52 protein-coding genes and 1 pseudogene (1 of these 53 running past the window's edge) are annotated in these 55,755 nt (G+C 72.2%); 31 read left to right on the plus strand and 22 right to left on the minus strand.

The window, feature by feature from the left end; genetic code table 11:
* Positions 1-2,517, minus strand: a 2,517-nt coding sequence (locus KBB57_RS00700; protein WP_290745244.1) for a hypothetical protein, incomplete at its 3' end; no start/stop codon positions are given.
* 330 nt (positions 2,518-2,847) lie between these two features.
* On the opposite strand from KBB57_RS00700, the gene KBB57_RS00705 reads away from it, so the two are divergent.
* Genes KBB57_RS00705 through KBB57_RS00715 form a run of 3 tightly spaced genes read left to right on the plus strand, consistent with a single transcriptional unit; the run spans position 2,848 to position 6,034 of the window.
* Positions 2,848-3,330, plus strand: coding sequence for a MarR family winged helix-turn-helix transcriptional regulator (locus tag KBB57_RS00705; protein WP_290745247.1), 483 nt, complete (start codon positions 2,848-2,850; stop codon positions 3,328-3,330).
* On the plus strand, positions 3,327-4,499 hold the full coding sequence (locus KBB57_RS00710; protein ID WP_290745249.1) for an HlyD family secretion protein: 1,173 nt from the start codon (positions 3,327-3,329) through the stop codon (positions 4,497-4,499). The genes KBB57_RS00705 and KBB57_RS00710 overlap by 4 nt, the downstream gene beginning before the upstream one ends.
* On the plus strand, positions 4,496-6,034 hold the full coding sequence (locus tag KBB57_RS00715) for a DHA2 family efflux MFS transporter permease subunit (protein ID WP_290745252.1): 1,539 nt from the start codon (positions 4,496-4,498) through the stop codon (positions 6,032-6,034). The genes KBB57_RS00710 and KBB57_RS00715 overlap by 4 nt, the downstream gene beginning before the upstream one ends.
* Positions 6,035-6,864: 830 nt before the next feature.
* Here KBB57_RS00715 and KBB57_RS00720 read toward each other — a convergent pair.
* Positions 6,865-7,275 (minus strand): DUF1178 family protein, encoded by a 411-nt coding sequence (locus KBB57_RS00720; RefSeq protein ID WP_290745255.1) that lies wholly within the window; start codon positions 7,273-7,275, stop codon positions 6,865-6,867.
* 101 nt (positions 7,276-7,376) lie between these two features.
* On the opposite strand from KBB57_RS00720, the gene KBB57_RS00725 reads away from it, so the two are divergent.
* The 3 genes from KBB57_RS00725 to phoB all read left to right on the plus strand — a co-directional run bounded on the left by KBB57_RS00725 (position 7,377) and on the right by phoB (position 10,510).
* Positions 7,377-8,657, plus strand: coding sequence for an ATP-binding protein (locus KBB57_RS00725; RefSeq protein WP_290745258.1), 1,281 nt, complete (start codon positions 7,377-7,379; stop codon positions 8,655-8,657).
* Positions 8,658-9,100: 443 nt separating this feature from the next.
* Positions 9,101-9,802 (plus strand): phosphate signaling complex protein PhoU, encoded by a 702-nt coding sequence (phoU, locus tag KBB57_RS00730; RefSeq protein ID WP_290745260.1) that lies wholly within the window; start codon positions 9,101-9,103, stop codon positions 9,800-9,802.
* 12 nt (positions 9,803-9,814) lie between these two features.
* Positions 9,815-10,510 (plus strand): phosphate regulon transcriptional regulator PhoB, encoded by a 696-nt coding sequence (phoB, locus tag KBB57_RS00735; RefSeq protein ID WP_290745263.1) that lies wholly within the window; start codon positions 9,815-9,817, stop codon positions 10,508-10,510.
* Between the two features lie 243 nt (positions 10,511-10,753).
* Here the strand turns inward: phoB and KBB57_RS00740 are convergent, their stop codons facing one another.
* On the minus strand, positions 10,754-11,341 hold the full coding sequence (locus tag KBB57_RS00740; RefSeq protein ID WP_290745266.1) for a GcrA family cell cycle regulator: 588 nt from the start codon (positions 11,339-11,341) through the stop codon (positions 10,754-10,756).
* 269 nt (positions 11,342-11,610) lie between these two features.
* Between KBB57_RS00740 and KBB57_RS00745 the strand changes: the two genes are divergently transcribed.
* Positions 11,611-14,742, plus strand: a complete 3,132-nt coding sequence (locus tag KBB57_RS00745; RefSeq protein ID WP_290745269.1) for a choice-of-anchor Q domain-containing protein — start codon at positions 11,611-11,613, stop codon at positions 14,740-14,742.
* A 29-nt stretch (positions 14,743-14,771) separates the two neighbouring features.
* Here KBB57_RS00745 and KBB57_RS00750 read toward each other — a convergent pair whose 3' ends face one another.
* Positions 14,772-15,479 carry a uroporphyrinogen-III synthase gene (locus KBB57_RS00750; RefSeq protein ID WP_290745272.1) on the minus strand — a complete coding sequence of 236 codons (708 nt, stop codon included), beginning with the start codon at positions 15,477-15,479 and terminating at the stop codon, positions 14,772-14,774.
* A 147-nt stretch (positions 15,480-15,626) separates the two neighbouring features.
* Here KBB57_RS00750 and tsaD point away from each other — a divergent pair, with 147 nt between their 5' ends.
* The 6 genes from tsaD (at position 15,627) to KBB57_RS00780 (ending at position 20,779) form a co-directional block, all read left to right on the plus strand.
* Positions 15,627-16,718, plus strand: coding sequence for a tRNA (adenosine(37)-N6)-threonylcarbamoyltransferase complex transferase subunit TsaD (gene tsaD / locus KBB57_RS00755; RefSeq protein ID WP_290745406.1), 1,092 nt, complete (start codon positions 15,627-15,629; stop codon positions 16,716-16,718).
* A gap of 379 nt (positions 16,719-17,097) precedes the next feature.
* Positions 17,098-18,003 (plus strand): NAD(P)H-dependent glycerol-3-phosphate dehydrogenase, encoded by a 906-nt coding sequence (locus tag KBB57_RS00760; protein ID WP_290745275.1) that lies wholly within the window; start codon positions 17,098-17,100, stop codon positions 18,001-18,003.
* A complete protein-coding gene (locus tag KBB57_RS00765) occupies positions 18,004-18,279 on the plus strand; it encodes a YciI family protein (RefSeq protein ID WP_290745278.1) in 276 nt (91 codons plus the stop codon).
* 122 nt (positions 18,280-18,401) lie between these two features.
* Positions 18,402-18,821 (plus strand): EVE domain-containing protein, encoded by a 420-nt coding sequence (locus KBB57_RS00770; RefSeq protein WP_290745281.1) that lies wholly within the window; start codon positions 18,402-18,404, stop codon positions 18,819-18,821.
* A 567-nt stretch (positions 18,822-19,388) separates the two neighbouring features.
* Positions 19,389-20,453 carry an AI-2E family transporter gene (locus tag KBB57_RS00775; protein ID WP_290745284.1) on the plus strand — a complete coding sequence of 355 codons (1,065 nt, stop codon included), beginning with the start codon at positions 19,389-19,391 and terminating at the stop codon, positions 20,451-20,453.
* A 128-nt stretch (positions 20,454-20,581) separates the two neighbouring features.
* On the plus strand, positions 20,582-20,779 hold the full coding sequence (locus KBB57_RS00780) for a hypothetical protein (RefSeq protein ID WP_290745287.1): 198 nt from the start codon (positions 20,582-20,584) through the stop codon (positions 20,777-20,779).
* Positions 20,780-20,792: 13 nt separating this feature from the next.
* Here KBB57_RS00780 and hemH read toward each other — a convergent pair whose 3' ends face one another.
* Positions 20,793-21,869 carry a ferrochelatase gene (gene hemH / locus KBB57_RS00785; RefSeq protein ID WP_290745409.1) on the minus strand — a complete coding sequence of 359 codons (1,077 nt, stop codon included), beginning with the start codon at positions 21,867-21,869 and terminating at the stop codon, positions 20,793-20,795.
* A 59-nt stretch (positions 21,870-21,928) separates the two neighbouring features.
* Complete coding sequence (locus KBB57_RS00790; RefSeq protein WP_290745412.1) at positions 21,929-22,795, minus strand: methyltransferase domain-containing protein; 867 nt, start codon at positions 22,793-22,795, stop codon at positions 21,929-21,931.
* 43 nt (positions 22,796-22,838) lie between these two features.
* On the opposite strand from KBB57_RS00790, the gene KBB57_RS00795 reads away from it, so the two are divergent.
* Genes KBB57_RS00795 through KBB57_RS00810 form a run of 4 tightly spaced genes read left to right on the plus strand, consistent with a single transcriptional unit; the run spans position 22,839 to position 25,189 of the window.
* Complete coding sequence (locus KBB57_RS00795; RefSeq protein WP_290745289.1) at positions 22,839-23,585, plus strand: ComF family protein; 747 nt, start codon at positions 22,839-22,841, stop codon at positions 23,583-23,585.
* 22 nt (positions 23,586-23,607) lie between these two features.
* Positions 23,608-23,865, plus strand: a complete 258-nt coding sequence (gene grxC / locus KBB57_RS00800) for a glutaredoxin 3 (protein ID WP_290745292.1) — start codon at positions 23,608-23,610, stop codon at positions 23,863-23,865.
* 5 nt (positions 23,866-23,870) lie between these two features.
* Positions 23,871-24,710, plus strand: coding sequence for a carbon-nitrogen hydrolase family protein (locus tag KBB57_RS00805; RefSeq protein WP_290745295.1), 840 nt, complete (start codon positions 23,871-23,873; stop codon positions 24,708-24,710).
* A complete protein-coding gene (locus KBB57_RS00810; protein WP_290745299.1) occupies positions 24,707-25,189 on the plus strand; it encodes a MarR family transcriptional regulator in 483 nt (160 codons plus the stop codon). The genes KBB57_RS00805 and KBB57_RS00810 overlap by 4 nt, the downstream gene beginning before the upstream one ends.
* 1,024 nt (positions 25,190-26,213) lie before the next feature.
* Here KBB57_RS00810 and ccoP read toward each other — a convergent pair.
* From ccoP to ccoN, 4 genes are read right to left on the minus strand one after another with little or no spacing between them, the layout of a single operon-like run.
* Positions 26,214-27,089: a cytochrome-c oxidase, cbb3-type subunit III gene (gene ccoP / locus KBB57_RS00815; protein WP_290745302.1), complete on the minus strand. Its 876-nt coding sequence runs from the start codon at positions 27,087-27,089 to the stop codon at positions 26,214-26,216.
* The gene (locus KBB57_RS00820) at positions 27,079-27,261 is read right to left on the minus strand and encodes a cbb3-type cytochrome c oxidase subunit 3 (protein WP_290745305.1); all 183 of its coding nucleotides are present in this window, start codon (positions 27,259-27,261) and stop codon (positions 27,079-27,081) included. Before KBB57_RS00820 ends, ccoP begins: the two co-directional genes overlap by 11 nt.
* 11 nt (positions 27,262-27,272) lie before the next feature.
* Positions 27,273-28,106 carry a cytochrome-c oxidase, cbb3-type subunit II gene (gene ccoO / locus KBB57_RS00825; protein WP_290745308.1) on the minus strand — a complete coding sequence of 278 codons (834 nt, stop codon included), beginning with the start codon at positions 28,104-28,106 and terminating at the stop codon, positions 27,273-27,275.
* Between the two features lie 13 nt (positions 28,107-28,119).
* Positions 28,120-29,715 carry a cytochrome-c oxidase, cbb3-type subunit I gene (gene ccoN, locus KBB57_RS00830; RefSeq protein ID WP_290745310.1) on the minus strand — a complete coding sequence of 532 codons (1,596 nt, stop codon included), beginning with the start codon at positions 29,713-29,715 and terminating at the stop codon, positions 28,120-28,122.
* 152 nt (positions 29,716-29,867) lie between these two features.
* Here ccoN and KBB57_RS00835 point away from each other — a divergent pair, with 152 nt between their 5' ends.
* A complete protein-coding gene (locus KBB57_RS00835; RefSeq protein WP_290745313.1) occupies positions 29,868-30,581 on the plus strand; it encodes a DUF1003 domain-containing protein in 714 nt (237 codons plus the stop codon).
* Between the two features lie 656 nt (positions 30,582-31,237).
* Here the strand turns inward: KBB57_RS00835 and KBB57_RS00840 are convergent.
* Positions 31,238-32,257: a ribose-phosphate pyrophosphokinase gene (locus KBB57_RS00840; RefSeq protein ID WP_290745317.1), complete on the minus strand. Its 1,020-nt coding sequence runs from the start codon at positions 32,255-32,257 to the stop codon at positions 31,238-31,240.
* Positions 32,258-32,370: 113 nt separating this feature from the next.
* Here KBB57_RS00840 and KBB57_RS00845 point away from each other — a divergent pair, with 113 nt between their 5' ends.
* Together KBB57_RS00845 and KBB57_RS00850 are read left to right on the plus strand one after the other, a co-directional pair.
* A complete protein-coding gene (locus tag KBB57_RS00845) occupies positions 32,371-32,967 on the plus strand; it encodes a 2-hydroxychromene-2-carboxylate isomerase (RefSeq protein ID WP_290745321.1) in 597 nt (198 codons plus the stop codon).
* 1 nt (position 32,968) lies between these two features.
* Positions 32,969-33,793 carry an alpha/beta hydrolase gene (locus tag KBB57_RS00850; protein WP_290745324.1) on the plus strand — a complete coding sequence of 275 codons (825 nt, stop codon included), beginning with the start codon at positions 32,969-32,971 and terminating at the stop codon, positions 33,791-33,793.
* A 39-nt stretch (positions 33,794-33,832) separates the two neighbouring features.
* Here the strand turns inward: KBB57_RS00850 and KBB57_RS00855 are convergent, their stop codons facing one another.
* The 4 genes from KBB57_RS00855 to KBB57_RS00870 are packed head-to-tail and all read right to left on the minus strand — an operon-like array spanning position 33,833 to position 36,907.
* On the minus strand, positions 33,833-34,915 hold the full coding sequence (locus tag KBB57_RS00855) for a low specificity L-threonine aldolase (protein WP_290745327.1): 1,083 nt from the start codon (positions 34,913-34,915) through the stop codon (positions 33,833-33,835).
* The gene (locus tag KBB57_RS00860; RefSeq protein WP_290745330.1) at positions 34,915-35,427 is read right to left on the minus strand and encodes a YcgN family cysteine cluster protein; all 513 of its coding nucleotides are present in this window, start codon (positions 35,425-35,427) and stop codon (positions 34,915-34,917) included. The genes KBB57_RS00855 and KBB57_RS00860 overlap by 1 nt, the downstream gene beginning before the upstream one ends.
* A 46-nt stretch (positions 35,428-35,473) precedes the next feature.
* Entirely contained in the window at positions 35,474-36,421 is a 948-nt protein-coding gene (locus KBB57_RS00865; RefSeq protein WP_290745333.1) for a bifunctional riboflavin kinase/FAD synthetase, read from the minus strand.
* A 30-nt stretch (positions 36,422-36,451) separates the two neighbouring features.
* A complete protein-coding gene (locus tag KBB57_RS00870; RefSeq protein ID WP_290745336.1) occupies positions 36,452-36,907 on the minus strand; it encodes a MaoC family dehydratase in 456 nt (151 codons plus the stop codon).
* Positions 36,908-37,126: 219 nt separating this feature from the next.
* Between KBB57_RS00870 and KBB57_RS00875 the strand changes: the two genes are divergently transcribed.
* Entirely contained in the window at positions 37,127-37,945 is an 819-nt protein-coding gene (locus tag KBB57_RS00875) for a nitrilase-related carbon-nitrogen hydrolase (RefSeq protein ID WP_290745339.1), read from the plus strand.
* A gap of 458 nt (positions 37,946-38,403) precedes the next feature.
* On the opposite strand, the gene KBB57_RS00880 is transcribed toward KBB57_RS00875, so the two are convergent.
* The 3 genes from KBB57_RS00880 to KBB57_RS00890 all read right to left on the minus strand — a co-directional run bounded on the left by KBB57_RS00880 (position 38,404) and on the right by KBB57_RS00890 (position 43,150).
* Positions 38,404-39,828, minus strand: a complete 1,425-nt coding sequence (locus tag KBB57_RS00880; protein WP_290745342.1) for an Nramp family divalent metal transporter — start codon at positions 39,826-39,828, stop codon at positions 38,404-38,406.
* Positions 39,829-40,021: 193 nt separating this feature from the next.
* Positions 40,022-42,430, minus strand: coding sequence for an endopeptidase La (lon, locus tag KBB57_RS00885; protein ID WP_290745345.1), 2,409 nt, complete (start codon positions 42,428-42,430; stop codon positions 40,022-40,024).
* 147 nt (positions 42,431-42,577) lie between these two features.
* Positions 42,578-43,150, minus strand: a complete 573-nt coding sequence (locus KBB57_RS00890; RefSeq protein ID WP_290745349.1) for a hypothetical protein — start codon at positions 43,148-43,150, stop codon at positions 42,578-42,580.
* Between the two features lie 154 nt (positions 43,151-43,304).
* Between KBB57_RS00890 and lepB the strand changes: the two genes are divergently transcribed.
* The 6 genes from lepB to KBB57_RS00920 all read left to right on the plus strand — a co-directional run bounded on the left by lepB (position 43,305) and on the right by KBB57_RS00920 (position 47,806).
* Positions 43,305-44,108 (plus strand): signal peptidase I, encoded by an 804-nt coding sequence (gene lepB / locus KBB57_RS00895; protein WP_290745351.1) that lies wholly within the window; start codon positions 43,305-43,307, stop codon positions 44,106-44,108.
* 43 nt (positions 44,109-44,151) lie between these two features.
* Positions 44,152-44,814, plus strand: a complete 663-nt coding sequence (gene rnc / locus KBB57_RS00900; protein WP_290745414.1) for a ribonuclease III — start codon at positions 44,152-44,154, stop codon at positions 44,812-44,814.
* The gene (gene era, locus KBB57_RS00905; RefSeq protein ID WP_290745355.1) at positions 44,811-45,731 is read left to right on the plus strand and encodes a GTPase Era; all 921 of its coding nucleotides are present in this window, start codon (positions 44,811-44,813) and stop codon (positions 45,729-45,731) included. The genes rnc and era overlap by 4 nt, the downstream gene beginning before the upstream one ends.
* Positions 45,732-45,736: 5 nt before the next feature.
* The gene (locus KBB57_RS00910) at positions 45,737-46,069 is read left to right on the plus strand and encodes a DUF1491 family protein (protein WP_290745358.1); all 333 of its coding nucleotides are present in this window, start codon (positions 45,737-45,739) and stop codon (positions 46,067-46,069) included.
* Between the two features lie 274 nt (positions 46,070-46,343).
* Positions 46,344-47,072: a DNA repair protein RecO gene (gene recO, locus KBB57_RS00915; RefSeq protein ID WP_290745417.1), complete on the plus strand. Its 729-nt coding sequence runs from the start codon at positions 46,344-46,346 to the stop codon at positions 47,070-47,072.
* On the plus strand, positions 47,069-47,806 hold the full coding sequence (locus tag KBB57_RS00920; protein WP_290745361.1) for a sulfite exporter TauE/SafE family protein: 738 nt from the start codon (positions 47,069-47,071) through the stop codon (positions 47,804-47,806). The genes recO and KBB57_RS00920 overlap by 4 nt, the downstream gene beginning before the upstream one ends.
* Before the next feature lie 84 nt (positions 47,807-47,890).
* Here KBB57_RS00920 and KBB57_RS00925 read toward each other — a convergent pair whose 3' ends face one another.
* Entirely contained in the window at positions 47,891-48,154 is a 264-nt protein-coding gene (locus KBB57_RS00925; RefSeq protein WP_290745364.1) for a hypothetical protein, read from the minus strand.
* A 113-nt stretch (positions 48,155-48,267) separates the two neighbouring features.
* Here KBB57_RS00925 and rnr point away from each other — a divergent pair, with 113 nt between their 5' ends.
* The gene (rnr, locus tag KBB57_RS00930; RefSeq protein WP_290745367.1) at positions 48,268-50,517 is read left to right on the plus strand and encodes a ribonuclease R; all 2,250 of its coding nucleotides are present in this window, start codon (positions 48,268-48,270) and stop codon (positions 50,515-50,517) included.
* Between the two features lie 86 nt (positions 50,518-50,603).
* Positions 50,604-51,188: pseudogene (locus tag KBB57_RS00935) on the plus strand (MT-A70 family methyltransferase); the annotation flags it as partial.
* A 251-nt stretch (positions 51,189-51,439) separates the two neighbouring features.
* Here the strand turns inward: KBB57_RS00935 and KBB57_RS00940 are convergent.
* From KBB57_RS00940 to KBB57_RS00950, 3 genes are all read right to left on the minus strand, one after another.
* Positions 51,440-52,141, minus strand: coding sequence for a BglII/BstYI family type II restriction endonuclease (locus KBB57_RS00940; protein WP_290745370.1), 702 nt, complete (start codon positions 52,139-52,141; stop codon positions 51,440-51,442).
* A 102-nt stretch (positions 52,142-52,243) separates the two neighbouring features.
* Positions 52,244-52,639: a VOC family protein gene (locus tag KBB57_RS00945; protein ID WP_290745373.1), complete on the minus strand. Its 396-nt coding sequence runs from the start codon at positions 52,637-52,639 to the stop codon at positions 52,244-52,246.
* 144 nt (positions 52,640-52,783) lie between these two features.
* Entirely contained in the window at positions 52,784-54,142 is a 1,359-nt protein-coding gene (locus tag KBB57_RS00950; protein WP_290745375.1) for a formimidoylglutamate deiminase, read from the minus strand.
* Positions 54,143-54,244: 102 nt separating this feature from the next.
* Here KBB57_RS00950 and hutI point away from each other — a divergent pair, with 102 nt between their 5' ends.
* Together hutI and hutU are read left to right on the plus strand one after the other, a co-directional pair.
* Positions 54,245-55,411: an imidazolonepropionase gene (gene hutI, locus KBB57_RS00955; RefSeq protein WP_290745420.1), complete on the plus strand. Its 1,167-nt coding sequence runs from the start codon at positions 54,245-54,247 to the stop codon at positions 55,409-55,411.
* Positions 55,401-55,755 carry the 5' portion of a urocanate hydratase gene (hutU, locus tag KBB57_RS00960; protein ID WP_290745378.1) on the plus strand. It continues 1,322 nt past the right edge of the window, so the window shows 355 of its 1,677 coding nt (coding positions 1-355); its start codon is at positions 55,401-55,403; the stop codon falls past the right edge of the window. Before hutI ends, hutU begins: the two co-directional genes overlap by 11 nt.

Here is a 55,755-nt window from a genome sequence, read left to right on the forward strand (position 1 = left end):
CGCGTCGTCCACCGCCGTGACCCCGGTCAGCGTCGTGTTGCCGGTGTTCGTCACCACGTAGGTGTAGACGATCTGCTGACCGGCCTGCGTCACCTCCGTCACGTTCGCCGTCTTCACCACGTCGAGCGCCGGCCTGCCGCCGAAGTAGTAGCTCGTGTCATCGTCGATCGGCTTGTCCACGCCGGCCACCGTGGCGCCGCCCGCGTAGGACGGGGTGCCGGTCACGGTGACGGTGTTGGAGTACTGGCCCTCAATGGCGGTTCCGATCGCCTGGTAGACCCAGACCTCGCCGTATTCGAGGATGCCGTTGCCGTTGTCGCCGCTCACGTAACCCGGGGCGAAGTCGTCCGCCGTATTCCCCGGCGTCCCGTTGTCGTCGGTGACGACGATGTCCTTGAGGAAGGTCGTGCTCGCGCCCGGGTTCGGGATCGAGACGTGGTAGGTCCAGGTCACCTGGCCGCCGGGGGCGATGACCGGACCCGTCGGGCCGTCAACGTCGACGCCGTTGGTGAACTTCTCGATGTCGATCTTCGCTTCGTAGTTGATCGGCACGCTCGCGTCGAACTTGATCAACGTCTCGCTGCCGACTTTCAGCTCGCCGATGTTGAGGACGCTGGTCGCGCCGTCGGGCAGATCCTCGAAGTCCTTCACCTTGGTCTGGAAGGTGATGAACTGGGTCTCGCCGGCCACGTTGCCGATCTTGGGGAAGAGCGAATCGGTGTTGGTGAAGCCGGCGCCGTCGAGCGGGAAGGGAGTACCCGAGACGCTGTCGGCGATCTGCACCGTCTGGGTAACACCAAGGTTGTCCACGTAGGTGTAATAGGTCGAGCCCAGGACGTAGTCGGACACCTCGAAGATGTTCGCGCCGGTGATCGGGTCGACGATGGTGAAGGCGCCTTCCTTGACGATCACCCGACCGAAGTTCAGGATATTGATGGTCCATTCCAACACGTCGCCGGGATCGACCTTGGCGTCGCCGTCGAGGTCGCCGTCGGGGATGTCGTCGCCATCGGTGTCGGCGAACCCCACGGACTTGCCGGCGGTGAGCTCGGGCAGCGGCAGGACGGCCGAGCCCATGTCGAGCGAGTTCGGCTGACTGGTCACCGCCGACGGATCCTGACCCCAGGCGACGGCGATGTCGACCGGGTTGCCGTTCGCGTCGGTCGCCCAGATCATGGCGCCCGACATGTCGTTGTCGTTCTCGGAGCCGGCCCCGTTGTCGGCGATCTTCACGCCCTGCAGCGCCGTGACCGCGATGGTGCGGTCAGGCAGGCCGTTGCCGTCGAAGTCGATGAAGAGCGTCGCATTCTGCGTGGCCGTCACCCAGACCACGCTGAAGCTCGACCCGAGCGGGTTGTTCGACGTATTGCCGTAGCCGAGGCCGACCAGGGCCTGCGACGTGAGCTGGTCGGCCGGGATCAGCGGATGGCCCCAGTCGTAGGTCAGCCCGCCGCTGCCGCCGCCGGAGGTGTCGGTCTGGGTGATGGCGTAGAAATCATCCCCGTTCGCCGTGTGGAAGCGGGCGCCGGAGTTGTTCGGAACGCCGTTCGACAGCGCCGAACTGTTCGCGGGAATATTGATGGTCTGGAAACTGGCGTTGCCCGCGACGCCCATCGTCACGGTGATCGCAAAATTGTTGGGGTTATAGAGCCAGACGCGCGTCGGATTGTCACTGCCGTCCCGGGCGAAGACGGGCGTGTAGTAGTCGTCGCTCCACTGGTCGCGCGGCGAGAGCGCATAGGAGCGCGACTCGTAGCTCGAGTTGACGTCGCCGGTGAAGATGTTGGCCTGCACCGGCTTCGTGGCGGTGATCTGCTGGCCCTGCAGGATATTGGTGATGCGGATCGACTCGCCGGCGTCGATGGTGCCCTGCGAGACGCCGTTCAGGAAGACCTCGGTGCCGTCGACCGAGGCCATGACGTGAATCGAGGTCAGCTCGAACGGATCCGTGTCGCCGAAGACGCCGGTGTTCTCGCCGACCGGGGCGACGAAGAGCGTGCCGTAGCGGTCGGTGGCGAAGACCTCGGTGTCGCCGGCGAGGAGCGAGCCGGGATCGCCATTGGTCTGGCCGTTGTGGGTCGGGTAGGCCGCGCGGACGACGGTCACCGGGAAGGAAACGACGATGCGGTCGCCGCCGTCGAAGGTGAAATAGCCGGTGTCGCCGACAAGCTGGAGGTTGACCGAGTTCTCGAGGATGAGCGACTCGCCGCCGTCGAAGACGTCGTCGCCGGGCAGGCCGCTCACGAAGCCCGAGAGGCCGGAGACAGGGAAATTGTTCGTCAGGTCGCCATCGCCCCAGACCGAGGTCGTCGAGCCGAGAGGCAGGGCGTTGTAGTCGGTCTCGTAGCCGTCCTCCCAGTGGTCGTACCAGATCACCGTGCCGGGCGCCGCCACCGCGATCGCGAGCAGCGTCCGGATGTAGCCGTTCTGATTGACGCCGGAGTTGATCTCATCGAAATCGAGGATGAGATCGAGCTCGCGCATCGGCACGTAGTAGGTCTGGATCGGCGTAGCCATGAACGGTTCCCCTCGGACCAATATTTCCCTGTCGGCGCACCTCGCAGCGTGCGCACGGCGTTACTCTTGTGGCCGCCGCCTGCGCCCGACCAAAGCATGTCGGACGCCAGGAGCGGCGTTGCGGACGTGAGGAGGCTTTCTGTTAACTTATTTGTGTTCCACCCCTGCGCCGGAGGATGGGGCCAGCGCAATAAGCTGTCAATGGCGTTTTTTTAATCACTTTTTAGTTGAGTTTATTGCGGCGCCGGCAATCGCTAAGGCCGCAATCCAGCGGCAGGCGGGGCGAACATAGCGCTTGCATATCATAATCCAAGTTATTATATCGCTCGCATGAACCAGATGCCCGCCCCCCTCGGCTTTCTCCTGACGGACGCGACCCGGCTGCTGCGCCGGCGCTTCGAGCAGGCGAGCCGCGACCTTCCCATGACCATGGCGCAGCTGCAGATCCTCGGCCGCCTCTCCAAGGCGGAGGGGATCGGCCAGGCGGCGCTCGCCTCGCTGCTCGAGCTCGAGCCGATGACGGTGAGCCGCCATGTCGACCGCATGGAGGCGGCCGGCCTCGTCGAGCGGCGCTCCGACCCGCGCGACCGGAGGGCCCGGCGGCTCTACACCACGGAGAAGAGCCGGGCGATGATGGCGCCGATGCGCGAGCGGGCGGCGGCGATCTACGACCAGGCGCTCGCGGGGCTCACGGAGGCCGAGCGCGCGGCGCTGCGGGTCGCTCTCGAGACCATGGTCAGCAACCTCACCGGGGCCGAGGACTGCCCCGGCGCCGAGACCGCCGGCGGCCGTGCGGCGGAGAGGATCGCATGAACGCCCGTCCGGACAGCCGCTCCCTCGCAGAGGCCGTCCCCGCCGGGGACGCGCAGCCGGTCGAGCCGCCCGCGCCCCCCCGCCCGAGCCTCCTGCGCCGCAACCTGCTGATCGCGGCGCTGCCGCTCGCGCTCGCGCTCGGGGGCGGCTACGTGTGGGTGACCGGCGGGCGCTTCGTCTCGACCGAGGACGCCTACGTCAAGCAGGACCGCATCTCGGTGCTGCCGCAGGTCAGCGGGCAGATCGCCGAGGCGCTGGTCGCCGAGAACGAGGCCGTCGCGGCCGGGCAGACGCTCTTCGTCATCGACGACGCGACCTATCGCAACGCCGTCGAGGAGGACCGAGCCAGGCTGGAGACGGCGCGGCTCGAGGTGGAGAAGCTGAAGGCCGCCTTCGCGCAGGCGAGCTCCGAGGCGGACACCGCCCGCGACGCGCTCGCCACCGCGCAGACGCGCGACGACCGGCAGCAGGCGCTGCTGAGGTCGGGCGTGATCAGCCAGGCCGCGTCGGACGAGAGCGCGCTGACGCTGCAGGAGGCGCGGGGGGCGCTGGCCGAGGCGGAGAGCCGGGTGCTGAGCGCGCGCGCGGCGCTGGCGGGCGATCCCGACATCCCGACCGACGAGCACCCGGCGGTGCTGCAGGCGATCGCGGCGCTGCACGGGGCGGAGCTCGACCTCGCCCATACCGTCGTCACCGCGCCGGGCGCGGGCGTGGTCGCGCAGACGACCCGGCTGCAGCCGGGCCAGTACGTCACGCCGACGACCGCCGTGATGGCGCTGGTCGCGACCGACCACACCTGGATCGAGGCGAACTTCAAGGAGACCGACCTCGCCCATATCGTGCCGGGCCAGCCGGTCGAGGTGCGCGTCGACGCGTGGCCGGGCAAGGCGATCCGCGGCAAGGTCGACTCGATCGGCGCCGGCACCGGGTCCGAGTTCGCGCTGATCCCGGCGCAGAACGCCAGCGGCAACTGGGTCAAGGTCGTGCAGCGGGTGCCGCTGCGCATCCGGCTCGAGCCGGGGCAGGACGTGCCGCAGCTCCGCGCCGGGATGAGCGCGCTGGTCGAGGTCGACACCGGCCATGCCCGCGGGCTGCCCTCTCCCGTCCGCTCCGTCCTCGCGGCCGTCGGGCTCGCGGAGGCGCCGGCGCAGGCGGCGGAGGCGAGATGAGCGCCGCGGCGGCGAGCCCCGCCGCCGGGGGCAAGGTCGCGCACAAGGGGCTGATCACCGTCTCGATCATGCTCGCGACGATCATGCAGGTGCTCGACACCACGATCGCCAACGTGGCGCTGCCCTCGATGCAGGGCTCGCTCGGCGCGGCGCAGGACCAGATCACCTGGGTCCTCACCTCGTATATCGTCGCGGCGGCGATCATGACCCCGGTGACCGGCTGGCTCTCCGACCGCATCGGGCTGCGGGAGCTCTTCATCGTCTCGACGGCGGGGTTCGTCGTCACCTCGATGGCCTGCGGGCTCGCCACGAGCCTCGGGGAGATGATCCTGTTCCGGGTGCTGCAGGGCGTGTTCGGCGCGGCGCTGGTGCCGCTGTCGCAGACGGTGCTCCTCAACATCAACACGCGCGAGGAGCATGGCCGCGCCATGGCGATCTGGGGCGCGGGGATCATGGTCGGCCCGATCATCGGCCCGACGCTGGGCGGGTGGCTGACCGACAGCTTCAACTGGCGGTTCGTCTTCTACGTCAACCTGCCGGTGGGCATCGTCGCGCTGACGGGGCTCGTCATGTTCCTGCCGCGCTCGGAGCGGCGGCTGCGGAGCTTCGACTTCTTCGGCTTCGCCATGCTGACGGTCGCGATCGGGGCGCTCCAGCTGATGCTCGACCGGGGCGAGCAGGTGGCGTGGTTCGAGAGCCCGGAGACGTGGATCTACCTCGGGTTGACGATCTCCGGCCTCTGGGCCTTCGTCATCCACGTCACGGGGCGGGAGCACGCCTTCATAGACCCGCATATCTTCCGCGACCCGAACTTCGTGATGGCGCTCGTCATGATCTTCATGGTGGGGGTGATCCTGCTCGCCGGGCTGGCGCTGCTGCCGCCGCTGCTGCAGGGGGTGATGGGGTATCCGGTGGTGACGACCGGGATGGTGCTCGCGCCGCGGGGCGTCGGCACGATGATCTCGATGATGGTGGTCGGGCGCATCGTCGGCAAGGTCGACGCGCGGCTCCTGATCCTCGCCGGGCTGTCGCTGACCGCGTTCTCGCTCTGGCAGATGACGCAGTTCTCGCCGCTGATGGACGCGACGCCGATCGTCGTCTCCGGCGTGGTGCAGGGGCTGGGGCTCGGGCTCGTCTTCGTGCCGCTCTCGACGATCGCCTTCGCGACGCTGGAGCCGCGGTTCCGGGCGGATGCGGCGGCGCTGTTCAGCCTCGTGCGCAACATCGGCTCGTCGGTCGGGATCTCGATCGTCGCGGCGGAGCTGTCGCACAACATCATCGTGAACCGCGCCGAGATGACCGCGAAGCTGACCGAGTTCGGGCCGGCGATGGACCAGGTGCTGGCGCTCGGCCTCGACCCGGCGACGATGATCGCGCTCGTCAACAGCCGCATCCAGGCGCAGGCGACCTTCGTGGCCAACATCGACGACTTCAAGCTGATGATGTGGGTGACGCTGGCGGTGATCCCGCTCCTCGCCTTCATGCGCAAGCCCGGCCGGCCGCCCGCCCCGGGGTCCGCGCCGGCGATGGAGTAGCGCCGCCCGCGCGCCGGCCGCGCGCCGGCGCGCGCCGGGGAACGCCCAGACTGCGCTGTTCACGCGTGAATATTCGCTAAGTCATTGATTCCACGTGATCCGACCCTGGCGAGATCCCGACGCGCCACGACACGACAGGAGCCGGTCGCCGCCCGAGGCTGCGGCGCTCGCCCCGACCGAAGCGGGCTCTGCCCGCGAGGCTACGGCGCGACGAGCGAAAGCACGGCTTTCGCCGCGCCGACGGCCGGAGCGCATTGGCGCGGAGGCCGTGGGGGGTCCAGATTTCCACGCACCGCGCCATCCGGCCGTGATCGCCCCGGCGAGCGCGGAATCGCGCTCGCCCCCCGCAGGGGCGATCGCGGACGGATTTGCCACGGGTCAAATCCGTCTGGCTTCACCGTCCCGCACCCTCCCGACCGATATTTCTCTCCACTGTCGTGTAGTGTGCCCGACGCGCCACGACACGACACCAACGCCGTGCCCCCTCATGGCCAGTCGCCCGTGATGCTGCCGGACGAGCCTGAGAAGATGCGAACGGGCGACATCTCGATCATGCTTGTTTGCACGCAAATATAATTCGAAATATATTTGCAAATATTTTGAATATAACGGTGAAAATCATTGCACATTCATCAGCGCCGCATGCATTTCGCGGCGCCGTTCGATTCACTTGAAGCTTGCACGCTTCCTGCCCCGACCGCTCCGCGGCGAGCAGGTTGACATGCGCATGTCAACCTGCGGGAGGCGTCGCGAGGCGAGACGTCGCCGCGGGTCGACCCTTGCCGCCTCCGTCGTGTAGCGTGCCTGACGCGACAGGCCGCGCTCGCCGCTCAATCCGTGCGGCGGCGGGACGTCCAGGGCAGGGGCGCGACGGGGACGCCCTCCTCGACGAGGGCGCGGGCCTCGGAGGGGCGGGCCTCGCCGATGATCGGGCGGGCCTCGGCCTCGCCGGCGTGGATGCGGCGCGCCTCCGCCGCGAAGTCGCGGCCGACGTCCTCGCTGACCGCCTCCACGCGGCGGCGGAACTCGGCCAGCGCCTGCTCGGCCGGCGAGGCGGGGGCGGAAAGCGTGTCGCCGCCCGGCCGCACCTGCGGCGCCATCAGCTCCTTCTCGACGCGCGAGCCGCCGCAGACCGCGCAGGTGAGCAGCGCGGCCGCGTGCAGCCGGTCGTACTCGTCTCCCGAGGCGAACCAGCTGTCGAAGCTGTGGCCGTCGGCGCAGCGGAGGGCGTAGCGGATCATCCCTCCATAGGTAGGCGCCGCCCCGGGCGACGCAATGCCGCTTCCGGCCCGGACGGGCGGCTGGTATGGCTGCGCCGCCCTGCCCGCCTGCCGGAGGTGACATGCCGACCTGGCGCGATCTCGGGATCGCCGCGGCCGTCGTCGGCGGAACCGCCGCCCTCGCCGTCGGCCTCGCCCTGCCGGCGCTCGCCGCGCTCGTGCTCGGCGGCGCGGCGGGCATCGCGCTGGCCGTGGCGACGGGCGGCGCGCGGGCCGGCGGCGAGGCCGTCGCGCCGGCGGGCGCGCACGCCGCGCCGCCCGGCGCGACGGGATCGCCGGCGGGCGCGACGGGATCGCCGCCGGGAGGGCTGATCGCGCGGATCCCCTCGCCGCTGCTGGTGATCGGGCCGACGGGGCGCATCGCCTACGCCAATCCCGCGGCGCTCCGCACCCTGCCGCGGCTGCAGGAGGGCGCGCATTTCGCCAGCCTGATCCGCGCGCCGGCCTTCGTCGAGGCGGTGAGCGCCACCCTCGTCGACAGCGGCGAGCGCAGCCTCGAGTTCGCCACGCGGGAGGGCGCCGCGGAGCGGGTCTTCGACGCGCGGGTCGGGCTCCTGCCGCCGGACGCGGGCTTCGGCCGCGAGGGCCATGCGCTCGTCCTGATCGAGGACCGCACCGAGGCCCGGCGCGTCGAGCAGCTGCGCACCGACTTCATCGCCAACGCCAGCCACGAGCTGCGCACCCCGCTCGCCTCGGTGCTCGGCTACATCGAGACGCTGCAGAACCACGCGAAGGACGATCCCGCGGCGCGCGAGCGCTTCCTCGCCATCATGGCCCGCGAGGCCGGGCGGATGCGCCGGCTCGTCGACGACCTGATGTCGCTGTCGCGCATCGAGATGAGCGAGCACCTGCGCCCGGCGGCGGCGGTCTCGCTCAACGCCATCGCGGCGGAGACCGCCGCCGCGGCGGCGCCGCTCGCGGAGAGGGAGGGCGTGACGCTGCGGGTCGAGCTCGCGCCCGAGGGCGCGACCGTGCTCGGCGACCGCGACCAGCTGGCGCAGGTCTTCGCCAACCTCGTCGACAACGCGGTGAAGTACGCCGGCCCGGGCAGCACGGTGCGCGTGCTCGCCGCCGAGGCGAGCCCCGCCCAGCCGGGCCGCCACGGGGTCTGCGTCGCCGACGACGGTCCCGGCATCCCGCGCGAGCACCTGCAGCGGCTGACGGAGCGGTTCTACCGGGTGAACGCCGCGGCAAGCCGCGCCAAAGGCGGCACCGGGCTCGGCCTCGCCATCGTCAAGCACATCCTGAACCGCCACCAGGGCCGCATCGAGATCGCCTCGACCCCGGGCAAGGGGGCGGCGTTCACCGTCTGGCTGCCGCGCGCCGAGACTGCCGCGGACTGAGGGGGGCGCACAGGGCCTTGCGACGGGGAAGCGAGCGCCGCGCCCGTGGCAGGCCGCGACGGCGCCGCCAGACGGATTTGACCCGTGGCAAATCCGTCCGCGCTCGCCCCTCGGGGGGCGAGCGCGTTGCCGCGCTCGCCGGGGCGATCACGGACGGATTGCGCGCTCCCGGAGAAATCTGCGCTCCTCACGGCCTCCGCGCGCAACCGCGCTCCAGCCGTCGGCGCGGCGAAAGCAGGGCTTTCGCTTGTCGCGCCGTGGCCTCGCGGGCAAGCCCGCTTCGGTCGATCGGAGGCCCCTCCGGGCGCGCGGGCGTCGTCCGGGGCACGCGGCCCCGCGAGGTTCACAAAACCGTCGCATCCCTGCAATAATCGTGTCGCCGGCCGGGATATACTCGCGGCCCAGGCAACAGGGAGGACCGCGGCGCGCCGCGGTCGGACGCGATGGCGCATATCGTCTCCAGCTTCGACGAGGATCTCGTCCAGGTGCAGGCGCGGATCTCCGAGATGGGCGGGCTCTGCGAGGAGCTGCTCTCCAAGGCGCTCGAATCCGTGCAGAACCGCGACGCCCGCCTCGCGCGGGAGGTGATCGAGCGCGACCGGGCGCTCGACGCGCTCGAATCCGCGCTCGAGGAGCAGGTGGTCAAGGTGATCGCGCTGCGCCAGCCGATGGCGGCGGACCTGCGCGTGCTGATCTCGGCGATGAAGATCGCCAACACGCTGGAGCGGATCGGCGACCTCGCCAAGAACATCGCCAAGCGGGCGATCCCGCTCTCCTCCTCGCGCACGGTGAAGCTCACCAACTCGATCGTGCGTATGGGGCGGGCGACGCTGGCGCAGCTCTCCGACGTGCTGAACGCCCATGCCTCGCGCGACGTCGACCTCGCGGTGCAGATCTGGAACCAGGACTACGAGATCGACGAGATGTACAACGCGATCTTCCGCGAGCTCGTCACCTACATGGTCGAGGACAGCCGGCTGATCGGCGTCGGCGCGCACCTGCTGTTCCTCGCCAAGAACCTCGAGCGGATCGGCGACCACACCACGCACATCTCGGAGATGGTCTACTATATAGTGACGGGCCAGCGCCTCGGCGACGACCGCCCCAAGGGCGAGCCGAGCGGCATCGAGTTCGTCGGCGAGTAAGGGGGCGGGGCGATGTGCGCCAAGGTGCTGGTGGTCGAGGACGAGGAGGCGATCAGCCACCTCCTCGCCTACAACCTCGAGAAGGAGGGCTTCTCGGTCGCGACCTGCGCCGACGGCGACGACGCGCTGACCGCGGTCGACGAGGAGAAGCCCGACCTCGTGCTGATGGACTGGATGCTGCCGAACGTCTCGGGGGTCGAGCTGTGCCGGCGGATGCGGATGGGCGCGGAGACCCGCGAGATCCCGGTGATCCTGCTGACCGCGCGGGGCGAGGAGGAGGACCGGGTGCGCGGGCTCGACGTCGGCGCCGACGACTACGTGACGAAGCCGTTCTCGATGTCGGAGCTGGTGGCGCGGGTGCGCGCGGTGCTGCGGCGGACCGCGCCGGCGCTCGCGGGCGACGTGGCGAGCTTCGCCGACCTCGTGCTCGACCGGCAGAACTGCCGGGTGCGGCGGGGCAAGCGCGACGTGCATCTCGGGCCGACCGAGTTCCGCCTGCTCGACGTGCTGTTGCAGCGGCCGGGCCGGGTCTACTCGCGGGAGCAGCTGCTCGACCGGGTCTGGGGGCAGGACGTCTACGTGGAGATCCGCACGGTGGACGTGCATATCGGCCGGCTGCGCAAGGCGCTCAACCGGGGCGGCGATCGCGACCCGATCCGCACGGTGCGCGCGACGGGCTATGCGCTGGACGAGACCTACGCCGGCTGATCGCCCGGGGGACGAATAACCCCCGGCCGATTGTCGCCTCGGCCGGGGGCACCTCGCCGGTATGGTTCGCAGTTCAATAAAATCTTATCAACAATGTATCTGGACCGGAGCACGAGCCGGGGCGAGTCGCATCCACCATTTGATGTATGCCGCGCATCATTCTTGCGCGGCGGCGGGTCTCAACCGCGAGGCGATCGCCCGGGGGGAGCGTCCCGGGGGGCAAGGCGATCGCGCGGGGGCCGGTCAGCGGCCTCCGGCGCGGCGGTCGCGGCGGGCGGACATCGGCTGGAAGGCGACCGCGACATGGGTCTCGCAATAGGGCTTGCCGGCGACGCAGGGCAGGCCGCAGAACCAGAAATCGTCGGTGGCCGGGTCGCCGATCGGCCATTTGCAGGTGCGCTCGGTCAGCTGCATCAGGGTGAGGCGGCGGGCCTTCTTGGCGACCTCGGCGAGGTTCGCGAGCGCCTCCGGGCTGATCTCCGAGCCGGCGGGCGGCAGCGGCTGGCCGTTGACGGCGACGGGCGGCTTCGGCCGGGCGGGGCTCGCCAGCGGCTCGCGGGCGCGGGGCTGGGCGGCCTCGAGGGGGACGGCCTCGACGGCGGCTTCCGTCTCGGCGGCGGGCGCGGCGGCGGCCTCGGCGGCGTGGCCGGGGGCGTCGCCGTCCTCGAGGCGCTCGCCGTTCGGGCCGCGGTTCGACAGGCCGAGCCGGTGGACCTTGCCGATGACGGCGTTGCGGGTGACGCCGCCGAGCTCGCGGGCGATCTGGCTCGCGCTCTTTCCCTCGGCCCACATGGCCTTCAGCGTCTCGACGCGTTCGTCGGTCCAGGACATCACGGCGGGCTCCCTCGCTCATCGGCACGAAACCCGGGCGGAGGGCCAGGTCCCGAAGGTCGCTCATTCTAGCCGCCGGGGCGGCGGACACAACCCGGGCTGCTGCGCGGCCTCGGCGGCCCTTGTCCCGAAACGACACGCCGACCGGAAAACGACGCCTGTTCTGACGGGGACGGACGCGCGCCGCGGCGATTCCGCGGGGATCATCGCCGCGGGGCGCGGCGGGACGCGGGGCGGGAAACGCCGGGGCCGGCGCAAGGGGGGACGGGATGGCCACTTTCATCGTGACGAACAATGCCGACAGCGGCGCGGGATCGCTCCGGCAGGCGGCGCTCGACGCGAACGCCAGCGGCGGCGCGGACACGATCAGCTTCGACGCGGGCTTCTTCGACGGCGAGGCGGCGGACGTGATCCGGCTGACCGGCGGCCCGATCAACGTAAGCGGGGAGCTGACCATCGACGGCGGCGCGGCGCGCGTCGTCATCACCGGCGACGCGAACGGCGACGACGTGGTCGGCGCCGACGGGATAACGGACGTCGACGCCTCCGGCGCGGCGCTCCTCGACGACAACAGCCGCATCTTCGAGGGCGCCGCGACGCTGACGCTCGACGGCCTCACGCTGACCGGCGGCCGGACGACGGCGGACACCAGCCATGGCGGCGCGGTCGCCGTGAACGTGGTGACGCTGGTCAATTCCACGATCGCGGGCAACAGCACCGCCGGCGATTTCTCGCGCGGCGGCGGGATCGTCGCCTACGTGCTGCATGTGGAGAACAGCGAGATCCGCGACAACCGGACGTCGGGCTTCGCAGCGAACGGCGGGGGCGCGTTCGTGTTCACCTCGGCCGAGATCGTCGGCAGCACGATCAGCGGCAATGCGGCGACCGGATACGTCGCCTATGGCGGCGGCCTCTACGCGGTGACGGCGACCCTCGCCAACAGCACGGTGAGCGGCAACCGCGTGACGGGCGCGCTCGGCTTAGGCGGCGGGATCGCCGGCGACTTCGCCGAGCTGACCAGCACCACGGTGACCGGCAACGCCGCCACCGGAGCCAATAGCGCGGCCGGGGGCATCTTCGTCGCGAACTTCGAGCTGACCGACAGCATCGTGCTCGGCAACGTCGCGACGAACGTCGCGTCCAGCGAGATCGGCGGCAATGCGACCCTCGCCGGCGGCAACATCGTCGGCACGAACCTCTTCGACGGGACGGACGACGTGGGCGACGTGACCGCGGCCGACGTCTACGCCGAGACGGCGGCGATCGCGCCCGGGGTGCTGGCGGGCGTCCTCGCCGACAACGGCGGGCCGACGCGGACGGTGCTGATCCGCGCCGGCGGCGCGGCGGTGGATGCGGGCGGGACGACGGCGCTCGCGACCGACCAGCGCGGCGAGGCGCGGGTCTCGGGCGACGCGGCCGACCTCGGGGCGGTCGAGCTGCAGCGCGAGGCGGGCGGCCTCGTGGTGACGACGGCCGCGGACGTGGTGGACGCCTTCGACGGGCTGACCTCGCTGCGCGAGGCGGTGGCCTTCGCCGACGCGCAGGCGGGGGCGGACACGATCACCTTCGACGCCTCGGTCTTCGACGGCGAGGCTGCGGACGTCATCCGGTTGACCGGCGGGCAGATCGGGATCGCCGGGGCGCTGACCATCGACGGCGGGGCTGCGCGGGTGGTGATCACCAGCGACGCGGGCGGGAACGACGTGGTCGACGCGCGGGGGATCACCGACGTCGACGCGAGCCTCGCGGCGGGGGGCATGGACGACAACGGGCGGATCTTCGCCGCGACGGCGGCGCTGACGCTCGACGGGCTGGTCCTGACCGGCGGGCGGGCGTTCGGGCAGGGCGGCGCGGCGATCGGCCGCGGCGGCGCGATCCACGGCACGGACGTGACGCTGATCGACAGCGAGATCGCGGGGAACGTCGTGACGGCCTATATCGGGTCGGGCGGCGCCGTTTACGCCACCGGAACGCTGCGGCTCACCGGCAGCACGGTGAGCGGCAACGCCGTCATCGGCGCCTACGCCGGCGGCGGCGGCGCCTTCGCCGACAGCGCCATCCTCGTCAACTCGACGATCAGCGGCAACCGCGCGACGGGAGGCGACGGGGGCTACGGCGGGGGCGTCCTCACGCGGAACTCGCTCTCGGCGCAGAACGTCACGGTCACCGGCAACAGCGTCGAGGGCGACACCGCGATCGGGGCGGGGCTTCTGGCCAGCGGGACGCTGACGCTCGCCGACAGCATCGTGCTTGGCAACCACGGGGCCGACGGGGCCTTCGGGTTCGGGTCGACGGCGCTCGTCGGCGGCAACATCCTCGACGGCGACCTCCTCGACGGATCGACCGACGTGGGCGACGTGACCGCCGCGGCGGTGTTCGCCCAGACGGCGGAGATCGCGCCCGGGGTGCTGGCGGGCGTGCTGGCCGACAATGGCGGGCCGACGCGGACGGTGGCGATCCTCGCGGACGGGCCGGCGGCGGGGGCGGCGGATCCGGCGAGCGCGACGGCCGCGGACCAGCGCGGGGAGGCCCGCGACGCGGCGCCGGACCTCGGGGCCTACGAGGCGGCGCAGCCGGATCTGGAGAAGGCGGGCACGATCGGCTTCGCGCTGCTGCAGATCGACACCAACGGCAAGGCGAAGGGCGGCGCGATCAACGCGCCGGCGCCGGCGGAGCTGAACGACATCGACCCGGCCTGGGTGCGCCCGGCGTCGAAGGGCCTCGCGTTCCGCCAGCTCGTCGCGCTCGTCGACGACGACGGCGATCCGGGGACGGGCGCGGCGGCGCTGAAGGGCTTCGACGCGGCGATGAACCTCTCGGACGCGGGCAAGGCCGGGCGGGTGACCTCGCTCGCCGTCGACAACGGCGGCGACGATCCGGTGCTGGTGCGGGGCTGGGGCCGGATCGCCCGCGACGACGCGGGCGACCTGACCGACGCGGTGCGCTTCGACGCCGGGCGCGGCTTCGGGCTCGACAACGCCCGCGACGGCTCGACCATGGCGCGCTGGCTCAACAATGGGGACTCGCTCGACTTCGCGCTGGCCGACGCCGAGATCGCCGCGGCGCGCTTCACCGTCGCGGTCCGCAACGCCGACGGGCGGAGCGCCACCCGCGAGACCGCGACGCTCGCGCTCGACTTCGACGGCGACGCCATCGTCGAGCGGAGCGGCCGCGGCTTCGACACCGACGCGCTCGTGCTGATCGGCGTCCACAACCGCGAGACGGTGGAGATCGACTTCCTGGCCGAGGAGATCCGGGTGGCCGGCGCGCTGGTGGGCGGGGTCGGCGCGGGGTTCTGGGACGCCTTCGCGGCCGAGGGCTCGGACAACCTGACGATCGGCACGCGCGCCGACGACCGGGTGGGGCTGGCGCTGTCGGGGCTGGAGCTCGACTATGTCTGACGCCGCCGTCTGACGCGGGGGAAGCGCGTTCAGAGCGCCGCCAGCGCCGCGAGCATCCCGGCGCGGTCGGGCCGCGGCGCGATCACCCGGCGGAGCGGCTCCGGCGCGGCGTGGGCCGCGTCGGCGGCGGCGCTGAGCGAGACGAGCGTCACCCCGCCGAGCGGCCAGCCCGCCGCCCGCGCCGCCGCCGCGAAGAGCGCCGCCGAGCGCGGCGAGAACGCCGTGGCCACCGAGACGCCGCCGGCGGCGAGGAGCGCCGCCGCGTCGGGCGGCGGGGGCACGGCGACCTGCTCGTAGAGCTCGAGCGCCCGCGCCGCCGCGCCGGCCGCGCGCAGCCGCCCGACCAGGTCGCCCGCGGCATGGACGCCGCGCACATGCACGAGATCGCCCGCCCCCGGCCGCGCCCGGGCCAGCGCCAGCCGGGCCAGCGCCTCGACGTCGCCGCCGGCCGATTCCGCCGCGAGCCCCGCCGCCCGCGCCGCCTCGGCGGTCATGTCGCCGACGCAGAGCGCCGGCAGGCCCCGCTCGGCGCTCGCCGCGGCGAAGGCCTCGACCCCGTTCGCCGAGGAGAACAGCAGCGCCTGCGCGCCCGCGAGATCGACCGGCGCCGTCCGCGGCGCGATGGCGAGGAGCGGCGCGAGCACCGGCGCGAACCGCCCGGGCAGCGCCGCCTCGACCGCCGCCGCGAAGGCCTCCGCCTGCGGGCGCGGCCGGGTGATCAGCAACCTCCGCGCCATGCCCGGCCCCTCCCCTCGCTTGCGCTCGCCGCGGCCCGGGTGCTACGCCCGACCCCTGTGCCACGCAACCGCGGAGTCCGCCCCCTGGCGCGCGACATCATCCAGATCGAGGAGGACGCGCCCGCGAGAACGCAGGGCGGGCGGGAGATCGTCCTCCTCGGGCTCGAGAGCACCTGCGACGACACCGCCGCCGCGCTGGTCCGCGCCCGCCCCGGCGCGCCCATGGGCGAGATCCTCGGCCGCGCCGCCCGCGGCCAGCGCGAGCTGCACGCGGCCTTCGGCGGCGTCGTCCCCGAGATCGCCGCCCGCGCCCATGCCGAGCGGCTCGACACGGTGACGGCCGAGGCGCTGGCCGACGCCGGCCTCGGCCTCGACGCGGTGGACGCCGTCGCCGTCGCCGCCGGGCCGGGGCTGATCGGCGGCGTGCTGGCCGGGGTGATGTTCGCCAAGGGCCTCGCCGCCGCGCGCAGCCTGCCGCTCGTCGGGGTCAACCACCTCGCCGGCCATGCGCTGACCCCGCGCCTCGTCGCCGACCTCGGCTTCCCCTACCTCGTGCTGCTCGTCTCCGGCGGCCATTGCCAGTTCCTCGCCGTCGACGGGCCGGAGCGCTTCCGCCGCCTCGGTGGCACCATCGACGACGCGCCGGGCGAGGCTTTCGACAAGGTGGCGAAGCTCCTCGGCCTGCCGCAGCCCGGCGGGCCCGAGGTCGAGGCCGCGGCGGCCGCCGGCGACCCCGGCCGCTTCGACCTGCCCCGGCCGCTCCTCGACCGCGAGGGCTGCGACCTGTCGTTCTCCGGGCTCAAGACCGCCGCGCGTCGCGCCCGCGACCGCCTGACCGAGACGCAGGGCGGCCTTACCCGCGCCGACCGCGCCGACCTCTGCGCCAGCTTCCAGGCCGCGGTCGCCGACACCCTCGCCGAAAAGTCGCGCCGGGCGCTCGCCGCCTTCGCCGCCGAGCGGCCCGGCGCGCCGCTCGCCTTCGCCGTCGCCGGCGGGGTCGCCGCCAACGCGGCGATCCGCGCCGCGCTCGCCCGGGTCGCCGACGACGCCGGCGCCCGCTTCCTCGCGCCGCCGCTGGCGCTCTGCGGCGACAACGGCGCCATCGTCGCCTGGGCGGCCGCCGAGCGCCTCGCCGTCCGCGGCCCCGACGACATGAGCCTCGCCGCCCGCCCGCGCTGGCCGCTCGACACGAAGGCCGCCCCGATGCTCGGCGCCGGCCGCAAGGGCGCCAAGGCATGAGGGGCGCCACGGGACCGGGGAGCCCACGTCCGGTCCGGGACAGGTCGCGCCGTCGAAGCCCGACGGATTTGACCCGCGGCAAATCCGTCCGCGCTCGCCCCTGCGGGGGGCGAGCGCGTCGCCGCGCTCGCCGGGGCGCTCACGGACGGATTGCGCGCTACGGGGAAATCTGCGCCCCTGACGGCCTCCGCGCCAACGCGCTCCGGCCGTCGGCGCGGCGAAAGCAGTGCTTTCGCCTGTCGCGCCGTAACCTCGCGGGCAAGGCCCGCTTCGGACGTTCGGCGCCACCCGGCTCCAGCACGGACGCCCCGTGCCGGGCGGCGCGCATGCACCCGCCGCACGCCTCCCCCCGCCCGGCCTGCCCCCGGGAGCCCCGCGCATGATCGGCGTCGTCGGCGCCGGGGCCTTCGGCTCCGCCCTCGCCGCGGTCGAGGCCGCCGCCGGCCGCGAGGTGCGCCTCTGGGGTCGCCGCCCGCCCGAGCCGCCCGCCGGCGTCGAGGCGGTCGGCGACCTCGCCGCGCTCGCCGGCGCCGAGGCGATCCTGCTCGTCGTCCCGGCCCAGGCCACCGGACCCTTCCTCTCCGCGTACGGGGCCGCGCTACCCGACGGCCCGCTCGTCCTCTGCGCCAAGGGCGTCGACGCCCGCTCCTTCCGCCTCCAGACCGAGATCGCCGCCGCCGCGCTGCCCGACCGGCCGCTCGCGGTGCTGACCGGCCCGGGCTTCGCCGCCGAGATCGCCCGGGGCCTGCCCACCGCGCTGACGCTCGCCTGCGCCGACCCCGAGCTCGGCCCGGCCCTCCAGCACGCGCTCTCCACCCCGCGGCTGCGCCTCTACCTGACCGACGACGTCGTCGGCGCCCAGCTCGGCGGCGCGATCAAGAACGTCGTCGCCATCGGCTGCGGCCTGATCGAGGGCGCGGGCCTCGGCCAGTCCGCCCGCGCCGCGCTGATGACCCGCGGCTTCGCCGAGATGACCCGCCTCGCCACGGCGCTCGGCGGCCGGCCCGAGACGATCGCCGGGCTCTCCGGCCTCGGCGACCTCGCGCTGACCTGCGGCTCGGCGATGTCGCGCAACTTCGCCCTCGGCCGCGCCCTCGGGGCCGGGCTGCCGATGCCGGAGGGCACCGTCGAGGGCGTCGCGACCGCGCGCGCCGCCTGCGAGCTCGGGGCCCGCCACGGCGTCGAGCTGCCGATCGCCGCCGCCGTCGCCGACGTCCTCGACCGCCGCGCCACGCTCGCCGAGGCGATGGAGGCCCTGCTCGCCCGCCCGCTCAAGGAGGAATGAATGCCGCTCTATGCGCTGATCTGCGACGACAAGCCCGGCGGCCAGGAGATCCGCGCCGCCAACCGCGCCGCCCATCTCGACTACCTGCGGGACACCGGGGTCGTCGTCCTCGCCGGCCCGTTCCAGGACGACGCCGGCGGCATGACCGGCTCGCTCCTCGTCCTCGACGTCGCCGACCGCGCCGCCGCCGAGGCCTGGGCCGCCGCCGATCCCTACGCCCGCGCCGGGCTCTTCGCCAGCGTGGCGATCCGCCCGTGGAAGAAGGTGGTCGGGTAAGCCTCGCCGCGCTGGCGCCCTTGCCGCGGAGCAGCCGCTTCGCCGGGCCCAGCCGCGTGGAGGCTTGCGCCGGTCAGCCGGCGCTGCGAGCCTCGCGGTTCCGAACGAGGAGGGAGGCCGCCATGGCGCACTGGTTGTTCAAGTCCGAGCCCGACACCTGGTCGTGGGACATGCAGGTCGCGAAGGGCGACGCCGGGCAGGAATGGGACGGGGTGCGCAACTTCCAGGCCCGCAACAACATGAAGGCGATGCAGAAGGGCGACCTCGGGTTCTTCTACCATTCCGGCGACGAGCGGGCCGTGGTCGGGGTCGTCGAGGTGATCGCCGAGGCCCATGCCGACTCCACCGCGGAGGACGGCCGCTGGCAATGCGTCGACCTCCGCGCGGTCGCGCCCTTCCCGGCCCCCGTCACCCTCGACGCCTGCAAGGCCGAGCCGCGCCTCGCCGACATGGTGCTGGTGCGGAACTCCCGCCTCTCGGTCCAGCCCGTCGCCGACGCGGAATGGGCGGTAGTCTGCGAGATGGGCGGCTACCGCGGGTGATACGCTCGCCGGGCGCCTCCATCCCTGCCGATGCTGCCTTGAGATGTCGGCGGGTCAGGGCGAAGGGAGGCCTGGCGCGCCGGAGCGCGCCCCGGGCCGGGCGCCACGCCGCATGACGCCTGCTTGCCCTGCCCGAGGACGGACGCGCACGCCGGGCGACCGAAGCGGGCTTGCCCGCGAGGCTACGGCGCGACAAGCGAAAGCCCGGCTTTCGCCGCGCCGACGGCTGGAGCGCGGTTGCGCGCGGAAGCCGTGAGGGGCGCCGATTTCTGCGGAAGCGCGCCATCCGTCCGTGAGCGCCCCGGCGAGCGCGGCAACGCGCTCGCCCCCCGCAGGGGCGATCGCGGACGGATTTGCCGCGGGTCAAATCCGTCTGGCGTCCCCGTCGCGGCCTGCTTCCGGCCAGGTTTTCTCTCCACTGGGGTTGCGTGTGCCATGCCGCCACGGCCGGCAAGGTCCCCTTCACGATTACGCAGAATCAATGGCTTAGCGAATTTTCACGCGTGAACACACCCCCCGCGCCGCAGCGGCTGGCGCGGGCGGCGGGCGCGTGCTAGAGGCCCGGGCGTGCGTGACAGCTTCACCCATTTCGTGCTCGGCGTCCTGCTCGCGCTCATGCTGGGCTGGGTGCTGGCGGTCGGGCGGCCGGTGCTGCTGCCGCTCGTCTCCGGGCTGATCCTCGCCTATATCGTGCTCGGCCTCGCCGACCTCGTCGGGCGCGCGCCCGGGCTCGGCCGGCTGCCGCGGATCGTGCGCTACGTGCTCTCGCTCGGGCTGATCGCCGGGGCGGTGGGATTGCTGGTCTGGATCGTCGTCGGGGCGGCCGGGCAGATCGCCGCCGCGGCGCCGCAGTACCAGGGCCGCCTGCTCGCCGAGATCCAGGCCTGGGCCGTCCGCTTCGGGGTCGAGACCGAGCCGACGTGGCAGACCATCCGCGACGACCTGCTGCGCCTCATCAACCTCCAGCGCCTGATCGGCCTCGCCTTCGCCTCCGCAACCGCGCTGGTGGCGACCGCCGCGATCGTGGTGATCTACGCGGCCTTCATGGTCGCCGAGAAGGACGCCTTCGCCGGCAAGATCGCCCGCCTCTCCGACGACCCCGAGCAGATCGCCCGCATCCACGGCGTCATCGCCGACGTCAACGCAAGGATCGGCGCCTACCTGGTGCTGAAGACCCTGATCAACATCCTGCTCGGCACGCTCAGCTACGCCATCCTCCACGTCGCGGGGGTGGATTTCGCCGGGTTCTGGGCGATCCTGATCGGCCTCGTGAACTACATCCCCTATCTCGGCTCGTTCATCGGGGTGTTCTTCCCCACCGCCATGGCGATCGTCCAGTTCGCCGCCTTCGGCCCGGTCGCCGTCCTCGTCGCCGCCCTCTCCGCCGCGCAGGCCCTCGTCGGCAATTTCATCGAGCCCTGGGTGATGGGAAGCTCGCTCAACCTCAGCCCGCTCGTCATCCTCGTCAGCCTCGTCGTCTGGACCGCCCTCTGGGGCGTGCCGGGCGCCATCCTCTCGGTGCCGATGATGGCGATCCTCGTCATCGTCCTCTCGGAGTTCCGCGGCGCCCGCCCCCTCGCCGTCCTGCTCTCCCGCGACGGCGACATCGGCCCCCACCGCCGCGAGGCGTGAATCCCGACCGTGCCATGCACGCCACGGGCATCCTACGAAAGTTGCGAACGAGACGTTACGGGATGACAGGCGCCCCGACGGCCGCTATCGTCGAATCAAAACTAAAATGCGGACGCGGGGTCGAAATCATGCTGAGAACCATCCAAGTCTCGAGCTGTATCTCCGTTCAGGGGGAGATCGTCGAGGTGATGACGGACGGAACCGTCCTCATCCGCGACGGAAATACCCTGTATCGCGGCCGCCCGATCGAGCTTCGGCCCGAGGCGCCCGCCGTGGTCCCCCGGGTGCGCGCGAGGGCCGAGCCCAAGGCCGCCGTCACCGCCTGACGCGACGCCGCGCTCAGATCCAGCCGGCGAGCTCGCGCTCCAGCACCGCGACCAGCGCATCGACATGCGCCGGCTCCGCGTTGAGGCACGGGATATAGGTGAAGCTCTCGCCGCCGGCGTGCAGGAAGGCTTCGCGGATCTCCTCGTTGATCTCCTCGAGCGTCTCCACGCAATCGGCCGAGAACGCCGGCGCCATCACCGCGATGTGCCGCCGCCCGGCCTGCGCCAGCCGCGCCACCTCCTCGACCGTGTAGGGCTTCAGCCACTCCTCCGGCCCGAAGCGCGACTGGAACGCCACCACCACCTCGTCCTCGCCGAAGCCCAGCCGCTCGCGCAGCAGCCGGGAGGTCTTGCGGCAATGGCAGTGATAGGGGTCGCCCTCGGCCAGATACCGCTCCGGCAGGCCGTGATAGCTCGTCACCAGCGCGTCGGGGCGCCGCTCCAGCCCGGCATAGGCCCGCTCCACCGACCGGGCCAGCGCCTCGATGTAGAGGGGCTCGGCGTGGTAGGCCGGCACGGTCCGCAGGCTCGGCTGCCAGCGCAGCCCCATCAGTGCCCGGAACGCCGCGTCGCAGGCGGTCGCCGTCGTCGCCGCGGCGTATTGCGGGTAGAGCGGGAAGAAAACGATCCGCTCGCACCCTGCCGCCGCCATCCGCTCGACCACCGACCGGGTCGAGGGGTTGCCGTAGCGCATGGCGAAGTCGACCACCACCCGCCCGCCATGCGCCGCGGCCAGCCGCTCGGCCACCGCCGCGGTCTGCTCGCGGGTGATGGTCAGCAGCGGGCTCTCGTTCCGCTCGGTGTTCCAGATGCCGCGATAGGCCGCGCCGGAGCTGAACGGCCGCTTGCTCAGCACCATCAGCTGCAGGATCGGCTGCCACTTCCAGCGCGGGTAGTCGATGACCCGCTGGTCCGAGAGGAACTCGTTCAGGTAGCGCCGCATCGACCAGTAGTCCGTCGCGTCCGGCGTCCCGAGATTGGCGAGGATCACCCCGACCCTCGCCGGCGGAACCGGCGGGTGGTCGGGCGCCGCATGGGCGAGCCGCCCCTCGCCCGGCAGGTCGAGGCCGTCGGCGGCGATCTTCGGCATCTCGTTCATCGGCTGTCGGCCCTCCGTTTCCCGCCTACCTATGCGCTTGCGCAGCCGGGTCAATCGTCGCGTCGGCCGGGCCCGGCGCGCTCGCCGGCGCTCTGCTCCGCGACGCCGAGCGCGTCGGCGAGGCGCGCGCCGGCCGACCCGGGGCGCAGCGCCTTCGGCTGGCCCTCGGCCGGCGCCCAGCCGGTGAGGAAGACGATCTCGAACCCCGCCCGCACCCGCCCGTCCGGCCCGGCGAGGCGATCCTGGCAGAGCGCCGCCGCCCGGGCGATGACGCGGCGCCGGGTCGGCCGGCGCAGGCGCGCCCGCATCACGTTGGTCTCGCCCATGGCGCGGAGGTCGCGCATCAGCGCCAGCGCGTCGGCGTAGCTCGCCTCGACCCGGAGCGAATCCGCCACCGGCATGGCGAAGCCCGCCCGCTGCATCAGCCCGCCGAGGTCGCGGATCTCGCCCATCGGCGCCACCCGCGGGCTGAGGCCGCCGGTCTCCGCAACCTCCGCCTCGGCCAGCGCGGCGCGCAGCTCGGCGAGCGTCCCGGCGCCGAAGAGCGCGCCGACGAAGAGCCCGTCCGGCGCCAGCGCGCGGCGGCACTGGACGAGCTGGCCCACGGGGTCGTTCGCCCAGTGCAGCGCCAGGGCGTGGACCACGAGATCGTGCCCGCCGGGCGCGAGGTCGAGGATCTCGGCGTCGGCGGCGGTCCGGGCCGGCGGCGTCTCCGCGGCGCGCAGGCGTTCCGCCCAGAGCGCGGCCCGCGGGCCGACGATGGCGGGGGCGTGAAACCGCCTGTTAACCGCCGCAAGCCTATCGGCGACCTCGTCGGCCGCCACGGCGTGCAGGAAATCCGCCGGGCCGCCGGGAGCGGCCGCCGCCCGCGCCCGCCGCAGGGCGAGCAGGTCGCGGTCGAAGAGGTCCGGGGGCATGTCGCTCATGCCGCCCACATAGGCAGGGAAGGAGCAGGACGCCATGCTGTTGCGCGCGATCGGGGCCGGGATCGTCGACATGGTGTTTCCGCCGCGCTGCATCGCCTGCCCCGAGCCGACGGACGCGCCGCACGGGCTGTGCCCGGCGTGCTGGCGCGACACCCATTTCATCGCCGGCACGGCCTGCCGGCGTTGCGGGTTGCCGTTGGTCGGCGGGGAGGCCGGCGATGCGGATGTCTGCGACGGCTGCCTGCGCCACCCGCCGGCCTGGGACCGGGGCGCGGCGGCGGTTCTCTATGCCGGGGCGGCGAAGCGGGTGATCCTCGCGCTGAAGCACGGGGACCGGCTCGACACGGTCGGGCCGCTCGCGGCGTGGATGGCGGCGGCCGGGCGGGAGCTGCTCGCCGGGGCCGACGTGATCGCGCCGACGCCGCTGCACTGGCGGCGGCTGGCGCGGCGGCGCTACAACCAGTCGGCGGAGCTGGCGAAGCGGCTGGGGCGGCTGTCGGGCCGGCCGGTGGCCATCGACCTGCTGTCGCGGGTGCGCGCCACGAAGCCGCAGGAGCGGATGGACCGGGCGGCGCGCGCCGCGAACCAGGCGGGGGCCTTTGCGGTGACGCCGCGGCGGATCGCGGCGGTGGCGGGGCGGTCGGTGCTGCTCGTCGACGACGTGCTGACCTCGGGGGCGACGCTCTCGGCCTGCGCCGACACGCTGCGGGCCGCCGGGGCGGCGCGGATCGACGTGCTGGTCCTGGCCCGCGTTGCCTTCGACGATTCGGCGAAGCTATGATGGCTCCGTCGCGGAGGAGCCGATGCCGCCTGTCACCATCTACACCACGCCCTTCTGCGGCTATTGTCACGCCGCCAAGCGGCTGCTCGGCGCCAAGGGCGTCGCGTTCGAGGAGATCGACGTCGCCGCCGACCCGAGCCGGCGGGCGGAGATGATCGACCGGGCGCGGGGGCGGCGGACCGTGCCGCAGATCTTCGTCGGCGAGCAGCATGTCGGCGGGTTCGACGACATCAGCGCGCTCGAGCGCGAGGGGCGGCTCGATCCGCTGCTCGCGGGCTGACGGCGATGCGGGTCGGCCTCGTCCAGCTCTGCTCGGGCGACGACCCGGCGGCGAACCTCGCGGTGACCGAGGCGCTGGTCCGCGAGGCGGCGGCCGGCGGGGCGGAGCTGGCGCTCACGCCGGAATGCACCAACCTCCTCACCTCGAGCCGCGCGTTGCAGGCCGAGACGTTCCGGGTCGAGGCGGACGACCCGACGCTGGCGCGGCTGCGCGTGGTGGCGGCGGAGCTCGGGGTCTGGCTGCTGATCGGCAGCCTCGGGCTCGCCAGCGGGGATGCCGACGGGCGGTTCGCCAACCGGAGCCTGCTGGTCGCGCCGGACGGGAGCGTGGCGGCCCGCTACGACAAGATCCACATGTTCGACGTCGAGCTGGCGGGGGGCGAGAGCTATCGCGAGAGCGCGGCGTTCCGGCCGGGCGACCGGGCGGTGGCGGCGCAGGCGGGGCCGGCGCGGCTCGGGCTCAGCATCTGCTACGACCTGCGCTTCCCGGGGCTCTACCGGGCGCTGGCGCAGGCGGGGGCGGAGGTGATCACTGTCCCCGCCGCCTTCACCGTGCCGACCGGGGAGGCGCACTGGCAGGCGCTGCTGCGGGCGCGGGCGATCGAGACCGGGGCCTTCGTGCTCGCGCCGGCGCAGGCGGGGACCCATCCGGCCCGGACAGGCAAGCCGCGGCGGACCTGGGGACATTCGCTGGCGGTCGGGCCCTGGGGCGAGGTGCTGGCCGACGCCGGCGAGGCGGTCGGGGTGACCCTCGTCGATCTCGACCTCGGCGCGGTGGCGCGGGCGCGGGCGCAGGTGCCCTCGCTCGGCCACGACCGGCCCTTCGCCGCGCCGGCCGGGCGATGACCGAGATCCCGAGCCGCGACCCGGTGCTGGTCGCGATCTTCGGGGAGATCGTGGTGATCGAGCAGCTCGCCCGGATGCGGCTGGCGCGGGCGCTGCCGCGGGGGATGGAGCTGTCGCACTTCATGACGCTGAACCACCTGGCCGGGGCCGGGGGGGAGAAGACGCCGGCGCAGCTCGCGCGGACCTTCCACGTCACCAAGGGGGCGATGACCAACACGCTGCGCCGGCTCGACGCCGCGGGATATGTCCATATCCGGCCCGACTGGGACGACGCGCGCCGCAAGTGGGTGAGCCTCAGCCCCGCCGGGCAGGCGGCCCGCGACCGGGCGGTCACGGCGATCGCCCCGGTCTTCGACGACGTGGCCGCCCGGCTGGGGCAGGAGCGGCTGAGGGCGTCGCTGCCGCTCCTGCGGGCGATGCGGGCGAGCCTCGCCGAGCCGGCCCCTGCCGGACCGGGGAGCCGCGTGGGCGTCCGCTGAGCGGGGTGTTCACGCGTGAAAATTGTCCAAGTCATTGATTCTTCGTCGGGGCGGCGAGCCTGCCCCGCGTTCGTCGGCGTGGACGCTCGGGTCGGGCAGGGTCGTCTGCAAGCGGCGCTGAGCGGGGTGTTCACGCGTGAAAATTAGCTAAGCCATTGATTCTTCGTAGATTGACGCCGGAGACGCCGCGCGCGCCACACTGCACGACGGTGGAGAGGAAGCCCTGCCCGAAGCAGGTCGCGACGCCGACGCCAGACGGATTTGACCCGTGGCAAATCCGTCCGCGATCGCCCCTGCGGGGGGCGAGCGCGTTGCCGCGCTCGCCGGGGCGATCACGGACGGATGGCGCGCTTCCGGAGAAATCGGCGCCCCTCACGGCTTCCGCGCGCAACCGCGCTCCAGCCGTCGGCGCGGCGAAAGCAGGGCTTTCGCCTGTCGCGCCGGGCCTCGCGGGCAAGCCCGCTTCGGTCGGTCGGTCGGCGCGCGCGCGCCCCGTGGATCCAGCAGAGCAGACAGGTGTCGTGCAGTGTGCCACGCGCCACACTGCACGACAGTGGAGAGCAAACCCGTCCGAAGGTAGGTCGCGACGGTGAAGCCAGACGGATTTGACCCGCGGCAAATCCGTCCGCGATCGCCCCTGTGGGGGGCGAGCGCGATTCCGCGCTCGCCGGGGCGCTCACGGAAGAATGGCGCGCGACGGAGAAATCTTCACCCCTCACGGCTTCCGCGCCAACGCGCTCCAGCCGTCGGCGCGGCGAAAGCAATGCTTTCGCTTGTCGCGCCGAGCCTCGCGGGCAAGCCCGCTTCGGTCGATCGGCGCGGCCCGGCATGGGGCGGCGACGAGTCCGTGTCCTGCAGTGTGCCCACGCGCTACACGACGGAGGCGGCGAGGTCTCGCCTCGTGACGGCTCCCGATCGGCCATGAGGGCGGCGCGGCCCTGGCGTAGCGTGCCGCGCAGCGCGACGGTCGTCTGCCCTAGGCGCGTCTCGTCGGGCGGGCCGGCGGAGGCCGGCCCGCAAGGGGCTACTGGCCGCCGCCGAGGTTGTGGACGTAGACGGCGACCTTGCGGATGTCCTCGGGACGCAGGCGGTCGCCAAGGGAGAAGGACGGCATGATGCCGTAGCGGGCATTGGTGATCGTCTCGCGGATCGTCGCCGGGTCGCCGCCGTAGAGCCAGATGCCGTCGCGGAGGCTCGGGGCGCCCTGCTCCTGCATGCCGCCGCCGTCCTCGCCGTGGCAGGAGGAGCAGTTGTCGATGAAGTCCTGATGCGCCGCCTCGGCCATCGCGGCGTCGTGCTCGGCGCCGGAGAGCGACAGCACGTACTGCGCGAGCCCGTCGATCTGCGCCGGCTCGAGGATCTCGCCGAAGGCAGGCATCTGGCTGAACCGGGTGTCGGGATCGGGCTCGTAGCGGATGCCGTGCTGCACGGTCTGGTAGATGTCCTCCACCGTGCCGCCCCAGAGCCAGTCGTCGTCGAGGAGGTTCGGGAAGCCGCCGAGCGCCCCCTGCCCGCCGGCGCCGTGGCACTGGCCGCAATTGTTGCGGAAGACCGCGCCGCCGCCGGCCACCGCGAATTGCAGGAGCTCGGGGTCCTGCTCGATGGCGGGGAGCTCGGTGGCGAGGATGCGCTGGTCGAGCGCGGCATTGGCGTCGCGCGCCATCGCCAGCTCGTAGGCGACCTCGGCCCGGCTGGAATAGCCGAGGATCCCGGGCGTCGCGCCGTGGATCAGCGGCCAGGCCGGGAACAGGATCACGTAGACGACGCCCCAGATGATGCAGGCGTAGAACGCCCACAGCCACCAGCGCGGCATCGGAGTGTCGAGCTCCTTGATGCCGTCCCAGTCGTGACCGGTCGTCTCGGTCTGGGTGGCCTCGTCGATCTCGCGCCTAGTGGCCATCCCCGTCGTCCTTCGGCTTGTCTTCGTTGCGGAAGATCTGGTTGGCGGCGTCGTCCTGCTTCTTCCTCGAGCCGGGGCGGAACACCCAGGCCACGATGCCGGCGAAGGCGACGAGCATCGCCAGCATCCCCCAGCTGTCGGCCAGCGTGCGCAGGAACCCGTAGCTTTCCATCGCGGCGCTCCTCAGCGGCTCGCCGCGGGAGTGTAGGTCGAGAAGTCGACGAGCGTGCCCAGCATCTGGAGGTAGGCGATCAGCGCGTCGAGCTCGGTGACCCCCGGCTGGCCGTCGAAGTTGCGCGCGACCGCCTTGGGATAGCGCGCGAGCAGCCCGTCGACGTCGCCGTTGTCCGGGTCGGCCTGGGCGCGGAAATCGGCCCTGGCCGCCTCGATCATCTCGTCGGTATAGGGCACGCCCGCCGTCCGCTGCGCCCGCATGACCTGCTGGATGCGCTCCGAGTCGACATGGTTGCTCGCGAACCACGGGTAGGCCGGCATGACCGATTCCGGCACGAGGTCGCGCGGGTTCTGGAAATGCGCCACGTGCCAGGCGTCGGAATAGCGGCCGCCGAGGCGGGCGAGGTCCGGGCCGGTGCGCTTGGAGCCCCACTGGAACGGGTGGTCGTACATCGATTCGGCCGCGAGGCTGTAATGGCCGTACCGCTCCTGCTCGTCGAGCATGGTGCGGATCATCTGGCTGTGGCAGGTGTAGCAGCCCTCGCGCACGTAGATGTTGCGCCCGGTCAGCTCGAGCGGCGAGTAGGGCCGCATGCCCTCGACCTTCTCGATGGTGTTGTCGAGGTAGAAGAGCGGCACGATCTGCACCAGCCCGCCGATCGACACCACGATGAAGCTCAGCACCAGGAGCAGGAAGGCGTTCTTCTCGACCAGGTGGTGGTTGCGGAGGATCCAGTTGCCGCGCGGAGCGTGGCTCGGGGCTTCCTCGGGGCGGTCGCCCGCCGAGGGGGCCGCGGGGGCCTTCTCCGGGTCGGCGGTCTTGTCGTTCCTGTCCTCGGCCATGCTGCGGCCTCCCTTACTCGGCGGCCACGGGATGCGGGGCGGGCGCGGCCTGCCCGGTCCCGCGAATGGTCTGCCACAGGTTCCAGACCATGATCAGCCCGCCGGTGAGGAAGAAGACCCCGCCGAGCGCGCGGATGACGTACATCGGATGCATCGCGGCCACGGTGTCGGCGAAGGAGTTCACCAGGAACCCGAGGCTGTCGGTCTCGCGCCACATCAGGCCCTGGGTGATGCCGGCGACCCACATCGACGAGGCGTAGAGCACGATGCCGATCGTCGCGAGCCAGAAGTGCCAGGAGACGAGGCTGAGCGAGTAGAGCCGCTCGCGATGCCAGAGCCGCGGCACGAGGTAGTAGAGCGCGCCGAAGGTGATCATGCCGTTCCAGCCGAGCGCGCCGGAATGCACGTGGCCGATCGTCCAGTCGGTGTAGTGGCTGAGCGAGTTGACCGAGCGGATCGACATCATCGGCCCCTCGAAGGTCGCCATGCCGTAGAAGCCGACCGAGATCACCAGCATCCTGAGGACCGGGTCGGTGCGGAGCTTGTCCCAGGCGCCTTGCAGGGTCATCAGGCCGTTGATCATGCCGCCCCAGGACGGCATCCACAGGATGATCGACATCACCATGCCGAGGATCTGCGCCCAGTCCGGCAGCGCGGTGTAGTGCAGGTGGTGCGGCCCCGCCCAGATGTAGAGGAAGATCAGCGCCCAGAAGTGGATGATCGAGAGCTTGTAGGAATAGACCGGCCGCTCGGCCTGCTTGGGGATGAAGTAGTACATCATCCCGAGGAACCCGGCGGTCAGGAAGAAGCCCACGGCGTTGTGGCCGTACCACCATTGCACCATGGCGCCCTGCACGCCCGGCCAGAGCACGACCGACGACGAGCCCCAGATCGAGACCGGCACGGCGACGTTGTTGACGACGTGCAGCATCGCGACGGTGACGATGAACCCGAGGAAGAACCAGTTCGCCACGTAGATATGCGGTTCCCGGCGCTTCACGATCGTGCCGAGATAGATCGCGAGATAGGTGACCCAGACGATGGTCAGCCACAGGTCGACGTACCATTCCGGCTCGGCGTATTCCTTCGACTGGGTGGAGCCGAGGACGTAGCCGGTCGCCGCGAGCACGATGAAGAGGTTGTAGCCCCAGAACACGAACCAGGCCGCGTTGCCGCCCCAGAGCCGCGCGGCGCAGGTGCGCTGGACGACGTAGAACGAGGTGGCGATCAGCGCGTTGCCGCCGAAGGCGAAGATCACCGCGGAGGTGTGGAGCGGGCGGAGGCGGCCGAACGAGGTCCAGGGCAGGCCGAGGTTCAGGTCGGGATAGGCGAGCTGGAAGGCGATCAGCGTGCCCATCAGGAAGCCGACGACGCCCCAGAAGGCGGTGGCGATCACCCCGTAGCGGATCGGGCCGTCCATGTAGCTGTCGGCGAGGTCGGCGGGCTGCGGCTGGCCGGCCGCGCGGACGGACCAGACGAAGCCCGCCGTGCAGAGCGCGGCGAGCAGGACGGCGTGGACCTGGTAGGCGAGGTCGTAGCCCCAGTTGGCCGCCATCGCGAACAGCAGGGCGAGAAGCCCGAACGCCGCGATCTTCACTACGTCGAGCATCGTCACCCCTCGCCGCTACCGCGCATGGCTGTTCTCAGGCAGATCGCCTGATGCGCGCATCGCACCCTTGCAGCGGCAGGGCGCCACGATCATTGATTCAAATCAAGCCTGCCGGATCGCTTTTCCGGCGTGGCGAGGATTGGGGGGCGCCCGTGGAGACCACCGAGGGGGTCTGCGCCGTCTGTGGGGGGCGGTTCCGGCGGGCGGCGCTGGGCCGGCTCGCGGCGGAGAGCGACGGCGTGGCGGAGCTCGTCCGGCGCGACCGGCCGGGTCTCGGGCCGGACGCGCTGATCTGCCGGGACGACCGGGCCCGCTACCGGCGGATGCGGATCGAGCGGCTGCTGGAGGCGGAGCGCGGCGATCTGGGGGCGCTGGAGCGGGAGGTGCTGGCGAGCCTCGAGGCCGGGGCGCCGGTCGCGGAGGACGTCGAGGGGGTCTATGCGGAGCGGCTGGGCTTCGGGGCGCGGGCGGCGGACGCGGTGGCGGCGCTCGGGGGGTCGTGGCTCTTCATCGGGGGGTTCTGCGGGCTGTTGCTCATGTGGATGGCGCTGAACGTGACCGGGCTCGCGTTCCGGCCGTTCGATCCCTATCCGTTCATCCTGCTCAACCTCGTCCTCTCCTGCGTGGCGGCGTTGCAGGCCCCGATCATCATGATGAGCCAGCGGCGGCAGGAGGAGAAGGACCGGCTGCGGGCGGAGAACGACTACAAGGTGAACCTCAAGGCCGAGCTGGAGATCCGCCACCTGCACGAGAAGATCGACCGGCACCTGGCGAGCCAGTGGGAGCGGCTGGCGGAGATCCAGCGGGCGCAGATCGAGATGATCGAGGAGCTGGCGGCGCGGGAGGGGCGCGACGGGCGGGGCTAGCCGGGCCGGCTTCGCAAGGGGTCATGGGAGATTGCAGCCCTGCGCCGGAAGGCGAGACGGCGTCGTCCCCGGAGGGACGACGCCGCCCGCGCGACGATCGGGGCTGCTGCGGGGCGCCGATCGTGCGGCTTGGAGCGGTTCCTGGCGTCGATCCTGCCTGCGGGCGAAAGCCCTTCCCGCATGCCTCGAACCGGCGGAACCGCCCCTGATGCCGGATAGCGCCTTGACGCCGGTCGGCGAGGGACTGCCGCGCGCCTGGCACATAGCCCGGACGGAGAGGAACGCGCCAAGCCGGCGGGGGTTCCCGATCTCGCAGGCCGTCTGCGGGGCGGGGTTCGGTTCAGGCCGGATTGAGTTGATCTGCTCCGCCGGGGACGGCGGGATGGACGGGCCCGGCGGTCGACGGGAGGAGGCAGGTGCGGGTGGAGCAAGCAAAGCAGACGCTCCGGGAAGTTCCCAAATTTGCGCGCAAATATATTTCGAAATATTTTGAATATAAACGGTGAAAATCATTGCATCGTTGGCAGCGCCGCATTTCGCGGCGCCGTTCGAATCACTTTGCAGTTCTGCCGTCCCTGCCCCGGACGCTTCGGATCCAGCCGTCGCGGGACGGACCTTGCCGTTCGGCAGAGGCGAAGTCGCCGGGCGCCGGGCCCCTACGCGGCGTTCGGGTAGAGCGCCTCGTAGATCGGGGCGAGGGTCGAGGAATCGAAGAGCGACGAGACGCTGGTGCCGTTCGAGATGTTGAGGATCGCCTGGCCGAAGAGCGGCGCCACGGGGACGATGCGGATGTTCGGGGCGGCGCGCACGGCGGCGTTGGGCTCGATCGAGTCGGTGATGACGAGGCTCTTCATCGGCGAGCCGGCGATTCGGTCGACCGCGGGGCCGGAGAGCACGCCGTGGGTGATGTAGGCGTGGACCTCGCGGGCGCCCCTGTCGACGAGGAGCTCGGCCGCCTTCACCAGCGTGCCGGCGGTGTCGCAGATGTCGTCGACGATGATGCAGACCCGGTCCTCGACGTCGCCGATCACCGTCATCGAGGCGACCTCGCCCGGGGCGGAGCGGCGCTTGTCGACGACCGCGAGATCGGCCTCGATGCGCTCGGCGAGCTCGCGGGCGCGGGCGACGCCGCCGACGTCGGGCGAGACGATGGTGACGTCGCGCAGGGACGCGAACTGGTGGCGGATGTCGAGCGCGAAGACCGGCGCGGCGTAGAGGTTGTCGACGGGGATGTCGAAGAAGCCCTGAATCTGCGCGGCGTGGAGGTCCATGGTCAGGACGCGCTCGATTCCGGCCTCGGTCAGCAGGTTGGCGACGAGCTTTGCCGAGATCGGGGTGCGGGCCTTGGCGCGGCGGTCCTGGCGGGCGTAGCCGAAATAGGGCATGACCGCGGTGATCCGCGCCGCGGAGGACCGGCGCAGCGCGTCGGTCATGATCATCAGCTCCATCAGGTTGTCGTTCGCCGGCTTCGACGTCGACTGGATGATGAACATGTCCTCGCCGCGGACGTTCTCGTGGACCTCGACGAAGATCTCCTGGTCGTTGAAGCGCTCGACCCGGGTCTTGCAGAGCTCGACATGCTCGCCCCGGTGGATGGAGATGCGCCGGGCGATGCCCTGCGCCAGCGCGCGGTTGGAGTTGCCGGCGATGAGCTTCGGCTTGAACAGGGGGTTCATGGCGCTCGCTCCGCCCGGGTTCCGCGACGAGCGAGCCCCTAGCATCGCCGCCCGCGCTTGCAAAGACCCGCAATCGCGCGAACATGCCGGCTGAACCGCCCGGGAGCCGCGCCATGGCGACGATCGACTACTTCCTGTTCCCGCTCTCGCCCTATGCCTACCTCGCCGGACAGCGCCTCGAGGAGATCGCGGCGCGGCGGGGCGCGGAGATCGCCTACCGGCCGTTCCAGCTCCCGCAGGTCTATGCGGTGGTGGGCACGCCGAACGTCGCCGACCGCCATCCCTCGAAGCAGGCCTACCGGTTGCAGGATCTCGCGCGGGTCGCGCGCGCCGCCGGGCTGCCGATCAACCTGCGGCCGGCGCACTGGCCGACGAACCCGGCGCCGGCCTCGGCGGCGATCGTGGCGGCGCAGGCGGCGGGCGGGGGCGATCTCGGCGGCTTCGTGCACGGGGTGCTGAAGGCGGTCTGGGCCGAGGATCGCGACATCGCCGACGACGCGGTGCTGCGCGACCTGCTGGGCGCGCACGGGTTCGACGGCGGGCTCGCGGACCGGGGGCTGATCTCCGGCATGGCGGCGCTGGAGCGCAACACCGAGGAGGCGCTGCGGCGCGGGGTGTTCGGGGCGCCGAGCTATCTCGTCGGGGAGGAGATCTTCTGGGGGCAGGACCGGCTGGCGCTGCTCGACGCGCGGCTTGCCGAGGCGGGCTGACATGCGCGAGCGGGTGCAGCCCGACGGGCGGCGGCTCGGCTGGCGCGAGGCCGGACAGGGCGCGCCGGCGCTGTTCCTGCATTGCATGCTGGGCCGCTCGGCGGCGTGGACGGGGGTGATCGCCGAGCTCGGCGACCGGCTGGCGATCTCGGCCCCGGATCTGCCCGGGCACGGGCGGACGGAGCACGACCCGGCCCGCTCGGTGCAGGAGCAGGCGCTGGCGGATGCGCGCTCGCTGCTCGGCGGGGCGGGGAGGACGCATGTGGTCGGCCATTCCTTCGGGGGCGCGGTGGCGCTGCGGCTCGCGGTGGAGGCGCCGGAGGCGGTGGCCTCGCTGACGCTGATCGAGCCGGTGCTGTTCGCGCTGCTGGCCGGGGGCGATCCTGCCGCGCACGCGGCGGAGGCGGCGGCTGCGGCGCCGGCGCGGGCGCGGATGGCGGCGGGGGACTGGCCGGGGGCGGCGGAGGCGTTCCTGGCGCGGTGGAGCGCCGTGCCGCTCGGCGGGCTGTCGCCGGAGCGGGCGGCGGAGATGATCGCGGGGATGCCGCTGGTCGCGGCCGGAGAGGCGGACATCGTGGAGCCGGCCACGGCGCGGCCGCGGGCCGACGAGATCGCCGCGATCGCGGCGCCGGTGCTGCTGATCGACGGGGCGTGCTCGCCGCCCTCGATCGCGGCGATCCTCGACCGGCTGGCGGCGCTGCTGCCGGCGGCGCGGCGGGTGACCGTGCCGGGGGCGGGGCACATGCTGCCGATCACCCATGCCGGCGCAGTCTCAGGCGCGCTGCGCGACTTCCTCGCCGCGGGCGGGGGCGACCGGGTCGGCTGACCAGTCGCAGCGCCGCCGATCCCCCACGCCGGCGCAGTGTCAGGCGCGCTGCGCGACTTCCTCGCCGCGGGCGAGCGCCACGAAGCGGTCGATGGCGGCCGGATCGGCTGACCAGTCGCAGACGAGGCGGGCCGGGACGAGGACGTCGTCGGGGCCGTCGAGGGTGGCCGCGGCCGGGTCGTCGAAGGACCAGAGGTAGTATTGCGCGCCGGCCGCGCGGGCGCGGCGGTGGCCGGCGCGGGGCCAGGCGGCGAAGACCTCGTTGGCCTCGGTCGGGTGCTCGATGCGGGCGCCGGGGATCGCGGCGACGCCGGCGGAGAGCCGGGCGGCGGCGGCGTTGGCGCGGCCGGCGAGGTCGAGCCAGAGGCCGTCGGCGAGGTAGGCCTCCATCTGCGCGGCGAGGAAGCGGTGCTTGGAGAACAGGTGGCCGGCGCGCTTGCGGCGCAGCTCGAGCTCCCAGGCCCTGGCGGGGTCGAAGAGGATGACGGCCTCGACGCCCATCAGGCCGTTCTTGGTTCCGCCGAAGCTCAGCGCGTCGACGCCGGCCTTCCAGGTCAGCTCGGCCGGGGCGCAGCCGAGGGACGCGACGGCGTTGGCGAAGCGGGCGCCGTCCATGTGGACGGGCAGGCCGGCGGCGCGGGCGACGGCGGCGAGGCGGGCCACGGCGTCGGGGTCGTAGACGGCGCCGGCCTCGGTGGCGTTGGTCAGCGTGACGGCGCCGGGCTGGACCTGGTGGACGCTGCCGCCGGCGCGGGCGATGGCGGCGGCGAGCGCGGCGGGGTCGATGCGGCCGTGGGCGCCCTCGACCGGGGTGGTGGTGGCGCCGCCGGCGTAGAAGCCCAGCGCGCCGCATTCGTCCTCCTGCACGTGGGCGTGGGTGTGGCAGAACACCGTTCCCCAGGGCGGGCACAGGCAGGCGAGGGTGAGCACGTTGGCGGCGCTGCCGGTGGCGACGAGGCGGACGGCGGCCTCGGGCGCCTCGAAGATCTCGCGGATGCGGGCGACCACGCGGGCGGTGACCGCGTCGTCGCCGTAGCCGGCGGCGTGGCCCGCGTTGGCGCGGGCGAGCGCGTCGAGCACGCTCGGGTGCGCCGGGCCGGCGTTGTCGGAAAGAAACCACATCAGCCCTGCTCCGCGATCACGTAGTCCTCCCAGTCCTCCTCGTCGACCTCGTATTCCGGCGTCATCCGGCCGCGCAGCGAGACGCCGGCGCGGTGGACGCTCTCGGGGTCGCCGGTGAGGAGCGGGTGCCAGGCGGGGAGGTCCTCGCCCTCGGCGAGGAGGCGGTAGGCGCAGGTCGAGGGCAGCCAGTCCCGGGCCGTCTCCAGCGCGTCGGGGTCGAGGGCGATGCAGCCGCGCACCAGCTGGCGGCGCAGCGGGTAGTTGCCGCAGCGGCAGCTGCCGAGGTCGAGCAGGCGGCAGGCGATCGAGGTGAAGGCGAGGCGGCCGGTGTCCTCGTCCTCGAGCTTGATCAGGCAGCACTTGCCGCAGCCGTCGCAGAGCGCCTCCCACTCGTCGCGGGGCAGGCTCTCGAGCGGGAAGCGCCGCCAGAACTCGGGGCGGAGGCCGGTGCGGTCGATCGGCGCGGCCGTCTCCTGCGGGGGGCGGACGGGGCGGGCGTTGGGGCGGGTCATGGGGCGCAGTATCTGCCCAAAGCGGCGCGGCCGGAAGGGGTGGGCGTCAATAGGCGAGCGTCGCGGCCAGCCGCTCGCGCGCCTCGGCGACGTCGCGGCGCATCCGGGCGACCAGCGGCTCGGGGCCGTCGAAGCGCAGCTCGGGCCGCAGCCAGGCGACGAGGGCGACCGAGATGGTCGCGCCGTAGAGGTCGCCGTCGAAGTCGAGGAGATAGGCCTCGAGGTTGACCTTGCCGCCGCCGAAGGTCGGGCGGTCGCCGACGTTGACCGCGGCGGGCCAGCGGCCGCGATGCGGGCCGTCGAGCACGTCGACGAGCGCGGCGTAGACGCCGGAGCGCGGCCGGTGCAGGCCGTCGAGGCTCAGGTTGGCGGTGGGGAAGCCGAGGAGCCGCCCGCGCGCGTCGCCGTGCTCGACGACGCCCTCGACGCGGTGCCAGCCGCCGAGGAGCCGCGCGGCCTCCTCCGGGCGCCCGGCCTCGAGCGCGGCGCGGATCGCGGTGGAGGACACCTCGTCGCCGCCGGCGTCGAGGAGCGGCGCGGCGACCACGGCGAAGCCGAGCTCCGGCCCCATCCGGCGCAGCAGCTCGAGGTTGCCGCCGCGGCCGCGGCCGAAGTGGAAGTCGGCGCCGGCGACCAGCGCCCGCACCCCGAGCGCGGCGTGGAGCACGTCGCGCACGAAGGTCTCGGCCGGCAGCGCCGCCATCGCGGCGTCGAAGGGGAGCTCGTAGAGCTGCTCGACCCCGAGCGCCTCCAGCCGCCGGGCCCGCGCCTCGGGGCCGGTCAGCCGGAAGGGCGGGCCGTCGGGGTTGAAGAAGGCGCGGGGATGCGGCTCGAAGGTGACGACGCCGAAGGGCGCGCCGAGCGCCGCCGCCTCGGCGCGGGCCAGCGCCAGCACGGCCTGGTGGCCGCGATGCACCCCGTCGAAATTGCCGATCGCCACCGCGGCGCCCCTGTCCGCCGGCGCGAGGCCGCGATAGCCGTGGTGTCGTCGCATCGGTCCCTGCGCGGGACCCCTGCCCGCCCGTCAGTCGAACTTGCGGCTCGGCGCCAAGACCAGCGCCTCGCCCTTGAGCACGACCGTATCGCCCACGCGACAGGCGCAATCAAGCGTGACGCGGCGCCGGGCGTGGTCGATGCCGGCGACGGTGACGACGGCCTCGACCCGGTCGCCGGGGCGGACGGGAGCGAGGAACTTCAGCGACTGGCCGAGATAGACCGTGCCGTGGCCGGGGAGCTGCTCGCCGATCACCGCCGAGATCAGCGCCGCGGTCAGCATCCCGTGGGCGATGCGGCCCTGGAAGATGGTGTCCTGCGCGTAGTCGTCGTCGAGATGGACGGGGTTGTGGTCGGTCGAGATCTCGGCGAAGGCGCGGATCTCGGCGTCGCCGATCGTCTTCGACACTGACCGGGTCATGCCGATCTCGATGTCCTCGATGCAGATCGTCCCGACCGGCAGATTATGCCCGCGCTCGTCCAACATGGCCCGCCTTCTCCCGTCTCGCCTGCGGGGACCATAACCGGTTGTGCGGGCGCAGCGCAACTTCATTGCGCAATGATCGTAAAGATTGTCGCATGTCCGGGACAGATTGTTCCGTCGCGGATTGCGAGGCGCCGGCCCGGGAAGGCCGGCGCCGTCGAATCGGCTTGCGCGACGGCGGCGGAGCGGGTCGGAATGGCGCGGTCGCGGAGGAAGCCCCCGATGAAGATCGCCGTCGCCGCCTATCCGATCGACTGGCACAACCGCTGGAACGAGTATGTCGGCAAGCTGCGGCTCTGGGTGCGCAGCGCGGCCGAGGCGGGGGCGGAGCTCATTGTCTTTCCCGACCTCGCGGCGCTCGAGATCGCGAGCCTCGCCGGCGAGGACAACGCCGGCGACCCGCGGCGCGCGACCGACGCGCTGACGGCGCGGATCAAGGACGTGGACGACCTGCATGCGAGCCTCGCCCGCGAGTTCGGCGCGCATATCCTCGCCGCGGCCGGGCCCCTGCGCCTGCCCGACGGCCGCGTCGTCGACCGGGCGCGGCTGTTCGCGCCCGGGGGCGAGCGCGGCGCGGCGGACCAGGTGGCGCCGGCGCCGGCGCTGCGCGACGCCTTCGGCCTCGCCAGCGGCGCAGCGGCGACCGCCTTCGACACCGCGCTCGGCCGGATCGGCGTCCTTCTCGGGGCGGACCTGTTCGAGCCGGAGCTGGCCGCGGGGCTGCGCGACGCCGGGGCGGGGGTGCTGCTCGCCGCCGCCGTGGCGGAAAGCCCTGATGCGGCCGCAGCGTTGCGCGAGGCCGCCTCCGTGCGGGCCCGCGAGACAGGCCTGCCGGTCGCGCTCGCGGTGGCGATCGGCGACGCGACCTGGACCCCGGCGCTCGGGCGCGCGGTGGGGGCGGCGGCGGTCTACGGGCCGGACGGCGCCGAGCTGGCGGCGGGCAAGGCCGACACGCCGGGCTGGGTCCACGCCGAGGTCACGCCGGCGCCGGCGGCCATCGCCACAGGCTCCGGCTCGGCGGCGCTCGTCGCGCTGGCGTAAGCCTCCCGCGGCCGGGGACGGGCGCGTCTCACGGGCATCCTGTCACGCGGAGCCGCGTGTCCCCTCCGCGCGGGCTAGCGAATTCACACTTCTCCTCCAGCCGCCATGGACCGAACGACAGGAAGCCGATGGCCGACCGACCGACGCGGGCTCCGCCCGCGAGGCTGCGGCGCGACAAGCGAAAGCACGGCTTTCGCCGCGCCGACGACCGGAGCACGTTGGCGCGGAGGTCGTCAGGGATGAAGATTTCCCCGTTGCGCGCCATCCGTCCGTGATCGCCCCGGCGAGCGCGGAATCGCGCTCGCCCCCCGAGGGGCGATCGCGGACGGATTTGCCACGGGTCAAATCCGTCTGGCGTCAGTGTCGCGGCCCATTCCTCCCGATCCGTGGCGTCAGCCGGGATGTGTGAATGCCGTAGCCGCGCGGGGGGCCGGATCGGACCGCCCTGGCGCGGGCGGTCAGGGGCTGGCCCAGAGCCGCGGGATCTGCTGGGCGAGGGTGAGGAGCGACAGGACGCCGAAGAGCACGAAGGCCCAGACCAGCGTCGCGATGCGGAACGGCCCCGGCTGGATCTCGGGCACGAGCACCCGGCGGTTCAGGACGATGAGGAGCGCGGAGTAGATGAACATCATCAGCCCGCCGACGCAGGCCGAGATGACGAGGAGCACCAGCGGCTGGGCGAGGCCGACCAGCAGGACGACGATGCCGATGGCGACGAGGCCCCAGACGAGGAAGAAGTAGAGCCGGCTCTCGTTGTGGCCGCGGAGATAGGAGGTCCGCAGCACGTCGGCGGCGAGGCGGCTGGTGTAGTCGACGATGCCCGTCGCCGCGGCGAAGAGCGAGAAGGCGCCGATGAACCAGAAGAGCACGCCGAACCAGGCCCCGACCTTCTCCTGCAGCACTTCGCCCTCGCGGCGGACGAACTCGATCGAGTTGGCGAGCCCCTCCTGCCCGTAGACGGTGGAATAGGCGAGGAGCGAGGTGAAGGTGATGGTGACGAAGGTGATCAGCACGAAGGTGAGGAGCTGCTCCTTGTTGGCGAAGCGCCACCAGCGGTCCCAGCGGGCGAGGTTCTCCGGCGTCGGCTCGAACACGTAGCCGGTGCTCGGCGCCGCCTCGGGCTCGCCGGTGACCGCGCTGGTGATCCGCGGCACGTACTTGCCCATGCCGAAGCCCTTGTCGCGGATCCAGTTCGACTGGCAGAGGTTCTGCCCGCCCCCCGCCCCGGCGAAGGCGAGCGCGCCGAGCAGCACGGCGAAGCCGAGCTCCGCCGCGGGGATGCTGGCCCGGGTGACGACCTCGGGGAGGCTCGACCAGGCCTCGGCGGTGATGACGAAGATCGCCGAGATGACGATGAGGAGGCCGACGGCGGCGACCTTCACCATCTGCATCCGCTCGAGCATGACGTAGACCACGGGCGCGAGGGTCAGGATCAGGCCGATGACGAGCAGCATCCCGATGGCGATGTAGGCCGGGTTGCCGCCGACGAGGAAGCTGATCATGGTGGCCGAGCTGGTCGCCCAGCCGGGCCAGAGGTTGGCGAAGTAGGTCATCAGCGCGAAGACGAGGCCCCAGTGCCGCCAGAAGCGGCTGAAGCCGGTGAGCACGGTCTCGCCGGTGGCGAGCGTGTAGCGCTCGATCTCCATGTTCAGGAAGAACTGGGTCATCACGCCGACGAGCGCCGCCCAGACGAAGACCAGACCGACCTGGCTCGCGATGTAGGGGTAGAGGATGAACTCGCCCGAGGCGAGCCCGACGCCGGCGGCGACGATGCCCGGGCCGATGATCGAGGCGGTGTTCTCCGGCGCGGCCGGGAGGTCGCGCACCTCGGGCCTGCCGAGGATTCGCGTCGGAAAGCGGTCGGCGGCCGAGCGTGCGAGCATGAGCGTTTCCCCGATCCCGCGCCGTTCCTCGGCGCCTCGCGGGGAGCCTGCGTCATCCGCCGCCCTCCCGTCAATCGTGGAGCGCGTGGTTGCGGGAGGCGAAGGGCGCCGGGGCGCGCCCGGAACGACGAAGGGCGCGCCCCGGTCGGCGCGCGCCCTTCGTCGTCAGCGGGCCGTCGTCAGGCGACGGCCGTCAGTGCGCCGCGGGCGGGGGCGTCGCCGCGCCCGGGGCGGCCGCCGCGGCGGCCTTCGCCGCCTCGGCCGCCTCGTCCCACTCGATCGGCTCGGGCAGGCGCGTCAGCGCCACCCGGAGCACGTCGGTCACGTTGGAGACGGGGATCAGCTCGAGCCCGTTCTTCACGTTGTCGGGGATCTCGCGCAGGTCCTTCACGTTGTCCGCCGGGATCAGCACCGTCTTGACCCCGCCGCGCAGGGCGGCGAGCAGCTTCTCCTTGAGCCCGCCGATCGGCAGCACGTTGCCGCGCAGCGTCACCTCGCCGGTCATCGCCACGTCGCGGCGGACCGGGATGCCGGTCAGCACCGACACGATCGAGGTCACCATGGCGACGCCCGCCGACGGGCCGTCCTTCGGAGTCGCCCCCTCCGGCACGTGGACGTGGATGTCCACCGCCTCGAAGAGCGTCGGCTTCACGCCGAGATCGGGCGCCTTCGAGCGGACGTAGCTCGACGCCGCCTCGATCGACTCCTTCATCACGTCGCCGAGCTTGCCGGTCGTCTTCATCCGCCCCTTGCCGGGCAGCTTCAGCGCCTCGATCGAGAGCAGGTCGCCCCCCACCTCGGTCCAGGCGAGACCGGTGACGACGCCGACCTGGTCGGCCTCCTCGGCGAGCCCGTACTTGAAGCGGCGCACCCCGAGATATTCCTCGAGGTTCTCCGACGTCACCACGACCTTGGCCGCCTTGCCCTTGACGATCTCCGTCACCGCCTTGCGGCAGAGCTTGGCGATCTCGCGCTCGAGGTTACGAACGCCCGCCTCGCGCGTGTAGTAGCGCACGATGTCGCGCAGCGCCTCGTCGGTCATCTCGAACTCGGCCGGCTTCAGGCCGTGGCCCTTCTCCTGCTTGGAGATCAGGTGCATCCGGGCGATGCCGACCTTCTCGTCCTCGGTGTAGCCGGAGATCGAGATGATCTCCATCCGGTCGAGCAGCGGCCGCGGCATGTTGTAGCTGTTGGCCGTGGTGATGAACATCACCTGGGAGAGGTCGTACTCCACCTCCAGGTAGTGGTCCATGAAGGTCGAGTTCTGCTCGGGGTCGAGCACCTCCAGCATGGCGGACGCCGGATCCCCCCGGAAGTCCTGGCCCATCTTGTCGATCTCGTCGAGCAGGATCAGCGGGTTGACCGTCTTCGCCTTCTTCATCGACTGGATGATCTTGCCGGGCATCGAGCCGATATAGGTCCGCCGATGGCCGCGGATCTCCGCCTCGTCCCGGACGCCGCCGAGCGAGATGCGGATGAACTCGCGCCCCGTGGCCCGCGCCACCGACTTGCCGAGCGAGGTCTTGCCGACGCCCGGAGGCCCGACGAGGCAGAGGATCGGCCCCTTGAGCTTGTCGCTGCGCGACTGCACCGCCAGGAACTCGACGATGCGGTCCTTGACCTTCTCCAGCCCGTAATGGTCGTCGTCGAGGACCTTCTGGGCGTGGCCGAGATCCTTCCGGATCTTCGACTTCTTGCCCCAGGGGATCGACAGCATCCACTCCAGGTAGTTCCTGACCACCGTGGCCTCGGCCGACATCGGGCTCATCGAGCGCAGCTTCTTCAGCTCGCCCAGCGCCTTGTCGCGGGCCTCCTTCGAGAGCTTGGTCTTGGCGATGCGCTCCTCGAACTCCGAGGCGTCGTCCTGGCCCTCGCCCTCGCCGCCGAGCTCGCGCTGGATCGCCTTCATCTGCTCGTTGAGGTAGTACTCGCGCTGCGTCCGCTCCATCTGGGTCTTGACGCGGGACTTGATCTTCTTCTCGACCTTGAGCACGGACATCTCGCCCTGCATCAGGCCGTAGATCAGCTCCAGCCGCTCGCCGACGTCGGGCTCCTCGAGCAGCTTCTGGCGCTCCTCGAGCTTGACGCCGAGATGGCCGGCGACGGTGTCGGCGAGCTTGCCCGCGGGCATGCTGTCGCTGACCGACGAGGCGGCCTCCTCGGAGATGTTGCGGTTGAGCTTGGCGTAGCGCTCGAACTCCTCGACCACCGCCCGGCTCAGCGCCTTGACGGCCGCGGGGTCCTTCTCGGTCTCGTCGATCTGCGTCGCCTCGGCCTCGAAGAAGCTCGGATTGTCGAGGAAGCGGGTGATCGCCACGCGCGACTTGCCCTCGACGAGCACCTTCACGGTGCCGTCGGGCAGCTTGAGGAGCTGCAGCACGTTGGCGAGCACGCCGGTGCGGTAGATGCTGTCGGGCTTCGGCTCGTCCTCGGAGGCGTCCTTCTGGCTCGACAGCAGGATCTGCCTGTCGTCCTTCATCACCGCCTCGAGGGCGCGCACGGATTTCTCCCGCCCCACGAACAGCGGCACGATCATGTGCGGAAACACCACGATGTCGCGCAGGGGAAGGACGGGGAAGCTCTGGCTGCCTTCAATCGTCATGATCTGTCCTTGTATCCTGGCAAAGCCTCCCACCCCGGACGATCCAGCGGCAGGGCGCTTTCCTTGGGCATGGAAATGGCCCGCCGCTCTGGGCGTTTCAAGGCGGTCGCATCCTGACCCCGGGCCGGGGGGACGCGCAAGGCCGGCTCAGCGCCGGCGACGCGCCCCGCGGGCGGCGGCGAGCGCGCTGACGCCCGCCACGGCGAGGCCGAGGGCCGGCGGCAGGGGCACCGGGGCGGGGCCGGGAACCGCGGTGAGGCGGACGTTCGACATGCTGGCGGCGCTGGTCCAGCCGAGGCTGTCGCAGGCCGCGGTGGCGCAGCTGGCCGTCGTCGAGACGATCGAGCCGCCGAGCATCAGCGCCATCCCGACGCCAGTGCCCGGCGCCACCGCCGTCGCGGCCCGCAGGTCGAGCGCGGCGATGGTGTCGAGGTCGTCGCCCCAGACCCCGAGCAGCGACGCCCCGGCGGCGCTCGCCCTGGTGAAGTTGGTCGAGCCGAAGGTGATGCTGAAGTTGACGAGGTTCGTCTCGTCGAACGTGCCGCCGATGACGATCGTCGGCCGGTTGATGGTGACCGTCCCGAAGAGCAGGTCGCCCCGCACCAGCCCGACATTGGCGCAGCTGCCGTCGCAGGCGCCCGTGACGTTGTAGGTGATCGTCTCCGCCGCCGCCGCCGTGGCCAACATCGTCGCCAGCGCCGCCGCGATCCAGTTCCGCATGATGACCCTCGCTGCCAGAGTAGCGGACCCAGCCTATCACGGCTTCGCGATGCGGGCGACGCCGCCGGAGCCTCGCGGGATCGCGCCGGGCGGTCCGCTTGACACCCCCTGACGCAGGGGCGACAAGGCGGCGCTTCAGCAGGGCGGAGCCGGGATGGCGACCAAGAGCAAGGCCAAGGGCGGGATCCTCGAGCTCGTCAAGACCATCGTCTACGCGCTCCTCCTCGCCGGCGTCATCCGCACGCTGTTCTTCCAGCCGTTCTGGATCCCCTCCGGCTCGATGAAGCCGACGCTGCTGATCGGCGACTTCCTGTTCGTCAACAAGATGGCCTACGGCTACAGCCGGCATTCCTGCCCGTTCTCGCTCTGCCCCTTCACCGGCCGCATCCTCGCCCGCGACCCGCACCGCGGCGACGTCGTGGTGTTCAAGCACCCGACCAACGGCACCGACTACATCAAGCGGCTGATCGGGATGCCCGGCGACACGGTGGAGATGCGCGACGGCGTGCTCTTCCTCAACGGCGAGGAGGCGAAGCAGGAGCCGGCCGGGGTCTTCGTCGAGGAGAACGAGCCGCAGGGCCCGATGCGCGCGCTGCCGCGCTGCATGAACGCCCCCGTCGAGCCGGGCGGCGACTGCGAGAGCGCCATGCTGTGGGAGACCCTGCCGGGCGGCCCGCGCCACCTCATCCTCAACATCGAGGACGACGGCCCCGGCGACAACGCCGGCCCGTTCACCGTGCCCGAGGGCGAGTACTTCTTCATGGGCGACAACCGCGACAACTCGCTCGACAGCCGCTTCTCGCGCGGGGCCTTCGGCGTCGGCTCGGTGCCGTTCGAGAACTTCGTCGGCCGGGCGGACCGGGTGATCTTCTCCTCCGGCGGCGCCTCGATGCTGTTCTTCTGGACCTGGCGGCCCGACCGGTTCTTCGTCCCCGTCCAGGTCGCCTTCGCCCCATGAGGGCGCGGGCGGCGAGGCGCGCGCGGTGAGGCTGAGCCAGGCGATGGGGGAGGCCTCCGCCCGGCTCGGGCACGCCTTCGCCCGGCCGGAGCTGCTCGTCGAGGCGCTGACCCATCCCTCGACCGGCGCGCCGGCCCACAACCAGCGGCTGGAGTTCCTCGGCGACCGGGTGCTCGGCCTCGTCATCGCCGAGGCGCTGCTCGCCGAGGATCCCGGCGCCTCCGAGGGCGCGCTGGCGCCGCGGCTGAACGCGCTCGTCCGCAAGGAGACCTGCGCCGAGGTGGCGCAGGCGATCGACCTCGGCGCCGCGATGAAGCTCGGCCGCTCCGAGGCGCTGTCCGGCGGGCGGCGCAAGACGGCGATCCTCGGCGACGCGATGGAGGCGGCGATCGCCGCCGTCTACCGCGACGCCGGGCTCGACGCCGCCCGGGCGCTCGTCCTCCGCCTCTGGGGCCCGCGCATCGCCGCGGCGAAGGCGCAGGGCCAGGACGCCAAGACCGCGTTGCAGGAATGGGCGCAGGCCCGCGGCCAGCGGCCGCCGGACTATCTCGACATCGGCCGCGCCGGGCCGGACCACGCCCCGGTCTTCTCCGTCGAGGCCCGCCTCGAGGACGGCCGCGCCGCCCATGGCGAGGCGGCCTCGAAGCGCGCCGCCCAGCAGGCCGCCGCCGCGGCCCTGCTCGCACGACTGGAGGGCGAGGCATGACCGGAGCCCCGGAGACCCGCTGCGGCTTCGTGGCGCTGATCGGCGAGCCGAACGCCGGCAAGTCGACGCTGCTGAACGCCATGGTCGGGGCCAAGGTCTCGATCGTCACCCACAAGGTGCAGACGACGCGCGCCCGCATCCGCGGCATCGCCATGGAGGGCGCGTCGCAGCTCGTCTTCGTCGACACGCCCGGCCTCTTCCGGCCGCGGCGGCGGCTCGACCGGGCGATGGTCGCGGCCGCCTGGGGCGGGGCCGCCGACGCCGACGTCATCGTGCTGCTGATCGAGGCGCATCGCGGCCTGACCGAGGGCGTCGGCGCGATCCTCGCCGGGCTCGGCGAGCACCTGCCGGCGGGGCGCAAGGTCGCGCTCGCCATCAACAAGATCGACCGGGTGAAGGCCGAGGCGCTGCTCGGGCTCGCCGCCGAGGCGAACGCCGCCCGCGACTTCGCGGCGACGTTCATGATCTCCGCCGAGCGCGGCCACGGGGTGGCCGACCTCCGGCGCTGGCTCGCCGGCGAGGTTCCGCCCGGCCCCTGGCTCTACCCGGAGGACCAGCTCGCCGACCTGCCGCTGCGCCTCCTCGCCGCCGAGACGACGCGCGAGAAGCTGACCCTGCGGCTGCACCAGGAGCTTCCCTACGAGCTCACCGTCGAGACGGAGGGCTGGGAGGAGCGCAAGGACGGCTCGGTCAGGATCGACCAGGTGGTCTACGTCGCCCGCGACGGCCACAAGGGCATCGCGCTCGGGCCGAAGGGCGCGACGATCAAGGCGATCGGCCAGGCGGCGCGCGAGGAGCTGAAGGCCTTCCTCGGCCGCGAGGTGCATCTGTTCCTGACGGTGAAGGTCCGGCCGAACTGGCTCGACGAGGCCGAGCGCTACGGCGAGATGGGGCTCGACTTCCCCAAGGAGGGCTGAGCCCCGTGGAGCCGCGGCTGACCGCCGGGTTCTGGGTGCAGGCCTACCTGACCCGGCTGCGCCTCGCCGACATCCCCGCCTTCGTGGTCGCCCGGGGCGACGCCACCGCGGGGGCGGTGATCGTCAAGGTCGCGACCCTCGACGGGCGCGCGCAGGCGTTCCAGCGCACCTTCGATCTCCGCGGCGGCGGCCGGGTCTGGGCCGTGCTCGCCGAGGGCGCGGAGGCGGAGGTCGACGCGGCGCTGGCCCGGCAACGAGGCCACGACCCGGACCTCTGGGTGATCGAGGTCGAGGACCGGCAGGGGCGCAGCCTCCTCGGGGAGCCGGGGCTGGAGTGAAGGGAAGAGGCTCGGGACTCACCAGGGAACAGGGCCCCGCCTGCCTGTTCCCCGGAGCCGCCGTCACGCTCCGGACGCCTGGGCCACGGCGGGCGGCTCGTCAAGGACGCCTGCGGCGCCGGCGCCCGCGCCGGTAAATCCTTGACGACCCGCCCGCCGCGTCCCTTTCCGGCGTCCGCGCGACGGCGGCTCCGGGGAACAGGCAGGCTCGACGGGGGGCCTTGTCGCCGCGGGGGCTTGCCGCGGCGGCAGGGCTTGGCGATGAACGGGCATGATCGACTGGCGCGACGAAGGCATCCTGATCTCGGCGCGGCGGCACGGCGAGAGCGCCGCCATCGTCGAGATCTTCACCGCGGCGCATGGCCGGCACGCCGGCGTGGTGCGCGGCGGCGGCTCGCGGAAGATGGCGCCGGTCCTGCAACCGGGGGCTACCCTCGGGGTGGAATGGTCGGCGCGGCTCGAGGAGCATATCGGGCATTTCCGCGTCGATCCGGTCGGCACGCCCATCGCCGCGCTGATCGGCGACGGCGCCGCGCTGGCGGCGCTCGGCTCGGTGGCGGCGCTGATCGCCGCTTCGCTGCCGGAGCGGGCGGCGCATCCGGCGCTCTACGCGGCGAGCCGCGACCTCGTGGCGGCGCTCGGGCGCGCCCCCGACTGGCCGGCGCGCTATGCGCGCTGGGAGCTCGGGCTGCTGGCCGAGCTCGGCTTCGGGCTCGATCTCTCGGCCTGCGCGGTCACCGGCGCGCGCGACGGGCTCGCCTTCGTCTCGCCGCGCAGCGGGCGGGCGGTGACCCGCGCTGGCGCCGGCGACTGGGCCGGGCGGCTGCTGCCGCTGCCGGCGTTCCTGCGCGACGGCGGCCCGGCCGGGCCCGGCGAGATGGCCGCGGCGCTGGCGCTGACCGGGCATTTCCTCGAGGCCCGGCTCGCGCCGACGCTGGCGCGCGAGGCGCTGCCGGCGGCGCGGGAGCGGGCGGCGGCGGCGATCCTCAGGGTCTCGGCATGACCCCGGACTGGCTGCTGATCGGCGCGGTCTTCGTCCTCGGCGGCGTGGTCAAGGGCGTCACCGGCATGGGGCTGCCCACCGTGGCGATGGGGCTCCTCGGCGCGCTGATGTCGCCGCTCGCCGCGGCGACGCTGCTGATCGTGCCCTCCTTCGTGACCAATGTCTGGCAGCTCCTCGCCGGGCCGGACTTCCGCGTTCTGGCGCGGCGGCTCTGGCCGATGATGGCGGCGATCCTCGTCGCCACCATCCTCGGCGGCTCGGTCCTCGCCGCGGGCGACACGCGCGCGACCACCGCCGCCCTCGGGGCCGCGCTCGTCCTCTATGCCGGGCATGCGCTCGTCGCGCGCCCGCTCGCCGTCCCGGCGCGGCTGGAGCCCTGGCTGTCGCCGGCGGTCGGGGCCGCGACCGGCCTCGTCACCGGCGGGACCGGGGTCTTCGTCATCCCGGCGGTGCCCTATCTCCAGGCGCTCGGGCTCGGCAAGGACGACCTCGTGCAGGCGCTCGGCCTCTCCTTCACCGTCTCGACGCTGGCGCTCGCCGTCGGGCTCGGCGGGCGCGGCGCGGTCGGGACCGGCAGCCTCTGGGCCTCGGCGCTCGCCGTCCTGCCCGCCCTCGCCGGCATGGCGCTCGGCCAGGCGGTGCGGGCGCGGATCAGCCCGGCGCGCTTCCGCCGCTGGTTCCTCGTCTGCCTGCTCCTCCTCGGCGCCGAGATGCTGTCGCGGCCGTTCCGCTGAGGGCAGCGTCCGACCTGAGGGGAACGTCCGGCGGGATTGCGATCCGGAGCGGACCGCCCGGCGCAGCGCGACCCCGCCCGTCCGTCAGCCGCTGCCGCTCATCAGCGCCGCCGCCGCGATGCCGGTGAGCGCGATCAGCGCGAGCCCCGCCACGACTCCGCCGGCCGCCATGCCGAGCGCCACCTTGCCCCCCGTCGACACGTGCTCCGGATCCGGGTCGACCTTGCGCGGCGGCGCCACCGCCGGCCCGTCCGCCGGCGCCGTCGCGACCGCCGGCGCGTGCGGCCCCTGCGCGGCGCAGGCCGGCACGAGTGCAAGGGCGAGGAGCAGCAGGGCGCGCAGCAGCATGATCGGCCTCCGGAGCAGCGACGCCGACACTACCGCACGCCGCCGCGCCTCGCCTCCACCGTTTGGTGGATGCGCCGTTTGCCCCGCCGCCGCCGCATGCTAAGCCCCGGCCCATGAAGGACCTCCCCTCCCGCGAGGCGATCATCGCCTTTCTCCGCGACAACCCCGGCGCCGCCGGCAAGCGCGAGATCGCCCGCGCCTTCGGCCTCCGCGGCCCCGCCAAGGTCGAGCTCAAGGCCCTCCTCGCCGAGATGAAGCGCGACGGCCTGATCGAGGGCGCCCGCAAGCGCGCCCGCCCCGCGGGCGAGTTCCCCCCCGTCCTCGTCCTGCGCGTCACCGGCCCCGACACGATGGGCGACCTCTGGGCCGAGCCCGTCGAATGGGAGGCCGACGCCCCCGCGCCGCGGATCCTCGTCCTCTCCCGCCGCGACGACCCCGCCCTCGGCGCCGGCGACCGCCTGCTCGGCCGCCTCGTCCCGTCCGACGCCCCCGACGCGCCCCTCGCCGCCCGCGTCATCCGCCGCATCGGCATGGGCCCGCGCCGGGTGATCGGCATCTACCACCACGGCGAGACCGGCGGCCGCATCGCCTCGATCGACAAGCGCGCCGACCGCGACTGGATCGTCACGGAGTCCGACCGCGCCGGCGCCCGCGAGGGCGAGCTGGTCGAGGCCGAGCAGACCGGCCCCGCCCGCGCCCACGGCCTGCCCCGCGCCCGCATCATCGAGCGCCTCGGCGACCCGCACGCCCCGAGATCCGTCTCGCTCATCGCCATCCACGAGCATGGCATCCCCGACGAGTTCCCGCCCCAGGCCCTCGCCGAGGCCGCCGCCGCCGCGCCCGCGACCCTCGCCGGCCGCGAGGACCTGCGCGCCCTCCCCCTCGTCACCATCGACCCCGCCGACGCCCGCGACCACGACGACGCCGTCGCCGCCCACCCCGACGACGACCCGGCGAACCCCGGCGGCCACGTCGTCTGGGTCGCCATCGCCGACGTCGCCCATTACGTCCGCCCCGGCTCCGCCCTCGACCGCGAGGCGCTCCGCCGCGGCAACTCCACCTACTTCCCCGACCGCGTCGTCCCGATGCTGCCCGAGGCGCTCTCCGGCGGCCTCGCCTCCCTCCACGAGGGCGAGGACCGCCCGGTGATCGCCGTCCGCCTCACCCTCGGCGCCGACGGGGTCAAGCGCGGCCACAGCTTCCACCGCGGCCTGATGCGCTCGCGCGCCTCGCTGACCTACCAGCAGGCCCAGACCGCCGCCGACGGCGCCCCCGACGCGACCACCCTCCCCCTCCTCGACGCGGTCATCCGCCCGCTCTGGGCCGCCCACGAAGCCGCCGCCCGCGCCCGCGACGACCGCGCGCCGCTGAACCTCGACCTCCCCGAGCGCCGCATCCTGCTCTCCGACGAGGGCCGCGTCCTCTCCGTCGCCTTCCGCGAGCGCCTCGCCGCCCACCGCCTGATCGAGGACTTCATGATCCTCGCCAACGTCGCCGCCGCCGAGACGCTGGAGGAGAAGAAGCTCCGCCTCCTCTACCGCGTCCACGAGGAGCCGAGCCCCGAGAAGCTCGAGGCCCTCCGCGAGGTGGTCGCCTCCGTCGGCCTCACGCTGGCCAAGGGCCAGGTCCTGAAGACCTCCCAGCTCAACCGCCTCCTCGACGGCGTCGCCGGGACCGAGCACGCCGAGATGGTCAACATCAGCGTCCTCCGCACCATGACCCAGGCCTACTACGCGCCGGAGAACCTCGGCCATTTCGGCCTCAACCTGCGCCGCTACGGCCACTTCACCTCGCCGATCCGCCGCTACGCCGACCTGATCGTCCACCGCGCGCTGATCCGCGCCCACCGCTGGGGCGACTGGGCCGCCGAGGGCCTGACCCCGGCCGACGAGGACCGCCTCCCCGAGACCGGCGAGCACGTCTCGATGACCGAGCGCCGCTCGATGATGGCCGAGCGCGACACGACGGACCGCTACCTCGCCGCCTGGCTCTCCGAACGCGTCGGCTCCGAGTTCGAGGGGGTGATCTCCGGCGTCGCCCGCTTCGGCCTCTTCGTGAAGCTCGACGAGACGGGCGCCGACGGCCTCGTCCCGATCTCGACGTTGGGCCGCGAGTACTTCGCCTACGACCCCGACACGGCGACCCTGACCGGCGACGTCTCCCGCCGCGTGATAGGCCTCGGCCAGCGCGCCACGGTGCGTCTGGCCGAGGCGGCGCCGATCACCGGGGGGCTGCTGTTCGAGCTGCTGGCTGTGGAGGGGCGGACCCTGCCGACGCCGCGGCGGGGGGCGGCGAAGGGCGGGGGGAGGCGGAAGCTGTCGCGGGCGAGGGGGAAGTCGCGAGAGACGAATCGGAATCGATAGCATATCTTGATATATGTCTGAAAATATGCATTAATGCGCGCAAGAAAGATCTTTCAAAAGATCTGAATTTGACGCAGACTGTTTGCATGAGCGAATCAGTCCTGCCGCTGCGCCCCGACACCGAATTGTCTCCGCTGCCGAGCGTGGTGGGCGGGTTCTCCACCGTTCTGGCCGACCCTCCGTGGCGCTTCTCAAATCGGACAGGAAAGGTTGCGCCAGAGCATCGCAGACTCGATCGATACTCGACGATGCCGCTGGATGTGATCAAGAGGATCCCTGTGAGCCGCGCGGCGGCTTTGAACTCGCATCTCTATCTCTGGGTGCCGAACGCGCTTCTTCCCGAGGGGATCGAGGTGATGAACGCTTGGGGTTTTCGCTATGTTTCAAATATAATTTGGGCAAAACGCAGAAAAGACGGAGGCCCAGATGGAAGGGGTGTTGGATTTTACTTTAGAAATGTTACAGAAATACTTCTGTTTGGTGTTAGAGGCTCTATGAGAACTCTTTCGCACGCGCGATCTCAGGTGAATATGATCGAGACACGTAAGCGTGAGCACTCGAGAAAGCCCGATGAGCAGTATGCCTTTATTAGATCATGCTCGCCCGGCCCATACCTTGAGCTCTTTGCTCGCCATCCTCACGATGGCTGGGTGTCTTGGGGAGATGAGGCGTCGGACGAAATTATTCCGCGAGGACGTATCCACAAGGGCTATGGAGGCGCACACGCTCTACCCGCGCTGCAATCTAACGTTCGCGTGCCGGAGCGCCTCGCCGCGACCTTGAGCCAGGAGTTGCGTAAGCGATACGAGGATGGCGCAAGCGTCCGAGAAATATCGGAGAGTTCAGGCTACTCGATACAGAGAGTTCGGTCGCTGTTAAGTCTCGCCGACACCATGATGCGTCCGAGAGGTCGGCGAGCCAGCTAGACATAGGGATTTCCATTCCAAGTTTGTTCGGTGGCGGCAACAATCAGGACTGGGCACGATCCCATAACACCCCTTCTTAACCGCATCTGGGCCTTATCAAATGAGGTTACCGTAGATGTTACAAGATCGATAGGCAATTTAAAGTTTCTTGCCGCCTCCGGCAGGTTATTCTGATATTCCTTCCATAGCTTGCGAGCTAGAGAAAGAAGAGATAGCCGATCTTTGGTTATAATCACTCCAGCCGAGATAACGCCAGCTTCGTACCATGAGCGGTAGGAGGCCAAATCTCTATCTAAATTACCGTCCTTCGCATTCCATTCTACGTCAAGCACTATGCGATTCTTAAGATTATCTACGAGATACCCCTCCTGATACACTTCGGGCAACTCACCAACTTTCTTGTTGTCCGCGGAGAACAGTATCCCCTTCGTGGACAGGTCCAATCTAGCCTCTCGCCACCCTCTGGCGTGAAATTCGCTATCTATCTGTGAAGCAATGTCGCCTCTATTGCCGCCAGCCTTCAGCCACGATTTGGGATCAAGTCGATATCTTGATAATACTTCCACAATATCTTCCCATTCGTTTGGACAAACGGCCTTCATTATCGCGGAGGCGGAATTTGATTCCATGTACGACCAATGGTCTCTGGCCGTCCTTGGAAGGACGTTGGGGTCATCGTAAGTTCTCGTCTCAAACACTCGAACATTCCGGAAAAATTCAGTGTCAACCGCACTTTGCGGAAGCACTGCCTTCCGGGTCAAGCACCAACGTTGCTTGTTCTTAAGCCTCGCTTGCCAGACCTAAGGCCGATACGTCCCAAAACTCCACAAATGCCCCTCCGGGTCGCGGGCCGTGTACTCCCGCGCCCCGTAGTCCGTGTCCGCCAGCGGCCGCAGGATCTCCGCGCCGGCGGCGACGGCGCGGGCGTAGTGGGCGTCGATGTCGTCCACCGCGACGTAGACGCCCTCCCCCTCGGTCCAGGGGTTGGCCGGCTCAGTGAGGCGGGCGGAGCCGAACATCACCATGCCGTTGCCGTAGCGCAGCTCGGCATGGGCGACGCTACCGTCCGGCCCCTCGTGGACCGCGTGCCGGGCGAAGCCGAAGGCGCGCTCCAGCCAGTCGGCCGCGCCGGGCGCGTCGCGGTAGCGCAGCGCCGGGAACAGGCTCGCCGTCACGCCGCTCTTCGCATCGCCCATCGCTCGCCTCCCGTGCTCGCCGGCGTTAACACCTAACGCCCGGTAAAAAAGTGGCAAGCCGGATTCCAGCCGCATTCCAGCCCGATTCCAGCCTCAACAGATCGCCGTAAACCATTGCCCCGCCGCCGCTCCGTCCCGGGGCCGTCACAACAGCGCCGCCAGCCGCCCCATCCGAGTCCGATACCGCGCCTCGACCCGCTCCCGCGCCACGTGCCGCCCGTCGCACACGCTGTGCCGCCCGGCCGACCACACATCGCGGATCGCCCCGTCCGAGGGGCCAAAGACCAGCGAATCCAGCCACATATCCGGCCCGATCCCGGCGAGGGCGAGGTGCTCCGCATCCAGCCCCACGAGGTCGGCCAGCGCCCCTACCCGGATCGCCCCCGCCTCCCGCCCGAGCGCCCGGCAGCCTCCCTCGAGCGCCCCCGCCCACAAGAGCGCTCCGCTCGACCCCGGCGCCGCCAGCAGCGCGTTCCGCGCCCCGTCCCGCAGCCGCTGCCCGTATTCCAGCAGGCGAAGCTCCTCCCGCAAGTCTATGCGAACATTGGAATCCGTCCCGATCCCGAACACTCCTCCCGCGGCGAGAAACCGCGCCCCGTCAAACACCCCGTCCCCCAGATTCCCCTCCGTAACCGGACAAAGCCCCGCCACCGCCCCGGACCTCGCCAGCCCCGCCGTCTCCTCCGGCGTCATGTGCGTGGCGTGGATCAGGCACCAACGCGCGTCAACCCCTTGATCCAGCAGCCATTCCACCGGCCGCGCCCCTAAGCGCGCCACGACCTCCCGCACCTCCGCCGGCTGCTCCGCCGCATGGATATGCACCGGACCCACGGGGTGCGCCGCCGCCACCCCGGCGAGCATCTCCGGCCCCACCGCCCGCAACGAATGCGGCGCCACGCCCATCCGCGCATCCCCCGGCAGCCCGGCGAGATGCCGCGCGGCGCCCTCATGCAGGCGCTCGAACCCGTTGAGATCGCAGCCGAACCTGAGCTGCCCCCCGGCGAGCGGCCTGCCGTCCGCGCCGCCGAAGGCGTAGAGGACCGGCAGCAGCGTCAGCCCGATCCCGGTCTCCGCCGCCGCCGCGCAGATGCGGGCGGAGAGCTCCGCCGGATCGGCGTAGGGCACGCCCCCCGGGCCGTGGTGGAGGTAGTGGAACTCCGCCGCCGCGGCGAACCCCGCCTCCTGCATCTCGACGAAGGCGAGCGCCGCGATCGCCTCGACGTCGTCGGGGTCGAGCGCCTCAAGGAAGCGGTACATCAGCGCCCGCCAGGTCCAGAAGCTGTCCGCCTCCGGCCCCCGCCGCTCGGTCCGGCCGGCCATGGCGCGCTGGAAGGTGTGCGAGTGCAGGTTGGACGGCGCCGGCAGCAGCGCCCGCGGCGGTCCGCCCGGGTCGCGGGCGCCGGGCGTGACCGCGGCGATGCGGCCGTCGGCGCCGATCTCCACGGCGACGTCGGCGGTCCAGCCTTCGGGCAGGAGGGCGTGGCGGGCGAAGATGGTCGGCATCGGGCCTCCGCGCTGGCGGGACGGCCATCCTCTCGCATAGGATGGGGAGAACGCCAGAGGGAACCCGTGGACCGGCTGCTGACCAACGCGACGGTGGCGACGATGGCGCGCGGCGGCGCGCCCTACGAGCTGATCGAGCGCGGCGCCGTGGCGCTCCGCGACGGCCGCGTCGCCTGGGTCGGCCCGGCGGCGGAGGCGCCGGGCGGCGTGACGGCGGAGGACCTCGGCGGGCGGCTGGTCACCCCGGGACTGATCGACTGCCACACGCATCTCGTCTTCGGCGGCGACCGGGCGCGCGAGTTCGAGATGCGGCTGCAGGGCGCGAGCTACGAGGAGGTGGCGCGCGCCGGCGGCGGCATCGTCTCGACGGTGCGGGCGACGCGGGCGGCGCCGGAGGCGGCGCTCCTCGCCGGCGCGCTGGCGCGGGCGGACGCGCTGGTCGCCGAGGGGGTGACGGCGATCGAGATCAAGTCGGGCTACGGGCTCGACGTCGCGACCGAGCTGCGCCTGCTGCGGGTCGCGCGCGAGGTCGGGCAGACGCGGCGGCTGCGCGTGCGGGCGACCTTCCTCGGGGCCCATGCCGTGCCGCCGGAGTTCGCGGGCGATCCGGACGGCTACCTGGAGGCCGCCTGCCTGCCGGCGCTGGGGCAGGCGGCGGCGGCGGGGCTGGTCGATGCGGTGGACGGGTTCTGCGAGGGGATCGCCTTCTCGCCGGCGCAGATCGCGCGGGTCTTCGACCGGGCGCGGGCGCTCGGCCTGCCGGTGAAGCTGCACGCGGAGCAGCTCTCGAACCTCGGCGGCGCGGCGCTGGCGGCGGGCTACGGGGCGCTGTCGGCGGACCACCTCGAATGGCTCGACGCGGTAGGCGTGGCGGCGATGGCGGCGGCCGGGACGGTCGCGGTGCTGCTGCCCGGCGCGTTCTACACGCTGCGCGAGACGCGGGTCCCGCCGGTCGAGGCGCTGCGGGCCGCGGGGGTCGAGATGGCGGTCGCCACGGACTGCAACCCGGGATCGTCGCCGATGGCCTCGCTCCTCCTCGCGATGAACATGGCCTGCACGCTCTTCCGGCTCACCCCGGAGGAGGCGCTGGCTGGCGCGACGCGGGCCGCGGCGCGGGCGCTCGGCTACGACGATTGCGGGGTGATCGCGCCGGGCATGCGGGCGGATCTGGCGGTCTGGGATGCGGGCCACCCGGCCGAGCTCGCCTACCGCATCGGCTGGAACCCGCTGGCGTGGCGGATCTTCGAGGGGGTGGACGATGGAGGCTGACCCGAGGGTGAACCGGCGCGACGTCTTCCCGCCGACCGGGCCGGAGATCAGCGCGCGGTCCTGGCTGACCGAGGCGCCGCTCCGGATGCTGATGAACAACCTGCACCCGGATGTGGCAGAGAACCCGCACGAGCTCGTCGTCTATGGCGGGATCGGCCGGGCGGCGCGCACCTGGGCGGACTTCGACCGCATCGTCGCGACGTTGCGCGACCTCGGGCCGGAGGAGACGCTGCTCGTGCAGTCGGGCAAGCCGGTCGGGGTGTTCCGCACCCAGACGGACGCGCCGCGGGTGCTGATCGCCAACTCGAACCTCGTGCCCCGCTGGGCGACCTGGGACAAGTTCC

Origin of the sequence: Amaricoccus sp. (assembly GCF_017993425.1) — a bacterium.
In the GTDB taxonomy this organism is placed as follows: domain Bacteria; phylum Pseudomonadota; class Alphaproteobacteria; order Rhodobacterales; family Rhodobacteraceae; genus Amaricoccus.

Coding starts and splice junctions, on each gene's coding strand:
- KBB57_RS00715 (WP_290745252.1), top strand. CDS start 4,496: ATGAGCGCCGCGGCGGCGAGCCCCGCCGCCGGGGGCAAGGTCGCGCAC.
- KBB57_RS00765 (WP_290745278.1), top strand. CDS start 18,004: ATGCCGCTCTATGCGCTGATCTGCGACGACAAGCCCGGCGGCCAGGAG.
- KBB57_RS00870 (WP_290745336.1), bottom strand. CDS start 36,907: ATGTTGGACGAGCGCGGGCATAATCTGCCGGTCGGGACGATCTGCATC.
- KBB57_RS00760 (WP_290745275.1), top strand. CDS start 17,098: ATGATCGGCGTCGTCGGCGCCGGGGCCTTCGGCTCCGCCCTCGCCGCG.
- grxC (WP_290745292.1), top strand. CDS start 23,608: ATGCCGCCTGTCACCATCTACACCACGCCCTTCTGCGGCTATTGTCAC.
- KBB57_RS00720 (WP_290745255.1), bottom strand. CDS start 7,275: ATGATCCGCTACGCCCTCCGCTGCGCCGACGGCCACAGCTTCGACAGC.
- KBB57_RS00845 (WP_290745321.1), top strand. CDS start 32,371: ATGGCGACGATCGACTACTTCCTGTTCCCGCTCTCGCCCTATGCCTAC.
- KBB57_RS00790 (WP_290745412.1), bottom strand. CDS start 22,795: ATGCCCCCGGACCTCTTCGACCGCGACCTGCTCGCCCTGCGGCGGGCG.
- KBB57_RS00780 (WP_290745287.1), top strand. CDS start 20,582: ATGCTGAGAACCATCCAAGTCTCGAGCTGTATCTCCGTTCAGGGGGAG.
- lon (WP_290745345.1), bottom strand. CDS start 42,430: ATGACGATTGAAGGCAGCCAGAGCTTCCCCGTCCTTCCCCTGCGCGAC.
- KBB57_RS00705 (WP_290745247.1), top strand. CDS start 2,848: ATGAACCAGATGCCCGCCCCCCTCGGCTTTCTCCTGACGGACGCGACC.
- phoU (WP_290745260.1), top strand. CDS start 9,101: ATGGCGCATATCGTCTCCAGCTTCGACGAGGATCTCGTCCAGGTGCAG.
- KBB57_RS00865 (WP_290745333.1), bottom strand. CDS start 36,421: ATGCGACGACACCACGGCTATCGCGGCCTCGCGCCGGCGGACAGGGGC.
- KBB57_RS00770 (WP_290745281.1), top strand. CDS start 18,402: ATGGCGCACTGGTTGTTCAAGTCCGAGCCCGACACCTGGTCGTGGGAC.
- KBB57_RS00750 (WP_290745272.1), bottom strand. CDS start 15,479: ATGGCGCGGAGGTTGCTGATCACCCGGCCGCGCCCGCAGGCGGAGGCC.
- KBB57_RS00860 (WP_290745330.1), bottom strand. CDS start 35,427: ATGACCCGCCCCAACGCCCGCCCCGTCCGCCCCCCGCAGGAGACGGCC.
- KBB57_RS00740 (WP_290745266.1), bottom strand. CDS start 11,341: ATGTCCTGGACCGACGAACGCGTCGAGACGCTGAAGGCCATGTGGGCC.
- KBB57_RS00810 (WP_290745299.1), top strand. CDS start 24,707: ATGACCGAGATCCCGAGCCGCGACCCGGTGCTGGTCGCGATCTTCGGG.
- KBB57_RS00795 (WP_290745289.1), top strand. CDS start 22,839: ATGCTGTTGCGCGCGATCGGGGCCGGGATCGTCGACATGGTGTTTCCG.
- hutI (WP_290745420.1), top strand. CDS start 54,245: ATGGCGCGCGGCGGCGCGCCCTACGAGCTGATCGAGCGCGGCGCCGTG.
- KBB57_RS00890 (WP_290745349.1), bottom strand. CDS start 43,150: ATGCGGAACTGGATCGCGGCGGCGCTGGCGACGATGTTGGCCACGGCG.
- KBB57_RS00880 (WP_290745342.1), bottom strand. CDS start 39,828: ATGCTCGCACGCTCGGCCGCCGACCGCTTTCCGACGCGAATCCTCGGC.
- lepB (WP_290745351.1), top strand. CDS start 43,305: ATGGCGACCAAGAGCAAGGCCAAGGGCGGGATCCTCGAGCTCGTCAAG.
- ccoP (WP_290745302.1), bottom strand. CDS start 27,089: ATGGCCACTAGGCGCGAGATCGACGAGGCCACCCAGACCGAGACGACC.
- KBB57_RS00855 (WP_290745327.1), bottom strand. CDS start 34,915: ATGTGGTTTCTTTCCGACAACGCCGGCCCGGCGCACCCGAGCGTGCTC.
- phoB (WP_290745263.1), top strand. CDS start 9,815: ATGTGCGCCAAGGTGCTGGTGGTCGAGGACGAGGAGGCGATCAGCCAC.
- KBB57_RS00805 (WP_290745295.1), top strand. CDS start 23,871: ATGCGGGTCGGCCTCGTCCAGCTCTGCTCGGGCGACGACCCGGCGGCG.
- KBB57_RS00875 (WP_290745339.1), top strand. CDS start 37,127: ATGAAGATCGCCGTCGCCGCCTATCCGATCGACTGGCACAACCGCTGG.
- KBB57_RS00710 (WP_290745249.1), top strand. CDS start 3,327: ATGAACGCCCGTCCGGACAGCCGCTCCCTCGCAGAGGCCGTCCCCGCC.
- rnr (WP_290745367.1), top strand. CDS start 48,268: ATGAAGGACCTCCCCTCCCGCGAGGCGATCATCGCCTTTCTCCGCGAC.
- KBB57_RS00745 (WP_290745269.1), top strand. CDS start 11,611: ATGGCCACTTTCATCGTGACGAACAATGCCGACAGCGGCGCGGGATCG.
- KBB57_RS00945 (WP_290745373.1), bottom strand. CDS start 52,639: ATGGGCGATGCGAAGAGCGGCGTGACGGCGAGCCTGTTCCCGGCGCTG.
- KBB57_RS00725 (WP_290745258.1), top strand. CDS start 7,377: ATGCCGACCTGGCGCGATCTCGGGATCGCCGCGGCCGTCGTCGGCGGA.
- KBB57_RS00920 (WP_290745361.1), top strand. CDS start 47,069: ATGACCCCGGACTGGCTGCTGATCGGCGCGGTCTTCGTCCTCGGCGGC.
- ccoO (WP_290745308.1), bottom strand. CDS start 28,106: ATGGCCGAGGACAGGAACGACAAGACCGCCGACCCGGAGAAGGCCCCC.
- KBB57_RS00820 (WP_290745305.1), bottom strand. CDS start 27,261: ATGGAAAGCTACGGGTTCCTGCGCACGCTGGCCGACAGCTGGGGGATG.
- hemH (WP_290745409.1), bottom strand. CDS start 21,869: ATGCCGAAGATCGCCGCCGACGGCCTCGACCTGCCGGGCGAGGGGCGG.
- KBB57_RS00950 (WP_290745375.1), bottom strand. CDS start 54,142: ATGCCGACCATCTTCGCCCGCCACGCCCTCCTGCCCGAAGGCTGGACC.
- KBB57_RS00925 (WP_290745364.1), bottom strand. CDS start 48,154: ATGCTGCTGCGCGCCCTGCTGCTCCTCGCCCTTGCACTCGTGCCGGCC.
- KBB57_RS00840 (WP_290745317.1), bottom strand. CDS start 32,257: ATGAACCCCCTGTTCAAGCCGAAGCTCATCGCCGGCAACTCCAACCGC.
- era (WP_290745355.1), top strand. CDS start 44,811: ATGACCGGAGCCCCGGAGACCCGCTGCGGCTTCGTGGCGCTGATCGGC.
- rnc (WP_290745414.1), top strand. CDS start 44,152: ATGGGGGAGGCCTCCGCCCGGCTCGGGCACGCCTTCGCCCGGCCGGAG.
- KBB57_RS00850 (WP_290745324.1), top strand. CDS start 32,969: ATGCGCGAGCGGGTGCAGCCCGACGGGCGGCGGCTCGGCTGGCGCGAG.
- ccoN (WP_290745310.1), bottom strand. CDS start 29,715: ATGCTCGACGTAGTGAAGATCGCGGCGTTCGGGCTTCTCGCCCTGCTG.